This window comes from Campylobacter sp. 1569 (assembly GCF_024723675.1).
Taxonomy (GTDB): Bacteria; Campylobacterota; Campylobacteria; order Campylobacterales; family Campylobacteraceae; genus Campylobacter_D; species Campylobacter_D jejuni_C.
In genome coordinates, this window is the sequence record NZ_JANQDB010000005.1 from 57672 (window position 1) to 114590 (window position 56919).

At 30.4% G+C, this 56919-nt stretch carries 65 protein-coding genes and 2 pseudogenes (2 of these 67 running past the window's edge); 10 read left to right on the forward strand and 57 right to left on the reverse strand.

Annotated elements, in window-relative coordinates:
- The 3 genes in view from CAMP5060_RS03670 to blaOXA are tightly spaced (each overlapping or abutting the next) and all read left to right on the forward strand, a layout consistent with a single transcriptional unit that may run on beyond the window.
- Positions 1-610 carry the 3' portion of a ThiF family adenylyltransferase gene (locus CAMP5060_RS03670; protein WP_087699690.1) on the forward strand. The gene continues 44 nt to the left of window position 1, outside the view, so 610 of the gene's 654 nt are visible here — the last part of the coding sequence; its start codon lies off the left edge, out of view; it ends in the stop codon at positions 608-610.
- Complete coding sequence (locus tag CAMP5060_RS03675; protein ID WP_214135792.1) at positions 594-1043, forward strand: GNAT family N-acetyltransferase; 450 nt, start codon at positions 594-596, stop codon at positions 1041-1043. The genes CAMP5060_RS03670 and CAMP5060_RS03675 overlap by 17 nt, the downstream gene beginning before the upstream one ends.
- Positions 1040-1807, forward strand: coding sequence for an OXA-493 family class D beta-lactamase (gene blaOXA, locus CAMP5060_RS03680; RefSeq protein ID WP_337217928.1), 768 nt, complete (start codon positions 1040-1042; stop codon positions 1805-1807). Before CAMP5060_RS03675 ends, blaOXA begins: the two co-directional genes overlap by 4 nt.
- Here blaOXA and bioC read toward each other — a convergent pair.
- Genes bioC through CAMP5060_RS03695 form a run of 3 tightly spaced genes read right to left on the reverse strand, consistent with a single transcriptional unit; the run spans position 1781 to position 4211 of the window.
- Positions 1781-2479 carry a malonyl-ACP O-methyltransferase BioC gene (bioC, locus tag CAMP5060_RS03685; protein WP_337217929.1) on the reverse strand — a complete coding sequence of 233 codons (699 nt, stop codon included), beginning with the start codon at positions 2477-2479 and terminating at the stop codon, positions 1781-1783. The two genes, blaOXA and bioC, sit on opposite strands and share 27 nt — an antisense overlap.
- Positions 2464-3090, reverse strand: a complete 627-nt coding sequence (locus CAMP5060_RS03690; protein WP_337217930.1) for a pimeloyl-ACP methyl esterase BioG family protein — start codon at positions 3088-3090, stop codon at positions 2464-2466. The genes bioC and CAMP5060_RS03690 overlap by 16 nt, the downstream gene beginning before the upstream one ends.
- Complete coding sequence (locus CAMP5060_RS03695; protein ID WP_337217931.1) at positions 3087-4211, reverse strand: aminotransferase class I/II-fold pyridoxal phosphate-dependent enzyme; 1125 nt, start codon at positions 4209-4211, stop codon at positions 3087-3089. Before CAMP5060_RS03695 ends, CAMP5060_RS03690 begins: the two co-directional genes overlap by 4 nt.
- Before the next feature lie 130 nt (positions 4212-4341).
- On the opposite strand from CAMP5060_RS03695, the gene CAMP5060_RS03700 reads away from it, so the two are divergent.
- Positions 4342-5610, forward strand: coding sequence for an adenosylmethionine--8-amino-7-oxononanoate transaminase (locus CAMP5060_RS03700; protein ID WP_214099986.1), 1269 nt, complete (start codon positions 4342-4344; stop codon positions 5608-5610).
- Here the strand turns inward: CAMP5060_RS03700 and bioD are convergent.
- From bioD to CAMP5060_RS08305, 5 genes and pseudogenes are all read right to left on the reverse strand, one after another.
- Entirely contained in the window at positions 5584-6156 is a 573-nt protein-coding gene (bioD, locus tag CAMP5060_RS03705) for a dethiobiotin synthase (protein WP_261529770.1), read from the reverse strand. The genes CAMP5060_RS03700 and bioD overlap by 27 nt on opposite strands.
- Before the next feature lie 7 nt (positions 6157-6163).
- The gene (locus tag CAMP5060_RS03710; protein ID WP_039619256.1) at positions 6164-6478 is read right to left on the reverse strand and encodes a DMT family transporter; all 315 of its coding nucleotides are present in this window, start codon (positions 6476-6478) and stop codon (positions 6164-6166) included.
- Entirely contained in the window at positions 6478-6825 is a 348-nt protein-coding gene (locus CAMP5060_RS03715; RefSeq protein WP_214097655.1) for a DMT family transporter, read from the reverse strand. The genes CAMP5060_RS03710 and CAMP5060_RS03715 overlap by 1 nt, the downstream gene beginning before the upstream one ends.
- Positions 6826-6888: 63 nt before the next feature.
- Positions 6889-7290, reverse strand: a pseudogene (locus CAMP5060_RS08300) (methyl-accepting chemotaxis protein); the annotation flags it as partial.
- 936 nt (positions 7291-8226) lie between these two features.
- Positions 8227-8883 (reverse strand): annotated as a pseudogene (locus CAMP5060_RS08305) (cache domain-containing protein); the annotation flags it as partial.
- A 185-nt stretch (positions 8884-9068) separates the two neighbouring features.
- On the opposite strand from CAMP5060_RS08305, the gene CAMP5060_RS03725 reads away from it, so the two are divergent.
- Entirely contained in the window at positions 9069-10103 is a 1035-nt protein-coding gene (locus CAMP5060_RS03725) for an isoaspartyl peptidase/L-asparaginase family protein (protein ID WP_087699711.1), read from the forward strand.
- Here CAMP5060_RS03725 and CAMP5060_RS03730 read toward each other — a convergent pair.
- The 11 genes from CAMP5060_RS03730 to CAMP5060_RS03780 form a co-directional block, all read right to left on the reverse strand.
- Positions 10100-10522, reverse strand: a complete 423-nt coding sequence (locus CAMP5060_RS03730; protein ID WP_087699713.1) for a Sua5 YciO YrdC YwlC family protein — start codon at positions 10520-10522, stop codon at positions 10100-10102. The two genes, CAMP5060_RS03725 and CAMP5060_RS03730, sit on opposite strands and share 4 nt — an antisense overlap.
- Positions 10519-13782 (reverse strand): carbamoyl-phosphate synthase large subunit, encoded by a 3264-nt coding sequence (gene carB, locus CAMP5060_RS03735; RefSeq protein WP_337217932.1) that lies wholly within the window; start codon positions 13780-13782, stop codon positions 10519-10521. Before carB ends, CAMP5060_RS03730 begins: the two co-directional genes overlap by 4 nt.
- Before the next feature lie 99 nt (positions 13783-13881).
- Complete coding sequence (locus tag CAMP5060_RS03740) at positions 13882-14853, reverse strand: catalase (RefSeq protein WP_087699717.1); 972 nt, start codon at positions 14851-14853, stop codon at positions 13882-13884.
- Positions 14854-14942: 89 nt separating this feature from the next.
- Positions 14943-15683, reverse strand: coding sequence for a rod shape-determining protein MreC (mreC, locus tag CAMP5060_RS03745; protein WP_087699719.1), 741 nt, complete (start codon positions 15681-15683; stop codon positions 14943-14945).
- Positions 15673-16710: a rod shape-determining protein gene (locus CAMP5060_RS03750; RefSeq protein ID WP_012662095.1), complete on the reverse strand. Its 1038-nt coding sequence runs from the start codon at positions 16708-16710 to the stop codon at positions 15673-15675. The genes mreC and CAMP5060_RS03750 overlap by 11 nt, the downstream gene beginning before the upstream one ends.
- 2 nt (positions 16711-16712) lie before the next feature.
- Positions 16713-17942, reverse strand: a complete 1230-nt coding sequence (gene clpX / locus CAMP5060_RS03755) for an ATP-dependent Clp protease ATP-binding subunit ClpX (protein ID WP_087699720.1) — start codon at positions 17940-17942, stop codon at positions 16713-16715.
- The gene (gene lpxA / locus CAMP5060_RS03760) at positions 17935-18726 is read right to left on the reverse strand and encodes an acyl-ACP--UDP-N-acetylglucosamine O-acyltransferase (protein WP_337217951.1); all 792 of its coding nucleotides are present in this window, start codon (positions 18724-18726) and stop codon (positions 17935-17937) included. Before lpxA ends, clpX begins: the two co-directional genes overlap by 8 nt.
- Positions 18726-19166 carry a 3-hydroxyacyl-ACP dehydratase FabZ gene (fabZ, locus tag CAMP5060_RS03765; RefSeq protein ID WP_039619275.1) on the reverse strand — a complete coding sequence of 147 codons (441 nt, stop codon included), beginning with the start codon at positions 19164-19166 and terminating at the stop codon, positions 18726-18728. Before fabZ ends, lpxA begins: the two co-directional genes overlap by 1 nt.
- 68 nt (positions 19167-19234) lie before the next feature.
- Positions 19235-20308: an epoxyqueuosine reductase QueH gene (locus tag CAMP5060_RS03770; RefSeq protein ID WP_337217933.1), complete on the reverse strand. Its 1074-nt coding sequence runs from the start codon at positions 20306-20308 to the stop codon at positions 19235-19237.
- Positions 20302-20763 carry a thioredoxin-dependent thiol peroxidase gene (gene bcp, locus CAMP5060_RS03775; RefSeq protein ID WP_039668862.1) on the reverse strand — a complete coding sequence of 154 codons (462 nt, stop codon included), beginning with the start codon at positions 20761-20763 and terminating at the stop codon, positions 20302-20304. Before bcp ends, CAMP5060_RS03770 begins: the two co-directional genes overlap by 7 nt.
- Positions 20760-20966 carry a tautomerase family protein gene (locus CAMP5060_RS03780; protein ID WP_039619281.1) on the reverse strand — a complete coding sequence of 69 codons (207 nt, stop codon included), beginning with the start codon at positions 20964-20966 and terminating at the stop codon, positions 20760-20762. The genes bcp and CAMP5060_RS03780 overlap by 4 nt, the downstream gene beginning before the upstream one ends.
- A 97-nt stretch (positions 20967-21063) precedes the next feature.
- Between CAMP5060_RS03780 and ilvE the strand changes: the two genes are divergently transcribed.
- From ilvE to CAMP5060_RS03800, 4 genes are read left to right on the forward strand one after another with little or no spacing between them, the layout of a single operon-like run.
- Positions 21064-21978, forward strand: a complete 915-nt coding sequence (gene ilvE / locus CAMP5060_RS03785; protein ID WP_087699726.1) for a branched-chain-amino-acid transaminase — start codon at positions 21064-21066, stop codon at positions 21976-21978.
- Positions 21979-21990: 12 nt separating this feature from the next.
- Entirely contained in the window at positions 21991-23061 is a 1071-nt protein-coding gene (locus CAMP5060_RS03790) for a prohibitin family protein (RefSeq protein ID WP_087699728.1), read from the forward strand.
- Between the two features lie 11 nt (positions 23062-23072).
- A complete protein-coding gene (locus CAMP5060_RS03795) occupies positions 23073-23609 on the forward strand; it encodes a DUF2393 family protein (RefSeq protein ID WP_337217934.1) in 537 nt (178 codons plus the stop codon).
- A 42-nt stretch (positions 23610-23651) separates the two neighbouring features.
- Positions 23652-24140 (forward strand): DUF2393 family protein, encoded by a 489-nt coding sequence (locus tag CAMP5060_RS03800; RefSeq protein WP_337217952.1) that lies wholly within the window; start codon positions 23652-23654, stop codon positions 24138-24140.
- Positions 24141-24143: 3 nt separating this feature from the next.
- Here the strand turns inward: CAMP5060_RS03800 and purF are convergent, their stop codons facing one another.
- From purF to mqnP, 22 genes are all read right to left on the reverse strand, one after another.
- Entirely contained in the window at positions 24144-25484 is a 1341-nt protein-coding gene (gene purF, locus CAMP5060_RS03805) for an amidophosphoribosyltransferase (protein ID WP_087699734.1), read from the reverse strand.
- A complete protein-coding gene (dapB, locus tag CAMP5060_RS03810; protein ID WP_047208648.1) occupies positions 25485-26213 on the reverse strand; it encodes a 4-hydroxy-tetrahydrodipicolinate reductase in 729 nt (242 codons plus the stop codon).
- Between the two features lie 71 nt (positions 26214-26284).
- Positions 26285-26575, reverse strand: a complete 291-nt coding sequence (locus CAMP5060_RS03815; protein WP_337217935.1) for a PepSY-like domain-containing protein — start codon at positions 26573-26575, stop codon at positions 26285-26287.
- A 63-nt stretch (positions 26576-26638) separates the two neighbouring features.
- Positions 26639-27577: a thioredoxin-disulfide reductase gene (trxB, locus tag CAMP5060_RS03820; RefSeq protein WP_214099993.1), complete on the reverse strand. Its 939-nt coding sequence runs from the start codon at positions 27575-27577 to the stop codon at positions 26639-26641.
- 117 nt (positions 27578-27694) lie between these two features.
- The gene (gene trxA / locus CAMP5060_RS03825) at positions 27695-28009 is read right to left on the reverse strand and encodes a thioredoxin (protein WP_039619298.1); all 315 of its coding nucleotides are present in this window, start codon (positions 28007-28009) and stop codon (positions 27695-27697) included.
- 50 nt (positions 28010-28059) lie between these two features.
- Complete coding sequence (locus tag CAMP5060_RS03830) at positions 28060-28398, reverse strand: YraN family protein (RefSeq protein WP_337217936.1); 339 nt, start codon at positions 28396-28398, stop codon at positions 28060-28062.
- A complete protein-coding gene (locus CAMP5060_RS03835) occupies positions 28398-29651 on the reverse strand; it encodes a homoserine dehydrogenase (RefSeq protein ID WP_214099994.1) in 1254 nt (417 codons plus the stop codon). The genes CAMP5060_RS03830 and CAMP5060_RS03835 overlap by 1 nt, the downstream gene beginning before the upstream one ends.
- A gap of 1 nt (position 29652) precedes the next feature.
- Positions 29653-30855 carry an LL-diaminopimelate aminotransferase gene (locus CAMP5060_RS03840; protein ID WP_337217937.1) on the reverse strand — a complete coding sequence of 401 codons (1203 nt, stop codon included), beginning with the start codon at positions 30853-30855 and terminating at the stop codon, positions 29653-29655.
- Between the two features lie 11 nt (positions 30856-30866).
- Positions 30867-31673 (reverse strand): hypothetical protein, encoded by an 807-nt coding sequence (locus CAMP5060_RS03845; RefSeq protein WP_214126226.1) that lies wholly within the window; start codon positions 31671-31673, stop codon positions 30867-30869.
- Positions 31667-32542, reverse strand: coding sequence for a hypothetical protein (locus CAMP5060_RS03850; RefSeq protein ID WP_087699747.1), 876 nt, complete (start codon positions 32540-32542; stop codon positions 31667-31669). The genes CAMP5060_RS03845 and CAMP5060_RS03850 overlap by 7 nt, the downstream gene beginning before the upstream one ends.
- Positions 32535-33215, reverse strand: a complete 681-nt coding sequence (gene rlmB / locus CAMP5060_RS03855) for a 23S rRNA (guanosine(2251)-2'-O)-methyltransferase RlmB (protein WP_337217938.1) — start codon at positions 33213-33215, stop codon at positions 32535-32537. Before rlmB ends, CAMP5060_RS03850 begins: the two co-directional genes overlap by 8 nt.
- Before the next feature lie 19 nt (positions 33216-33234).
- Positions 33235-34053 carry a 16S rRNA (cytidine(1402)-2'-O)-methyltransferase gene (gene rsmI / locus CAMP5060_RS03860; RefSeq protein ID WP_214126228.1) on the reverse strand — a complete coding sequence of 273 codons (819 nt, stop codon included), beginning with the start codon at positions 34051-34053 and terminating at the stop codon, positions 33235-33237.
- Complete coding sequence (rpmE, locus tag CAMP5060_RS03865) at positions 34053-34253, reverse strand: 50S ribosomal protein L31 (RefSeq protein WP_012662118.1); 201 nt, start codon at positions 34251-34253, stop codon at positions 34053-34055. Before rpmE ends, rsmI begins: the two co-directional genes overlap by 1 nt.
- Positions 34254-34330: 77 nt before the next feature.
- Positions 34331-34993: a 16S rRNA (uracil(1498)-N(3))-methyltransferase gene (locus tag CAMP5060_RS03870; protein WP_337217939.1), complete on the reverse strand. Its 663-nt coding sequence runs from the start codon at positions 34991-34993 to the stop codon at positions 34331-34333.
- Entirely contained in the window at positions 34993-35403 is a 411-nt protein-coding gene (locus tag CAMP5060_RS03875; protein WP_087699755.1) for a hypothetical protein, read from the reverse strand. The genes CAMP5060_RS03870 and CAMP5060_RS03875 overlap by 1 nt, the downstream gene beginning before the upstream one ends.
- Positions 35404-35405: 2 nt before the next feature.
- Positions 35406-35603, reverse strand: a complete 198-nt coding sequence (locus CAMP5060_RS03880; protein WP_087699757.1) for a hypothetical protein — start codon at positions 35601-35603, stop codon at positions 35406-35408.
- On the reverse strand, positions 35603-36187 hold the full coding sequence (locus CAMP5060_RS03885; protein ID WP_087699759.1) for a 6-pyruvoyl trahydropterin synthase family protein: 585 nt from the start codon (positions 36185-36187) through the stop codon (positions 35603-35605). Before CAMP5060_RS03885 ends, CAMP5060_RS03880 begins: the two co-directional genes overlap by 1 nt.
- Positions 36184-36933 (reverse strand): 7-carboxy-7-deazaguanine synthase QueE, encoded by a 750-nt coding sequence (locus CAMP5060_RS03890; protein ID WP_261529755.1) that lies wholly within the window; start codon positions 36931-36933, stop codon positions 36184-36186. Before CAMP5060_RS03890 ends, CAMP5060_RS03885 begins: the two co-directional genes overlap by 4 nt.
- Positions 36933-37901: a GTP 3',8-cyclase MoaA gene (gene moaA / locus CAMP5060_RS03895; RefSeq protein WP_337217940.1), complete on the reverse strand. Its 969-nt coding sequence runs from the start codon at positions 37899-37901 to the stop codon at positions 36933-36935. The genes CAMP5060_RS03890 and moaA overlap by 1 nt, the downstream gene beginning before the upstream one ends.
- A gap of 9 nt (positions 37902-37910) precedes the next feature.
- Positions 37911-38432: a hypothetical protein gene (locus CAMP5060_RS03900; RefSeq protein ID WP_087699764.1), complete on the reverse strand. Its 522-nt coding sequence runs from the start codon at positions 38430-38432 to the stop codon at positions 37911-37913.
- Positions 38425-38928, reverse strand: coding sequence for a hypothetical protein (locus tag CAMP5060_RS03905; RefSeq protein WP_214100004.1), 504 nt, complete (start codon positions 38926-38928; stop codon positions 38425-38427). Before CAMP5060_RS03905 ends, CAMP5060_RS03900 begins: the two co-directional genes overlap by 8 nt.
- Positions 38919-39794 (reverse strand): menaquinone biosynthesis prenyltransferase MqnP, encoded by an 876-nt coding sequence (gene mqnP / locus CAMP5060_RS03910; RefSeq protein ID WP_214100005.1) that lies wholly within the window; start codon positions 39792-39794, stop codon positions 38919-38921. Before mqnP ends, CAMP5060_RS03905 begins: the two co-directional genes overlap by 10 nt.
- A 70-nt stretch (positions 39795-39864) precedes the next feature.
- Between mqnP and miaA the strand changes: the two genes are divergently transcribed.
- Entirely contained in the window at positions 39865-40734 is an 870-nt protein-coding gene (gene miaA, locus CAMP5060_RS03915; RefSeq protein ID WP_214100006.1) for a tRNA (adenosine(37)-N6)-dimethylallyltransferase MiaA, read from the forward strand.
- Here the strand turns inward: miaA and CAMP5060_RS03920 are convergent.
- The 16 genes from CAMP5060_RS03920 to CAMP5060_RS03995 form a co-directional block, all read right to left on the reverse strand.
- Positions 40731-43094 (reverse strand): tetratricopeptide repeat protein, encoded by a 2364-nt coding sequence (locus CAMP5060_RS03920; RefSeq protein WP_337217941.1) that lies wholly within the window; start codon positions 43092-43094, stop codon positions 40731-40733. The two genes, miaA and CAMP5060_RS03920, sit on opposite strands and share 4 nt — an antisense overlap.
- A gap of 19 nt (positions 43095-43113) precedes the next feature.
- Entirely contained in the window at positions 43114-44517 is a 1404-nt protein-coding gene (locus CAMP5060_RS03925; RefSeq protein WP_337217942.1) for an NADH-quinone oxidoreductase subunit N, read from the reverse strand.
- Entirely contained in the window at positions 44517-45986 is a 1470-nt protein-coding gene (locus CAMP5060_RS03930; RefSeq protein ID WP_214135781.1) for a complex I subunit 4 family protein, read from the reverse strand. The genes CAMP5060_RS03925 and CAMP5060_RS03930 overlap by 1 nt, the downstream gene beginning before the upstream one ends.
- Before the next feature lies 1 nt (position 45987).
- Positions 45988-47790, reverse strand: a complete 1803-nt coding sequence (gene nuoL / locus CAMP5060_RS03935) for an NADH-quinone oxidoreductase subunit L (RefSeq protein WP_261544924.1) — start codon at positions 47788-47790, stop codon at positions 45988-45990.
- Positions 47778-48089 (reverse strand): NADH-quinone oxidoreductase subunit NuoK, encoded by a 312-nt coding sequence (gene nuoK, locus CAMP5060_RS03940; protein WP_087699810.1) that lies wholly within the window; start codon positions 48087-48089, stop codon positions 47778-47780. Before nuoK ends, nuoL begins: the two co-directional genes overlap by 13 nt.
- Positions 48089-48595: an NADH-quinone oxidoreductase subunit J gene (locus CAMP5060_RS03945; RefSeq protein ID WP_087699777.1), complete on the reverse strand. Its 507-nt coding sequence runs from the start codon at positions 48593-48595 to the stop codon at positions 48089-48091. The genes nuoK and CAMP5060_RS03945 overlap by 1 nt, the downstream gene beginning before the upstream one ends.
- Positions 48588-49220: an NADH-quinone oxidoreductase subunit NuoI gene (nuoI, locus tag CAMP5060_RS03950; RefSeq protein WP_087699779.1), complete on the reverse strand. Its 633-nt coding sequence runs from the start codon at positions 49218-49220 to the stop codon at positions 48588-48590. Before nuoI ends, CAMP5060_RS03945 begins: the two co-directional genes overlap by 8 nt.
- 8 nt (positions 49221-49228) lie before the next feature.
- Complete coding sequence (gene nuoH, locus CAMP5060_RS03955) at positions 49229-50227, reverse strand: NADH-quinone oxidoreductase subunit NuoH (protein ID WP_087699781.1); 999 nt, start codon at positions 50225-50227, stop codon at positions 49229-49231.
- Complete coding sequence (locus CAMP5060_RS03960; protein ID WP_337217943.1) at positions 50224-52677, reverse strand: NADH-quinone oxidoreductase subunit G; 2454 nt, start codon at positions 52675-52677, stop codon at positions 50224-50226. The genes nuoH and CAMP5060_RS03960 overlap by 4 nt, the downstream gene beginning before the upstream one ends.
- Complete coding sequence (locus CAMP5060_RS03965; protein ID WP_087699784.1) at positions 52674-53390, reverse strand: hypothetical protein; 717 nt, start codon at positions 53388-53390, stop codon at positions 52674-52676. The genes CAMP5060_RS03960 and CAMP5060_RS03965 overlap by 4 nt, the downstream gene beginning before the upstream one ends.
- A complete protein-coding gene (locus CAMP5060_RS03970) occupies positions 53387-53614 on the reverse strand; it encodes an NADH-ubiquinone oxidoreductase subunit E family protein (protein WP_039642382.1) in 228 nt (75 codons plus the stop codon). The genes CAMP5060_RS03965 and CAMP5060_RS03970 overlap by 4 nt, the downstream gene beginning before the upstream one ends.
- On the reverse strand, positions 53611-54837 hold the full coding sequence (nuoD, locus tag CAMP5060_RS03975; RefSeq protein ID WP_337217944.1) for an NADH dehydrogenase (quinone) subunit D: 1227 nt from the start codon (positions 54835-54837) through the stop codon (positions 53611-53613). The genes CAMP5060_RS03970 and nuoD overlap by 4 nt, the downstream gene beginning before the upstream one ends.
- A 1-nt stretch (position 54838) precedes the next feature.
- Positions 54839-55630: an NADH-quinone oxidoreductase subunit C gene (locus CAMP5060_RS03980; protein ID WP_337217945.1), complete on the reverse strand. Its 792-nt coding sequence runs from the start codon at positions 55628-55630 to the stop codon at positions 54839-54841.
- Positions 55630-56127: a NuoB/complex I 20 kDa subunit family protein gene (locus CAMP5060_RS03985; RefSeq protein ID WP_039619352.1), complete on the reverse strand. Its 498-nt coding sequence runs from the start codon at positions 56125-56127 to the stop codon at positions 55630-55632. Before CAMP5060_RS03985 ends, CAMP5060_RS03980 begins: the two co-directional genes overlap by 1 nt.
- The gene (locus tag CAMP5060_RS03990; protein ID WP_039627152.1) at positions 56106-56525 is read right to left on the reverse strand and encodes an NAD(P)H-quinone oxidoreductase subunit 3; all 420 of its coding nucleotides are present in this window, start codon (positions 56523-56525) and stop codon (positions 56106-56108) included. Before CAMP5060_RS03990 ends, CAMP5060_RS03985 begins: the two co-directional genes overlap by 22 nt.
- A gap of 116 nt (positions 56526-56641) precedes the next feature.
- A protein-coding gene (locus CAMP5060_RS03995; protein ID WP_261529745.1) for an ATP-binding cassette domain-containing protein crosses the window boundary here: on the reverse strand, positions 56642-56919 show its final stretch. The gene runs 394 nt beyond the window's last position; the window shows 278 of its 672 coding nt (coding positions 395-672); its start codon lies beyond the right edge, outside the window; it ends in the stop codon at positions 56642-56644.

A 56919-nucleotide genomic window follows, 5' to 3' on the forward strand; every position in this document is an offset into this window, starting at 1 on the left:
TTTTATTAAATTTCAAAATACCAAAGTTTTAGTTTGTGGTTTGGGTGGAGTTGGTGGAATTTGCATTGATGCGCTTTTTAGAAGTGGCTTTAGCAATCTAACCTTAATCGATGCGGATAAATTTGAAACTACTAATCAAAACCGCCAGCTTCATAGTGAAAATATAGGTGAAGAAAAAGCTAAGGTTTTTGAACGCATTTACAATGCCAAAGGTATAGTTAGTAAAATCGATGATGAGTTTTTGAAAAGTTTTGATCTAAGTGAGTTTGATTTAATCATTGATGCGATTGATGATATACCTGCTAAGGTTGCTTTGGCTAATTTGGTTGATTTGAAAAAACAAATTTTTATCTCATCAACCGGTGGAGCTAGAAAGCTTGATCCAACACGTATCAAAACGACAAGCATATTTAAAACTCACGGCGATGCCCTAGCTAAAAAATTCCGCTATGAGCTTAGAAAATCAGGCTTTAAAGGAGACTTTGATGTGGTATTTTCAGATGAAGAAGCTCATTGTAAAGATCTTGGCTCATTTATGGGTGTGACAGCCTCTTTTGGGCTTGCTTTAGCTTCTTTGGCTTTAAGGAAAGTGCTTGATAAGAAAGCTTGATATAAAAGACTTAGCTTCTTGTATCAAGCTTTTTAAGCAAAGCGTATCTACTCTTTGTAAAAATGATTATACAAAAGAGCAAATTCATGCATGGATTAATATAGACCAAAAAGCTTGGGAGGAAAAATTTCAAAATCAACTAGGCTTTGTTTATGAAGAAAAAGGCCAAATCATATCTTTTATAAATATAAATTTAGAAGAAAAAACACTCGATCTTTGCTTTACTCATGCAAGCTATACTCATCAAGGTTATGGCAAAGCTTTATTAGAATTTGCTCTTAAAAACTACCCTTATAGTGAAATTTATACTTTTGCTAGCCTTAGTGCTAAAAATTTCTTTTTAAAAGCAGGATTTAAAATCATCAAAGAAAACATTGCTATAAGAGATCAACAAGAATTAAAAAATTTCTTCATGAAAAAGGAAATAAATTGAAAAAAATACTTTTACTTTTTAGCCTTTTTTGCTCTTTTACTTTGGCAAATGAAAATTTAGAAAATCTTTTTAAAGATTACAATGAAAGTGGAGTTTTTATAGCTTATGATGGCAAGAATTATTATAGCAATGATTTTAAAAAAGCAAACAAACGCATTCTACCTGCCTCTACTTTTAAAATTTTCAACGCCCTAATCGCACTTAATGAAGGTATTGTGAAAAATACTAATGAGATTTTTTATCATTACAAAGGCGAAAAAGTATTTTCACCCTCTTGGAAAAATGACGCAAATTTAGCCCTAGCTATGCAAAGATCTCAAGTTCCTGCCTATAAAGAACTAGCTAGAAAAATAGGCTTGGAAAAAATGCAAAAAAACCTAAATAAACTCAACTATGGCAACCAAAAAATAAGTAAAATCGATGAATTTTGGCTTGATAATTCTTTGCAAATTAGTCCTAAAGAGCAATCCACTTTACTTTTTAAACTTGCAAATTTAGCACTAGATTATCCTAAAAATATACAAAAAGAAATTATAAATATAATAAAACTTAGTGAAAATGATCATTATGAGTTTTTTGCAAAAACAGGCTGGGGAAAAGAAAAATACGGACAAATCGTAGGTTTTATAAAAGACAAAAAAACTCATCAAATTTATGCTTTTGCTTTATGTATGGATATAAGTGATTTTAATAAACTTTATCTAAGAGAAGAATTAGCAAAAAAATATCTATCAAATTTAATAAACTTGACACATAAAAAATAAAGGATGATAAGTCAAGGTATTTTGAAATTCTTTTTCATAGTTTTTTAAAAATGCCTTGCTTATGAAAAATTTTTCACTCAAAGCATTTACCCCGCTTAATTTCAAATGCCTAAAAAGCTCTAAAGTGTGATCAAATTTTAACTCTTTTAATTCTTCTTTTGCCTTTATGATCTTAAATTTTTTAGAAAGCTTTTGTGTAATTTGCTCTAAAGTTAAATATTCAAGTGATAAATTAGTGCTTTGCTTTATTTGAGTGAAATTTTTTTCTCCAAAAGTAGAAAAAAGCAAAATCCCATTTTTATTTAGCATGCTTGCAAGATTTTCTAAAAGCTCATCTATCTTTAGCCACTGCATACAAGCATTTGAAACTATAAGATCAAATTTTTTCGTATAAAAATGATGATTTTTAAGCTCATTCATATCAAAAACACCAAATTCATCAAACTTACAAGGATTTTCAAAAGGATAAATGTCATTTAAAAAATAATGCTTAAATTTAATACACTCTTGCAAAGTCTTACTAAAAACCCCTACCCCACAGCCAAACTCAAATACCGCTTTAAAATCGCTCAAATCATTTTCACTAAGCATTTTACAAAGCTCTTTAGCCATGTCTTTTTGCACAGGTGTATTTGCACTATAAGTGTCTTTTGCTCTTATGAAAGTTTGCAAAGTGCTTCCCAAGTGTGGTATTTAAAAAATGCAAAATGTGGCTCATCGATAAACATTGCCTTTTCTTTGAAAAAATTTAAAACATGCTTTGGTGGAAAGATTTTATCCTCTTTACTGATTATGGCTTTATCCCAAGTGAAATTTTCATTTAAGTTTTTAGTGCAAAACTCATATAAGCTTAAAAGTTCTGCTTTTAAATGCTCGTTTTTTTCAAAGTAAAATTCATCACTTAAACTCATTCTTTTTTCAAGCAAATTTGCTTTAAAATCCTCTAAAGCAAACCTTTTCATCGTAAGTTTAAAAATGGCTTTTTTAATCCCAAATTCATCATCTATAGGTAAATTTGTGCCATTTATGGCTATTTTTTTATCAAATTTTATATCTTTTAAAATTTTACTCGCTACACAAACTCCCATAGAAAAGCCAACAAGAGTGATTTTTTCAAATTTATGAAGATTAATTTCCCAATCAAAACTCGTATAATCATACACCATTAAAACATTTACATCACTTTTTAAATGTGAAAAATGGCTAAAATGTGAGCAAAATCCTGAAAAAAATAAAATTAACTCACATGAATTTGCATTTTCATGTAAAAAATGAGTTTTCAAAGTACCTCCAAAACCTTTTCTAAGTCTTTTTTCACTAAACCAGCATGCAAAGAAAAGCGAATTCTAGCTGTATTTTTAGCCACGGTTGGCTCTTTAATAGCAGGTGCAAAAATACCATTTTCTAAAAGCTTTTGTGAAATTTCACTAGCTAGTGCATTTTGTCCTAAAATAAAAGATATCACATAAGCCTCACCTAAAACTGCACCTTTACTTGCTAAAGCATTTTTAAACCAAGCACTTAACTCTAAAAGCTTTTTTCTTTGAGCATTAAATTCATGCAAATGCTTAAAAACATGCAAAGTCCAAGCTACATTGATAGGTGCAATAGCAGTTGAGTATATAAAGGCTCTTGCTTTGTTGATAAAAAAATCTTTTTCATCACTTATCATGCAAGCTCCCATGGAAGCTATGGCCTTACCAAAGGTAAAAACTAAAAAATCCACTTCCTTTTCCAAGCCCAAAAATTTCACATAACCCAAACCATCATCACTAAAACACCCTATGCTATGGGCTTCGTCAATGTAAATTTTGATATTTTTAAACTCTTTTTTTAGGCTTACAAAATCTTTTATAGGTGCAAAATCCCCATCCATGCTAAATAGCGCTTCACTTATGATGATGATATTTTCAAATTCTTTATAATGTTTTTGCACTAAGCTTTGCAAATGCTTTATATCATTGTGTTTAAATCTTATAAATTTAGCCCCGCCAAGCCTTAAACCATCGATAATACTTGCATGTACTTGCTTATCTGCTAAAAACAAAGTATTTTTAATGCTTGCTAAAGCTTGCAAACAGCTAACATTTAAAGCATAGCCATTGTTAAAATGTAAGATTTTTCTGCCTAACTTAGCTTCTAAAAAGCTTTCAAATTCATCAAAAATCGCATAATTTCCACTCAAGCTTCTTGAACTTGAACTAGAAAATTCAAATTCTTTTAAATGCGTTAAAAAATCTTGCTTTAATGCTTTTTCATTGCTTAAATTTAAATAATCATTGCTCGCTAAATTTAGCAATTTTTGCTCATTATAAATAACATATTTTCCCTCATGTTTTAATGAGCGTAGAATTCTAAAATTATCTTGTTGTTTTAATGCATCTAAAATTTGTGCAATTTGCATACTCAACCTATTGTTATACTATTTAAATATTCAATTATACAAAAAATGTTAAAAGAAGTGATTGCTATTTTTAAGATAACACATAAACTTAATTGTAGTATCATTAGTAATAAAAATCAAAGAAGTAAAAATGAATTTAAAAGAACTAGATTTAAAACACATTTGGCACCCTTGCACGCAAATGAGCGATCATGAGTTTTTACCTTTAATACCTATAAAAAAGGCTAAGGGAGTATATTTGTATGATTTTGATGAAAAATCTTACATAGACTGCATTAGCTCTTGGTGGGTGAATATCTTTGGCCATTGTAATGAATACATCAATAAAAAAATCAAAGATCAACTTCAAAATTTAGAGCATGTCTTGCTTGCAGGCTTTTCACATGAGCCTATCATAAAGCTTTCACAAAGGCTTTGCAAGCTTTTACCTTTTGATAAATGCTTTTTTGCAGACAATGGTAGTTCAGCCATAGAAGTGGCTTTAAAAATGAGTTTTCAATACCACTTAAACAATGGCTCTAAAAAGGATAAATTCTTATCACTTAGCAATTCTTACCATGGTGAAACCTTAGGCGCATTAAGCGTTGGTGATGTAGCACTTTATAAAAAAACCTATGAGCCTTTACTTTTAAAAAGTATCACAACGCCTGTTCCAACAAGCAAAGACTATACAAAAGAACTTGAAATTTTAGAAAGCATTTTAAAAAATCATCATCATGAAATTTGTGCTTTTATACTTGAGCCTTTACTTCAATGTGCAGGTAATATGCATATGTATGAGCTTGGGTATTTAGATGAGGCGGTTAAACTTGTTAAAGATTATAGTGTGCAAGTGATATTTGATGAGATAGCCACAGGTTTTGGACGCACGGGAGAGATGTTTGCGCTAGATTATTGCTCACAAAGTATTGATTATATATGCCTTTCTAAAGGTATCACGGGTGGGTATTTACCACTTTCAGTGGTGCTTACTAAAGATGAAATTTATGAGAAATTTTATGATAGCTATGAGAGCCAAAAGGCCTTTTTACATTCTCACTCTTACACAGGCAATGCCCTAGCTTGTGCGGCAGCTAATGCGACTTTGGATATTTTTGAAAAAGAAAATATCATCACAAAAAATAAAATCAAAAGTGCTTTTATAAAAACTCAATGGGAGAGTTTAAAAGAATTTGACTTTTTAGGAAATTTTAGAAATTTAGGCATGGTAGGTGCATTTGACATACAAAAAAGCAAATATCAAAGAGCAGGACTTGAAGTCTTTCAAAGAGCCTTAGAAAAAGGATTGCTTTTAAGACCGCTTGGAAATACAATTTATTTCATGCCACCATATGTTATAAATGAAGATGAGATTGCTTATGTAGTGCAGTCTTTAAGAGAGATTTTCAAGGATTTTTGAAAGTTTTTCGCACACTTTATCATCAAATTCTATGATAGGAATTTTAGCATAATTACTTATAAAATCCTTGCTAAAAGCATCTTGGATTTTTAAGATTAAAGCAAGGATTTTAATATCTCTTTGTTTTAGTGCTTCTATACTTAAAAGCGTGTGATTGATACTTCCTAGATAGTCTTTTGCAACTAAAATCGTAGGGTGCTTAAACGCACTCATATAATCAATCATTGTTTTTTCATCATCAAGGGGCGAAAAAAGCCCACCAGCTAACTCGATAATGAGTTTTTCACTTTGTGGAATTTGTATATCAAAAGCTTTATAGCTTAAATTTTCTAAAATCCTACCTTTATGTGGTGAAGCAGGGGTTTGCAAAAACACACCTTCTTTGAAAATCTTAGTTTTTGGGCTAAATTGAGCTACTACCTCACTATCTTTTGGCATACCTGCTTGGATAAGCTTAAAATAATCAAAACCTAATTCTTTACAAATTCTAGCACTTAGATAAGTTTTACCAACATCTGTGTCTATACCACTAATGTATATTTTCATTTTAAACCTATGAAAGTATTTTTAAACCCACGGTGCAAGCAATGATAAGAGCAATCAAAAAAAGCTTTAAAAAGCTTTTGCTTTCTTTATAAAAAAGCACCCCTATGATAACTCCACCTGCAGTTCCAGCTCCTGTCCATATAGAATAAGCCACACTCATAGCAATGCTTTGCATGCTAAGACTTAAAAATCCAAACGAAAAACCAAAACATACTATCAAAGCTAAAAGATAAAGCTTATTTTTAGTGCTTACAAGTTGCTTCATAATAATCACACCAAAAATTTCAAAAGCGGTCGCTAAAAATAAAAAAAACCATTCCATTACTTAGCTTCCTTGCTAATGATTTTAAGGCCTATGATACTTAAAAGCAAAATGGCTATTAAAGTAAGCTTGACAATAGAACTTGGCTCATTGAAAATAAACATCTCATTAAGCACCACTCCAACCGTGCCAATACCTACAAAAACACTATAAGCAATACTTACTTCAAGTCTTTCACAAGCTTTTAAAAAACATGTAAAAGATATACACACCCCAATGGCTGTTAAAGCATAATGCCAAATTTCAGTTGAGTATTTTAAGCCACTCACCCAAAAACACTCAACCAAACCACCTAAAATCACCATAAACCAACCAAAATTAGAGCTTATTTTTGTTCTTTCTATCATAATCTACCTTTTTTCAAAAGCGCAAATTATAGCTAAATTTACAAAACAATAAGCTCTATAAAATTAAATTTTCTTACTTTCTACCTCTTTTAATATAGATTGAGATATGTTTCCTACAGCTTTGGTAGCTTCATTTGTGAAATTAGCAATTTCTACATTTTCCTTTGTAACATCTTCTAAATTAACTATAGCATCATTAATTTGAGTAATACTCTGTGTTTGCTCTTGCATTGATATAGAAACATCATTAACACTTTGAACTAAAATATTAACATTGGCTTCTATCTCCCCTAAGCTTTTCTCTGTTTTTTCAGCTAAATGACGTACCTCATCTGCCACCACCGCAAAACCTCTGCCATGTTCACCCGCACGTGCAGCTTCAATAGCTGCATTTAAAGCTAGCAAATTAGTTTGATCTGCTATATCTTTAATCACATTCACAATTTCTTTGATATTATCAGCTTGTGTTACTACTTCTTTTGTTTTATCCCCCACATTTTGCATGGAAATATTGATCTGATCTACCGCGTGTATTGATTTTTCAAGTGATTGAGATTGAGAGTGTGTCCCATCTACTAATTTTTGCATAGATTCTTCTAGTTTTACACTTTGCAAAGTTAGTTCTTTTGCAAAAGTAGAGGAAGAAATAAGCATTTTTTTAATTTCATCACCTAAAACATTTGTTGTAATTTCTACATTACCTTTTGCATTCTGAACCTGTGTTGAAAAGTCTAATGCCTTATAACTTTCAAGCACTCTATCAAGCTCATTGATGTTAGATCCTACTTTTTCTTCTAAAACTTTTAGCATTTCATTTAGAATATTTTTCAATTCAATAAGTTGTGGATTTACTGGGTTTTTTTCAATTCTAACAGATAAATCTCCTAATTCTATTTTCTTAACTTTTTGCACACTTTCCATCACTGCTTCTTGATCTTTGTGTAAATTACTTTGAGTATTTGCAATACTTTCGCTAATTTCACGTGCTATAATTGAAAATTCATCATTTCCTTTAAGATTAATCTTTATAGAATCCATTTGTTTTTTATAATTTAAACTATCAAAAAAACTCTCTAATGTATTTTTAATAATAATAATCTTTTTAAGAAAATAATCTACCATTCCTCCTAAAATAGCAATAATAATCAACACAAACATTATTCCAAAAACAATTTGTGTTATCAAAAGCTTATTGAAAATATTGTCATAATCTTTCAATGAATTTGCAGAACACAACATCATTCCATTTGTAGTGTTTAAACATACAGCTACACGTTTATCATTTTTCAATGTATATTCAATCAAATTTGTTGGTTCATTAGGTGTTAGTCTTGCTACTTCTATAAACATTTTAATAGCATTTGCTATTTCGGTTTCTTTGTTAATATCAATATATCCTGAAGAATGTGCTATTAAATTTCCTTTATCATTTATTAAAAATACACTATTACTTGGTGTTATTTTTAACCCCTCAAAAGCCTTTCGCATATCATCAAGAAAAATTTCACCTGCCAATACCCCTAAGAATTTTCCATTTATCTCTATAGGAGCTGTTATAGATACAACCATTTTTTTAGTCACAACATCCACAAATGGATCTGAAATATTAATTTTTTTAGTATCTTTTGTAAGTTTATACCAATCCCTTGTTCTAGCATCAAATCCATCTTTTTCTTGATTTAAAAAGAAATGCTTTCCTTTAGAATTAATATCCACATCAATTAAACTTCCATCCTTTTCATACCCAACATAAATAGCCGTAAAAGAGTATAAAGTAAAAACATGCTCTAAAAAACCAGCGATATAATCTTCACTCAAATCTTTATTGGAAGTAATACTTTGAGTTATTTTTTCTATATCTTCTTTCTTAGAATTAAAATAAAGCTCGGTAAAACTTCTACCATTTTTGACACTTTCTTGTTTTCCATGTGTAATACTTTGTAAAATATCTCTTTTAGAAGAATAATAATTTAACCCCACAAAAACCCCAAAACCTATACACAAAATCAAAGCAGTATATATAGAAATTCTTCTTGCAATAATTGTTTTAAATATCATTTTACCTCCAATTTAACATAGTTATGTCTATTGTAATATAACTATATAAAATATTATCTTTATATTAAATATTTTACAGAAAATATAAATTATTTGTTTTGTTTTTTCACATTTATTATTTTAAATTAATTTTTATTTAATATATATTTAATATAATACATAGCTTACAAAAAAAGGAGATAAATATGAAATTTTTAGCAGGTAGCAAAAAAGCTTTATTAGTATTAGCTAGTTTAGCATTTTTAACAAGCAATAATACTTTTGCAAAAGATTTTGAGCCTATTATCGTTATACACGGTGGGACAAGTGGCTTAGGACTTACTAAAGAAGAATTTACCAAAAGAGAAAAGGTAATGAAAGAATCTTTAAAAGCGGGTCAAAGCATACTTGAAAAAGGAGGAAGCTCGGTTGATGCAGTTATAGCTGCCATTAAAGTAATGGAAGATAGTCCTGAATTTAATGCTGGAAAAGGCGCTGTTTTTACTTCTGATGGATTTAATGAACTTGATGCATCTTTAATGGATGGAAAAAATTTAAAAGCAGGTGCAGTTGCTATGGCTAGGACGATTAAAAATCCTATAGAAGCAGCAAGACTTGTTATGGAAAAAACACCTCATACTTTAATAGCGGGAGAGGGAGCAGATAAATTAGCCAAAAAACATGGCTTAGAAATAGTAGGACAAAAATACTTCTTTACAGAACACAGATACAAACAACTTCAAGAAGCTAAAAAAAGCAAGGAGGTTTTATTAGATAGTGACAAAGCCAAAGCTCATCTTGGTGTAAGCACTGAGCCATATTTAGGCACAGTAGGTGCAATAGCTTTAGACAAAAATGGCAACCTAGCAGCAGGTACAAGCACAGGTGGCACTACAAATAAAATGACAGGACGCATTGGGGATTCTCCTATCATAGGGGCAGGAAATTATGCAAATAATGACTCAGTAGCAATTTCTTGCACAGGGACAGGTGATATTTACATAAGAGTAGCTGCAGCTCATGAAGTTGCATCTTTGTATAAATACAAAAAACTTTCAGTGCAAAAAGCAGCTGAAGAAACTATCAAACAAGTTGCAAAACTTGGTGGCACAGGTGGAATCATCTCTATAGATAAAAATGGAAAAGTTGGTTATGCTTGGACTAAAGATAAACTTGGAATGTATCATGGACAAGCAAAAATCGGCGAAGAGCCAAAAGTATTTTGGCCGCTTGGAAATTAACGCAGTTTAACTTTTTTAACGCCTCGAAGTTTAAAAATCTTTGAGGCTCCACTTTCAAAAAACTTTTCATCTACTATTTTATCTGCATTTTGCATAGCCCAATTTAGATCAAATTTTTTTCCATGAAGATTTGCAGAAGTAGAATAAAGCCAATCAAACTCTTTTAAAAATTCCTCATGAGCACAATCTTTTACAACGCGTATTGCTTTAGAATTAGGATATAAAAAAGTAGTTTTTTTGGATTTTCTAATAGTATTTTTAAAATGATTTGGTACTCTTGTAAGTTTTTTAAGCTCACCAAATTTAGCTGTGGTAATCAAACAATCTTGGCTTAAAGGCCTTTTTTTTAAAGTATTAAGGGCTTTTAAGTCCTTGCTTAAAAACCCTGCTGTTGTATCAGTTTGAGCAAGATAAATCATGCTTTTAAGTATTCTTGTAAACTCTTTACTTCAAGACACGATTTATTTTGTATAGCTTTAATCGCTTTAGCACCTGCATACGCTGCTCTTAGGTTTGTAAAATACGGAGTTTTAAAGCGTAAAATATTTGCTCTAATTTTTTTAGTATCACCTCTAAAACTATGCTCATCGCTAGTATTAATAGCAAGTTGAATTTGAGAATTTTTTAACTTATCCTCTACATTTGGACGTCCTTCAGAAATTTTATGCACAAACTCACACTCCAAACCTGCTTCTTGTAAAATTTTATAAGTTCCACTTGTAGCAATGATTTTAAAACCTAGCTTAATGTATTCATTAGCTAAATCTACTGCATATTTTTTATCTTGCTCTCTTAATGATAAAAACACATTACCACTTTCTGGTAAGAAATTTGAAGAAGCAAGTTGGCTTTTTGCATAAGAGTTTTCAAAGTCTTTACTTACCCCCATAACCTCACCGGTTGAGCGCATTTCAGGCCCAAGCTCAAGGTCACTTCCACTAAGCTTGGCAAAAGGAAATACCACTGATTTTACGCTAATGTGTTTTGGTTTTTTAGCTCTTAAAATTCCATTTTTTTCCTCTACCACTTTAAAGGTATCATAAAATTTCAAACTTTCTCTTAAATTTCCTTGCCACATCACGCGGGTTGCAACCTTAGCTAAAGGAATTCCTGTAGCTTTACTCACAAAAGGCACGGTTCTACTAGCTCTTGGGTTTACTTCTATCATATAAAGTTTATTATCATGAATGGCAAATTGTATATTTAAAAGCCCTACTACACCTAAATTTAAAGCAATATCTTTTGTTTTTTGCTCAATCATTTCAAGCATAGCTTCATCAATATTTACAGCAGGCAAAGAGCAAGCACTATCGCCTGAGTGAATTCCTGCTTCTTCAATATGCTCCATAATGCCTGCTACATAAACTTCTTTTCCATCACTTATCGCATCTACATCAAGCTCAGTTGCATTGTCTAAGAATTGATCAATTAATACCGGAGATTTATCACTCACATCTACTGCTTCTTGCATATAAAGTCTAAGCTCGCTCTCATCATGCACCACACGCATTGCACGGCCACCCAAAACATAGCTTGGTCTAACAAGCACAGGATAGCCTATTTCATTTGCTTTTATAATGGCTTCTTCTACACTTATGGCTGTACCGTTTTTAGGTTGATTTATACCTAGATCTTCAATAAATTTAGCAAATTTCTTTCTATCTTCAGCTAAATCTATCACCCTTGCACTTGTTCCTATGATCTTTGCTCCAAAAGCACTAAGGCGTTTTGCAAATTTAAGCGGAGTTTGACCACCAAAATGCACTATCACTCCATCTGGTCTTTCTCTATCAATAACCGCTCTTAAATGCTCAAAATCAATCGGCTCAAAGTATAAAATATCACTTGTATCATAATCTGTTGAAACCGTTTCTGGATTACAATTATACATTATAGTTTTTACACCCATATCTTTTAGAGCAAAAGAAGCATGAACGCAAGCATAATCAAACTCAATGCCTTGTCCTATGCGGTTTGGTCCACCACCTATAATCATCACTTTTTTATCTTTTTTATCTTTACTTTCTTTTACTTGTGTAGCTTCATTTGCATTAATACTTGAGTATAAATACGGAGTCAATGCTTCAAATTCGCCTGCACAAGTATCTACTTCACTATATTGAGCGATGATTTTATGCTTAATTCTTGCATAATAAATATCATTTTGGCTTAACTCAAGATTATCTTTTTGATTAATTAAGCTAGCGATTTTTTTATCTGAAAAACCTAAGGTTTTAGCTTTTCTTAATAGTTGCTTATTACTTAAAATATCCATATCTATTTGATTTTCAAATTCTACTATTTCTTTGATTTGATTTAAAAACCAAGGGTCTATTTTGCAAAGCTCAAAAAGCTCTTGTGTGCTAAAACCTTCTCTAAAAGCTTGTGCTATATAAAGCAAGCGTTTTTCATTAGCTTGGCGGATTTTTGCTAAAAGCTCATTTTTATCACATTCTATAGTATCAAACCCACTTAAATTTCTCTCAAGTGAGCAAAGTGCTTTTTGAATGCTTTCTTTAAAAGTTCTCCCTATAGCCATAACCTCACCCACGCTTTTCATAGCAGTGCCAAGCTCTGTGCTTGCATTTGGGAATTTTTCAAAAGTAAAACGAGGAATTTTAGTTACGATATAATCAATTACCGGTTCAAATGAAGCAGGAGTTCCTGTGATATCATTTTTAATCTCATCTAAACTAAATCCAACTGCTAAAAGTGTAGCTACCTTAGCTATAGGATAGCCCGTAGCTTTACTAGCTAGGGCTGAAGATCTTGAAACCCTAGGATTCATTTCAATAACTATCATTCTACCATTAGTTGGATTGATAGCAAATTGCACATTTGATCCACCTGTATCTACTCCAATTTCTCTTAAAATAGCAAAAGAAGCATTACGCATCGCTTGGTATTCTTTATCAGTAAGTGTTAAAGCAGGAGCTATAGTAATAGAATCGCCTGTATGAACCCCCATAGGATCAACATTTTCAATAGAGCAAACGATAATACAATTATCATTTTTATCTCTGATAACCTCCATTTCGTATTCTTTCCAACCAAGCAAGCTTTCTTCGATTAAAATTTCATGGATAGGGCTTAGCGCTAAAGCAGTATTTGCAAGTTCTGCAAACTCATCCATATTATACACCACGCCACTTCCTGCACCACCTAAGGTAAAAGAAGCTCTAATCATCAAAGGAAAACCAATCTCATCAACAGCTTTTAAAGCTTCTTCATAATTATACGCATACATAGATTTTGGCAAATCCATACCAATTTTTTTCATACATTCTTTAAAAACTTGTCTATCTTCGCCTTTTTTTATCGCTTCAGGGTTTGCACCTAAAAATTTTACATCTGCAAGCTCACCACTTTCATAAACTTCCATAGCAACATTCAAAGCAACTTGACCACCCATAGTAGGTAAAATCGCATCGATTTTTTCTTTTTTGATAATACTTAGAATACTTTCTTTGGTAATTGGTTCTATGTAAGTTGCATCAGCAAATTCAGGATCTGTCATAATCGTAGCTGGATTAGAATTAATCAAAACTACTCTATAACCTAGCTCTTTTAAGGTTTTTGCTGCTTGAGTTCCTGAGTAATCAAACTCACAAGCTTGACCTATAACGATAGGCCCACTGCCTATTAATAATATATTTTTTATATCTGTTCTTTTTGGCATGTATTTTCCTAAGCTGAATTTTTAGCCAAATTATAACAAATATAAGTTTTTTAGAAGTTGAATTTAACAAAGAATTTAGCTCTTAAAGAGCTAAAAAATTTATTGACGCTTACCAAAAGTTATAGCATAAGCTTCATTTCTTATATCAAATAAAGGATCTTGTGGTGGATTAACCCCTTGAGGTACATCCGAAGGAAAATATACATCAAAATTACAATCTTCATCGCTCAAGGCATTAACCTTAAAAGTCCCAACTAGACTTTCTTTGTGCTTACCACTCCATAAAGCCGTTGTTTCATTGGTAATATCATTTTTATTTGCATATACTAAATACATTTTATATTCCACCGGTTTATTAGCCTTTATGCGATTTTGAAAATCTTCTTTTAAAAAATCACTACTTGCACTTTTCATTTGTGCTTCATTTAAATATGCCACACCTTCACTTGGAACTAATTTCCATCTTGCTGGTAAATAGTTTTCTCTATCTGCTTGTTTAAAATAAAAAGTATGAATACTAAAAAATGGAGTATTTGCTACACTTTTACTAATACCAATTTTATCAGTATATGCAGCAAAATTTCTATAAGAATCAACTTCTTGTATCATTTTGCTTATTTTTTCTTGATCGACTTTACCATTTACAGGAAGTCTCATTTCAAAAAACTGACCGAATTCTTTAGGATTTTTTGCGAAATTTATTTCTGTATTTAGCATAACCATAGTCCAAGAAGCAGAATCTTTAGGATCAGTAATTCTAATAGCCATGCCTCTTGTTTTGCTTTTATCATCTTTAAAAGCCCCGCCTAAAGAATATCTTACTTGGATTGGTAAGCTTTTGTGTGTTAATAAAGGTACATCAACTTCTTTATTGATAGACAAATCTGGCTCAAAAGTTCCCATAGCACAAAAGCCCTTTGCATGATTAACTTTTGATTTTGGATTTTTAGGATCTGCATTAAGTTGATAAAAAATATCTGCTATTTTTTGTGCATCATATTCTACTTCATTTGCATAAATAGCACCACTTAAACAGCAAATAGCCAAACAACTGCTAATATATTTTTTCATTAAAGCTCCTAGTTTCAAACTTAGAAGCTATTGTAATATTTAATTATAAATAATAATTTATATCAATTAAAATAAATAATTTTTTACTATTAATTTTCTACCATATAAAAATAACTTGGTGTTTTCATTTTAACATAAGGTTTAACATAAGCATTTTGATAAGCACCCTCTTCTTCTATTTTAAAAATTTCTCCCACTGGAATTCCTGAAAAGAAAATCTCATCTAAGCCACTTGTATAAACCTTATCACCCATTTTAAGCTCAAGCCATTTAGGGATATATTTAACTAAAACATAATCATTTCTTCCATAAGCTATACCTGGTGCTTGCTCTTTACCTATGTAAACAGAAAAAATACATTCCTCATCACCTTGCAAAAGACCCAAAGCTCTGCCATTTTTTTCTATAACTATACCTGCTGTATAGCCATTATAAATTAAACCTTTGATTTTTCCTTTATAGTCAACATCAAGCCAAACCTTATGATAATCACTAATTTGAGCATAAGAAGTTGCCTTAACTATGCTCACACTAGGATAATAAAAACTTGAGTTTTTATCGCTTAAAATGTTATTTAGCTCATTAGCAAAGTTTTTCATGTAGATATTGTTTTTCTCAAGCTCGGCATTTCTTTCTCTTAAAGTTCTAATTTCTTCAGCTTGATTAAAATGTTCGTTGAATTTATTTTTTAAAAGATCAATACTTTGAGAAAATTGATTAACAATAGCAATATTTAAATCTAAAACATTTCGTTTTATTACATCTCCATAATAAAACGAAATAAATACTAAAAAAGATAATATTAAAACGCTAAGAATTTTACTCTTCATTCGTTAGCTGGTGTAATAATGAAATTTCTTCTAAAGCTTTACCCGTACCTTTTGCAACTGCTAAAAGTGGCTCATCAGCTACATATACTGGAAGTTTTACAATTTCAGATAAATATTTATCAAGCCCACGTATTAAAGCTCCACCTCCTGTTAAAACAACACCATTTTCAACAATATCTGCCGCAAGATCAGGTGGCATCATTTCAAGAACGATTTTTAAAGCATCAGCGATTTCTTTTAAATGCTCACGCATAGCCTCTCTTACATCTTCACTTGTTAGTTCAATTCTATTTAACAATCCTGTTACTTGATCACGCCCTTTAACCACCATAGAAAGCTCTTTTGGGAGCTGAACTGCTGAGCCTATTGCGATTTTAATCTCCTCGCCCGTTCTTTCACCTATGACAAGGTTGTATTTTTCTTTTACATAATTTACTATGCTAGTATCAAGCTTATCGCCAGCTGTGCGAATTGATTTTGATATTACAAGTCCACCTAAAGAAGTAACGCCAATTTCAGTTGTGCCACCGCCAATATCTACCACCAAGCTCCCTTGAGGCTCTCTAATTGGTAAATTTGCACCAATAGCTGCTGCCATAGGTTCTTCTATCAAAAATACTTCTCTAGCACCCGCACTCAAAGCACTTTCTCTAACTGCTTTTCTTTCTACTTGGGTTAATCCATAAGGAACTGAAATGATAATTCTAGGTCTTAAAAAAGATTTTCTTCTATGAGTTTTTTCTATAAAATAACGGATCATTTTTTCAGTCATATCAAAATCAGCAATCACACCATCTTTCATAGGACGGATTGCTTCGATATTACCTGGGGTTTTTCCTACCATTTCCTTAGCTTCTTTTCCAACAGCTAAAATTTTAACCCTACCATATCTTTCACGCTCTACTGCAACAACTGAAGGTTCATCAATCACTATACCTTTATCTTTTACCAAAACTAAAGTATTTGCAGTACCTAAGTCAATCCCCATATCACTTGAAAAAAATCCAATTATTTGATCTAAAATCATTCTCAGCCTTTAACTTTTTTATTTTTTATAAATAAAGGTTTTGCACCTTCTTTGATCACTTCTTTAGTAATTACTATGCTATATCCATTATACTCTGGCAAATCAAACATCAAATCTACCATCATCTCTTCAATAATACTTCTTAAACCTCTAGCCCCTGTTTTACGCTCTAATGAAAGCTTAGCAATCTCTCTTAGTGCTTCATCTTCAAATTTTAATTCCACATTATCAATAGCAAAAAGTTTTTGATATTGTTTAATAATGGCATTTTTTGGCTCTGTCAAAATACGCACCATGCTTTCTTCATCAAGCTCTTCTAAAGAAGCAAGCACATGTAATCTTCCTATAAGCTCAGGAATAAGCCCAAAATGCACCAAATCATCAGGCTCTAGCCTTTGAAGCAAGGCTTCTTTTTCATCTTTTTTATCATCAGTAAAAAATCCCATGACATTATCGCCTAGTTTTCTTTTAATAATATCACCAATACCATCAAAAGCCCCACCACACACAAATAAAATATTAGTTGTATCTATTTGTATAAAGTCTTGATTTGGATGTTTTCTACCGCCTTTTGGTGGGATATTTACCAAAGATCCTTCAATGATTTTAAGTAAAGCTTGCTGCACGCCCTCACCACTCACATCTCTTGTAATAGAGCGATTTTCGCCCATTCTTGCAATTTTATCTATCTCATCGATAAATATAATCCCTTTTTGTGCTCTTTGTACATCTCCATCAGCAGCTTGCAAAAGACGAGTAAGAATATTTTCAACATCTTCTCCTACATAACCTGCTTCAGTTAAAGAAGTCGCATCGCAAATTGCAATAGGCACATCTAAAAATCTAGCTAAAGTCTGCGCTAGTAAAGTTTTTCCACTTCCTGTTGGACCTACTAATAAAATATTTGATTTTGCTAATTCTGTATCATCATCTTCTAAGTCAGATCTAAAAAGCCTTTTGTAGTGATTATACACCCCTACACTAAAGATTTTTTTAGCTCTATCTTGTCCGATGACATATTTATCTAAATATGCTTTTAATTCTTTAGGAGTTATGTCTTTAAAATTTTCTTTATCAACTTCTTTATTTTTTAGCTCTTTTTCCTCTCCAAAGAAAATATTGCAAGCGCTTTCAGCACAATACTCACATATAAAGGCATTATTATAATCATTTACTAAAATTCTTCTTTCACTTGTTTCTATTTCATTGCAAAAACTACATCTTTTAACCATGGTTCTTTTCCTTATATATAGGAATTCCTCTTTTTGTTTCTAAGATAAAATTACACATTTTTTTAACATTTTCACTAGAAGTACTTTCTAATAAATTTAAAGCATTATCTTTTAGATTTCCTTGTCTGAATAAAAATTTAAAAGCCTTGCTTAAAACATCTACTTCTTCTTTGTCAAAACGTCTTCTAATCCCTACTAAATTTAAACTTCTAATACTTGCACGATTTCCCTCAGCTAAACAAAATGGCACCACATCTTGAGAAAGCGCACTAGCACCTGCTATCATACACCCCTCGCCTACTTTTACAAATTGATGTATTGGAGTAAGCCCACCTACTACGGTATAATCTCCAAGTTCTACATGACCTGCTAAAGTAGCATTGTTTGCTAAGATGATATGATTTCCTAAAATACAATCATGTGCAATATGAGAATAAGCCATGATAAAAGCATTATCACCTATTCTTGTAAATCCATCGCCCTTAGCTGTACCTGAATTAATAGTAACAAATTCTCTAATAACCGCATTTTTTCCTATGATAACGCCTGAGTTTATCTCATCTTTATAAGATATATCTTGTGGGATATCTCCAACTATGGCATAAGAAAACACTTTAGAATTCTCACCTATAGTTACATTGGGTAAAATTCTTGCACCTTGTTTGATGATAGTATTTGCACCTATATTGGCATTTTTACCAACATAAGCATAAGCTTCTACTACAACATCATCTGCTATAATAGCTCCATCTTCTATAACTGCACTTGGATGAATTTTGCTCATCATTTATCTACTATCATAGCTTTAAGTTCAGCTTCTGCTACTAATTGTCCATCTACAAAAGCTTTTCCTTGAAAGATCCACATATTTCCGCGATTTTTCACCACACTCATTTCATAATCAAGTCTATCGCCTGGACGCACTGGATTCCTAAATTTAGCATTATCAATACCTGTAAAATATACTACTTTAGTGCTTGGATCTACTTTATCATCCATACTTTCAAACGCTAAAACCCCTCCAGTTTGCGCCATACCTTCTAAAATTAACACACCTGGATAAATTGGATGATCTGGAAAATGCCCCATAAAAACATGATCGCTTATACTAATATTTTTATAACCTCTAACAACTTCTTTGTTTTTTAATTCTACGATTTTATCTACAAGTAAAAATGGATACCTATGTGGTAAAATTTTTTGAATTTGCATTACATCTATCATAAATTTAGCCTTAAAATATATTCAAAATTCAGATTTTACAAAAAAAATATTAATAAATTAATTAAGTTTTATAACTTCACAATCTTTTCTTTACTATCAAAATAAATTTCACTTTTTGCCATAAATTCATAAGCGCCTTTAATAATATTTTCAACAATAATCACCGGTGAAAGATCATAAGCACCAAAATGCTTTTGCCTTATTTTGATTTCTTGCTCTATTTTTAAAGGATTTTGTAAAAAATCTTCGTAATTTTTAAATCGCATTTTACATAAGCTATTAAAATAATCAAAACTCCATAAATTAATCTCATCCTTTGCACTTTTATAATACTTTAAACTCTCATCTAAAATACTAAATTTGGTATAAGAATTTTTAAAATGTGAGTAAAATAAAACATGAGTTTTTATGGCTTGTTTGTTTTGTTTTATCAAAGCTCTTAACAAACGATAATTTAAAAATTTCTCTCTTTGAATTTCAAATTTAATGCCTTTTTTTTCTAAACTTTTTACTTGGTTATAAAATTTTATTTTTTCTTCTATACTTGAAGGCAATATTTGTTTATTAATAGGACTCATCAACTCATCTATAAAGGCTTTTTGACCTTTTTGTTTAGAAAGCGCATAAATACAACCACAATAATTTTGATGATAAAGCATATCTTGCTTTGCTAGGGCAAATTGTCTTTGTGTGCCTCCATTTTTTCTAAAATCAGGTGCCAAAAACTCTATGCCAAATTTATCACATTCTTTTTGTAAAGCTAATTTTAATTGCTCTAAATCTTTTTTAGGAGATGTTAAAAGAGTTGTTGTAAGTTTTTTTTCTCCTATTTTTTGGGCAAATTCAACACTTTTATGCATTCTAAAATCAAAACAAATTTGACATCTTGCGCCTTTTTCAGACTCATCCTCATAGCCCTTTACACTCTCAAGCCATTTTTCATACTCATATTCACCCTTATAAAGTTTAATGCCTAATTTATCACAACTACGCTTAACATCTAAAAATCTAAGTTCATGCTCACTATATGGATGGATGTTTGGATCATAAAAATACCCGATGATTTTCTCATCAGGATAGGCTTTGCTTAATTCTTGTATGAAATAGTGACTATCCACGCTACAACAAATATGCACTAGCATAATTCTTTTAACACCTTAAAAGCATGATCTTTAGCTTTTACATTTTTATAAATTTTTGCGATATTTCCTTCCTCATCAATTACAAAAGTAGATCTTATAAGCCCTTCATACTCTTTTCCATAATTTTTCTTTAAACCCCAAGCACCATAGAGTTTGCAAATTTCTTTTTCACTATCACTTAACAAAGTGTGTTTTAAATCATATTTTTTTATGAAATTTTCATGTGATTTCACACTATCTGGACTAATACCTATAATCACAGCATTTTGTCCTAAAAAATCTTCATAATTTTGACTAAATTCACAAGCTTGTGTAGTACAACCTGGGGTATTATCTTTTGGATAAAAATACAAAATAATTTTTTTACCCAAAAAATCACTTAGAGAAATTTTAACTCCATCTTGATTTAAAAGTTCAAAAACCGGGGCTTTATCACCAATTTGTAATTCTTTCATTTTTTACCTTTCAATCTTAATTTTTCTACACTTTCACCACCAAAAGCAATATTATATGGCTCAATATCTTCTAGCATTATGACTATATTTTGCTTTGGCTTATTATATTTTGTATGCAAAAGCTCTGTAATATCTGCTATCAACTCTTCTTTTTGCGCTTTGCTAAATTCTGGTTTAGCAAGTTTGATATTAATAATAGGCATTGTTTTTCCTTGCTTTAAATAAAGAATTTTACTATATTCTAGCAATTATTAGTATATTTTTGATAAAATTAGTTTTATTTTCAATAAAGGCTTGGTTATGATTAGGGCAAAAAAAATTTGGATGGATGGAAAAATCATTAATTTTGATGATGCAAAAATTCATGTTTTAACACATTCATTACATTATGCAAATGCAGTTTTTGAAGGAACAAGAGCTTATAAAACACAAAATGGTTTAGCAATTTTTAGATTAAAAGAACATACTAAAAGACTTTTAGAGTCTGCAAAAATCACTTTAATCAACTCACCTTTTTCTCAAGAAGAACTTGAAAATGCGCAAGTTGAACTTTTAAGAGCAAATGATTTTCAAAATAACACTTATTTGCGCCCATTGATCTTTTTAGGTGATGGAACAATGGGAGTTTATCATGCTAAAGCTCCTGTTAGAGTGGCTATTGCTGCTTGGGAATGGGGTGCTTATTTGGGCGAAGAAGGCTTGGAAAAAGGTATTAAGGTTAAAATTTCTTCTTTTGCTAGAAATAGTGTAAAATCTAGCTTAGGTAAAGCCAAAGCAAGCGCAAATTACTTGAATTCTCAAATGGCTAAATATGAAGCTATAGAAGCAGGATATGAAGAAGCTTTAATGCTTGATGAAGAGGGTTTTGTAGCAGAAGGAACAGGCGAGTGCTTTTTTATGGTTAAAGATGGAAAATTAATCACCCCGCCAAATGATTTTTCATTAAAAAGTATCACTCAAGATACTGTTTTAAAAATTGCACATGATTTGGGCATAAGCGTAATGCGCCAAAGAATTTCAAGAGATGAAGTTTATGTGGCCGATGAAGCATTTTTCACAGGAACTGCAGCAGAAATAACTCCGATAAATAATATTGATGCAAGAATTATAGGAAATGGAAAAAGAGGTGAGCTAACAACAAAGCTTCAAAATGCGTATTTTGATATAGTTTATGGACGCAATGAAAAATACGCTTCTATGCTAACTTATATTTAATAAAGGAACTAAATGCCAGCTGATTTGAATGATTATTTTAATAAAAAAAACAATCAAAACAACAATAAGCAAAATTTAAATTTCAAAGCTCCTGATTTTAATTTCAAGGGTTTTGGAAAATTTTCTCCATTAATTTATAGTGCGATTGCGATTATTTTAGTTTTTGCACTTTTTAAACCTTTTGCAATAGTTAATTCAGGGGAAATGGGGATCAAGTCTACCACGGGTAAATACAGTCCTACTCCGCTTGAGCCAGGACTTCATTTTTTTATGCCAGTATTGCAAAAAATCACTATAGTAGATACTAGAGTAAGACAAATTAATTATGCTTCCATTGAAGGCGTAAATGAAAATTTACAAATAGGCTCAGGAGTTGTAAATAAAAATAGTATTTCAGTACTTGATTCAAGAGGTTTGCCTGTATCTATTGATGTAACCGTTCAATATAGATTAAATCCTTTGCAAGTTCCTCAAACCATAGCTACTTGGGGGCTTAATTGGGAAAATAAAATCATTGATCCAGTTGTAAGAGATGTAGTAAGAAATGTAGTAGGTCAATATACTGCGGAAGAACTTCCAACAAATCGTAACACCATAGCAGTGCAAATTGATCAAGGCATTAGAAAAACTATAGAAAGCCAACCAAATGAGCCTGCTGAACTCCAAGCAGTACAGCTTAGAGAAATTATCTTACCTATAAAAGTAAAAGAGCAAATCGAAAGAGTGCAAATTGCCAAACAAGAAGCTGAAAGAACTAAATATGAGGTTGAAAGAGCTAACCAAGAAGCACTTAAAAAAGCAGCTTTAGCTGAGGGGGAAGCAAATGCAACCATTATTAGTGCTAAAGGTAGAGCGAGTGCAGTTAAAATTGAAGCTGATGCTCAAGCATATTCAAACAGAGAAATAGCAAAAAGTTTAAACAATCCTTTACTTGATTTAAAGCAAATCGAAACTCAAAAGCAATTTAATGAGGCTCTTAAGGTTAACAAAGATGCTAAAATTTTCTTAACACCTGGTGGAGCTGTGCCAAATATTTGGGTTGATAGTAAAGATAACAAAAGAACGAGCTCGGTAGCTAATTAAAAGATTAATTGATGAATGTTCAGTATTTTCGAGAGCAAATGGTTTTTTATACAACCCATTTGCACTTGATTGATTTTTTACTAATAGCTTTGGTTGTATTTTTTTTTATTATCACTTTATTTATTGCTTTAATTATTAGAAATAAACCTGCTTTTGCTTTTATGGTTATTTTTTTAGGAATTTTATGTTCAATTAGTATTGCATATTTGGGATATTTTTTAATTGACACCAAAGTAAGATCTAGAACAACTAATTTAGATCATGTACAATACTTTGTATATGACACCTCATTAAGTGTTGATTACAGCTTAACAAACACTTCTAAAAAAAGTTTTAAATATTGCAAATTAAATGTGGAAGTCTTTAAAAAAAGTGATGAAAATAATAGTTTTAGAGATTTATTGCACAATATAAAACCTTTAAAAAGCAAATCTACCATTATAGAAGAAACAATAAACCCTAACCAAACCATTAATTTTAAAACCAAATTTTCCGATTTTAAGGAAGGTCAAAATTTTGACATTAAAATTTATTCTAAGTGTTTTTAAATGGGATATTTTAATTTTTTTCATATTCTAATCATTTTCATTATGTTAGCTTCCACAGGCTTGACTTGGGTTTTACTTTACTTAAAAGTTCAAAATAAAAAATATATGATTATTTTTTGCGTAGTAAGTTTTATACTTGCTTTAATTTTAACCATCTCACTACTGCTAACCATAGATCAATACACTAAAAAGGCAAGTTTGAGTAATTTTTCAACATACAGACGCTTAGCAACAGAAAGCATTATAGTCAAAGGTAGAATTACCAACGACACTAATTTTAAGCTTTCAGAGTGTTTTTTAGAGCTTAGAATAATTGATGATAATAAAAAACATGAAGTTAGTGGCGAAATTTTTAATCAACAAAATTTTGATAGTATCAAAAGAGCAAACCAACAACAAAGAGATGCGTCATATAATATAAATATTGCAAAAAACTTACCAGGGCATACCTATAAAGATTTTTCATTTGAAGTGGGGTTGCCACCTCATTTTCAAAGTTACAAGATATTCAAACAATTAAAATGCAGATGAGGGTTATTTAATAAAATAATCCCCATCGAAACTAATCAAAGAATATTTTCTTTCATCGCCTATACTTGAAACTAATTCATCAATATCTAAAAAAGTCAAGCTATCTGCGCCTGTATATTCTCTAACCTCTTCAACGCTCTTATTAGCCGAGATTAGTTCTTCAAAAGTAGGAGTATCTATACCGTAAATATCAGGAAATTTGATTTCTGGGCATGCTATAGCCAAATGGATTTTTCTTGCACCTGCCTGTTTTAAAAGTGCGATGATTTTTTTAGAAGTTGTTCCTCTTACCACACTATCATCAATCACTACTATATCTTTGCCTTCTAAAACTTTTTTCATAGGATTGAGTTTTAGTTTTACTTTCAAATTTCTCATTTCTTGAGTTGGCTCTATAAAGGTTCTGCCTACGTAATGATTTCTCACTATTGCCATTTCAAGTGGGATTTTTAAATATTGCGCAAAACCTATAGCAGCACTCACGCCACTATCTGGAACTGGCACTACAAAATCCACTTTTTCTTTAAATTTTTTAGCTAGGGCTTCACCCATTTTTTTACGCACTTCATATACGCTTTTACCTTCTATAATACTATCGGGTCTAGCAAAATAAATATATTCAAATGCGCAAATTCTTGGATCTGTCTTATCAAAAACTTGAATACTTTCAAACTCATCACTACCTTGAGTAAAAACTAGCATCTCACCTGGCTTTACATCACGAATAAATTCAGCCTCTATCAAATCAAAAGCACAAGTTTCACTCACTACAATATACCCGCCATCTTTTAATCTGCCTAAAGACAAAGGTCTAACCCCGTAAGGATCTCTTACTACAAAAAGTTGATTTTTACTAGCAAGCATAAAGCAATATGCTCCCTTGCTTTGAGTCAAGCTTTCTATAAATCTATCTTTTAAAGTTTCTTTTTTGCTTTTTGCTATTAAATGTACCACATTTTCTGTGTCCATATTTGAGTGAAAAATAGCGCCACTATCAATTAGCTCTTTTCTAACTTCTTCTTTATTAATTAAATTTCCATTATGTACTAAAGAAATATCCCCCAAAGAACAAGTAGCCGCAACAGGCTGTGCATCATGCAAAGAAGAATTTCCTGCCGTAGAATAACGATTATGTCCTATAGCTATCTCGCCTTTTAATCCTGCTAAAATTTGAGTATTAAAAATTTGTCCAACCTCACCTTTAGCTTTATGAGTTTTGATATTTAAACCATCACTTACACTAATCCCGCTTGCTTCTTGTCCGCGGTGCTGCATTGCAAATAAAGCATAATAAGCCACCGTACTTGCATTTTTTGAATTAATTACTCCAACTACTGCACACATTTAAATTCCTAAACAATCATCTATATCATATAAGCCATTTTCTTGAGAAACTAGCCATTTTGCACATTTTATTGCACCTTTTGCAAAAGTAGCTCGTGATGTTGCGGTATGATTTAACTCTATAAATTCACCTTCATTGTAAAAACCAACCCTATGTGAACCCACTATATCGCCACCTCTTAAACTCATCACTGCAATTTCATCTTTGCTTCTTTGCCCAATAATCCCATCTCTACCGCTTACTCTAACTTTTTCTAAGTCTAAATTTCTAGCCTTTGCAACACTTTGTGCTAAAGTCATCGCAGTACCACTTGGAGCATCTTTTTTCTTATTATGGTGCATTTCAAGTATTTCTATATCAAAATCTCTCAAAGCCTCACTAGCTAAATAAGAAAGTTTTTTTAAAATCGCCACACCCAAAGACATATTAGTTGCATAAAGAATAGGCATAGTAATACTTGCACTTTGCATCAATTCATTTTGCTTAGCATCTAAACCTGTAGTGCCTATCACCAAAGGCTTAGGATTACTTCTTGCGTATAAAAGCAAATCCTCACAACCCTTTGGAGTAGAAAAATCAATAATCACATCACATTTATTAAAAAAATCTTCATAATTTGATCCTTGATCAAAAAACGCACTAGCCTTTGCCTGCTCATCATCTTCTAAGCAAAGTCTTATTTGAGTACCCATACGCCCGTTACTTCCATGAATTCCAATATTAATCATTTTAAAATCTGCCTTTTTAGAATTTGGAAAATTGTAGCGTTTATTTATTTAAAAGCAAATAACTCTTTTAATTAATCATCCCATTTTTGACCTAAAAAATTTCCATTTCTATCAAAAAACATTTCCATATTATTACTTAGTTTAATTTCATATCCAAACTCTTCCCAATCTACATCTACAATAAAAGCTCTAGGAAAGGAACTTTGAATTTTATCCATAATAGGTTTAGAAAGTCCGTAATAATTTTGCGCATAAGGATTATACTGAGGCATATTTTGTTGATACAAGTTAGCATTTTGTTGTGTAATATTTGCACTAGCCATTAGCACTAAAGTTGTACTTAGAATTAGTATTTTTTTCATTTTAGATTCTCCTTAATTTTTATAGGAGAATCTTAATTAGTTTTTGTGAAATTTAAGTGAATATTAATGTAAGCTTTCAATATAAGCTAAAGCGCTAAGCGCTGCAACCGCTCCATCACCTGCTGCGCATATTACTTGTTTTGGCGCATCTTTTCTTAAATCACCTGCTGCAAATAATCCTGCAATATTAGTTTGCATTTTAAGATCTACACTCACTTGACCGCCTTCTTCCATGGCACATAAAAACTCACCATTGTCTTGTTTTAAGATTTCATTTCTTACATTTAATCCAACAAAGGTAAAGATTCCAGGCACATCAAGTTCTCTTTTAGAGCCATCATTAAATGCTATTTTAATTTTATTAACACCCATATTATCACCACAAACCTCATCAACTACTGCATTTGTGATTAATTCTATTTTTTCATTATTCTTTACTTTTTCAACTGTTGAAGGCGCTGCTCTAAATTCATCTCTTCTGTGGATTAAATATACTTTTGAGCAAATATTAGCTAGATATAATGCTTCTTCTAAGGCTGTATCTCCACCACCCAAAACAGCTACTTCTTTGTTTTTATAAAAAAAGCCATCACAAGTTGCACAAGTACTTACACCTTTACCAAAAAATTCATCCTCACCCTTAAAACCAGCACGACGCGGTGTAGAACCTGTGCATACAATTACAGCTTTTGCTTGTTCATTTTTACCACCTTCTAATTTTATATTAAAACTTCCATCAGTATTTTTGCTAATTTGTTCTACACCTACCATTTCATGTTTTAAACCAAAACGCATACATTGCTCATTCCAAGGAGCCATAAAAGAAATTCCATCTAAAACTTGAGCAACGCCAGGGTAATTTTCAATTTCTGAACTTGAAGTAATTTGTCCGCCAGGCATACCTTTTTCAAACATGACAACATTTTTTAATCCACCTCTTGTAGCATACAAACCGGCACTTAAACCCGCAGGTCCACCACCTATAATAGCTAAATCCAACATAATATTTTCCTTGTAGTTTTATTTATAGGTATTATACAAATTTTTCTTTAATTATAAATAATAAAAATTATTAAATAGTAAAAAATATGAAGAAAAGCCACAAAAAGTGGCTTAAGATTATAAAAGTGAGTTTAGTTTGTCTGCTAAAGCTTGTTTTGATTGAGCGCCCACTAGCTGATCAACCACTTCGCCATCTTTAAAGAAAATGATAGTTGGGATAGATCTTACACCAAATTGTGCAGCCAAATCGCCTTGCTCATCTGTATTTACTTTACAAATTTTAGCCTTACCATCAAAATCATTTGCAAGCTCATCAATTACTGGTGCAAGCATTCTACAAGGTCCACACCATGGAGCCCAAAAATCTACTAAAGCTACACCTTCTTTTGCTTGTGCAAAATTTTCTGTAGTTAAATCAATATATTTTCCCATTTTTTCTCCTTTATTTTTTCACATTTTATTAAATTAGAATAAATATTCTCTTAATAACCGATGTTCTCTAAAAGTTTTGTATCATCTTTATATACACAAAGCAAATCTATTTGATAATTCTCATCACTTTTGTGTTTCATAAAGTAATATTCTATAGTCTTAACAATTTTATTATATTTTTTATTATCTAATCTATATTCTACTTCATAATCACCTTGTGTGCTTTTAACTTCAACAAAATGTAAAATTTTATCTTTTTTAGCAATGATATCGATTTCTCCGAATTTAGAATGAAAATTTCTTTTTAAAATTTCAAAACCTTGAGTTTTTAAATACTCACACGCTAAATCCTCTCCTTTTTTACCAAAAAGATACTGCATAAGCGCCATTAATCTTCTATTCTCATCATAAAAACATCATCTTTTACAAATTCTTGTTCTCTAAGCTTTTGAGTTAAAATTTGTATATTTTTTTCATATGTTTGATGAGTAATGAAAAATAAAGTACTACAATCTTGCTTTTCTTTTTTAGGTTTTTGTAAAAATGTATCAATTGAAATTTGATGTTCACTCATTAATTGTGTAATTTTTGATAAAACCCCTATTTTGTCTAATACTTTTAATCTTAAATAATATCTTGTATAAATTTCATCTTTGTTTAAAACTTTATAAGAGGTATCATTTAAATATCCAAAAATAGCACTGTTTTTTTCTTTTCTTGCTATATCGATTAAATCTGCTATCACAGCACTTGCAGTTGCCTTGCCACCTGCTCCTGGGCCATAATATAAACTTTCACCCAAAATATCTCCATCAACGCTAATAGCATTCATCACTCCATCAACTTTTGCTAACATTTTGTCTTTATTTAACATAGCAGGATGAACCCTTAGCTCTATTTTTTCATCTTTTATTTTAGCAATACCCAAATGCTTTATGGTGTATTCAAATTCTTTTGCAAAATAAATATCTTCATCACTTACCTTACTAATACCTTCAATCAAGATATCTTCAGGTTTTACTCTTAGTCCATAAGCAATATTTGCTAAAATCAAAAGTTTATGCGCAGCATCAAAACCTTCTATATCAAAAGTTGGATCAGTTTCAGCATATCCTAAATCTTGTGCTTTTTTTAATACTTCTTGAAATTTAGCATTATCCTCAGTCATTTTACTTAAAATATAATTGCTTGTACCATTTAAAATACCTTTAATAGAAACAATATTATTAGCACTCAAACCCTCTTTTAAAATTTTAATAATAGGAATTCCACCTGCCACACTTGCCTCATAACCAAAAGCTGTATCTTGTGCTAATTTTTCAAGCTCATAACGATGATAAGCAAGCAAAGCTTTATTAGCGGTTACTACTGATTTTTTTCTTTTTAAAATCTTTGAAATTATCTCAAAAGGTAAATCAATACCACCCATTAACTCCACAAACACATCAATATCTTCACGCTCTAAAACCTCATCAATATCATTTACTACAGGAATCAATGCATTTGGCTTTGGATTTCTTGCCAAAGCAATCACTGGAATAATTTCTTCATCACATCTTGCTTTGATTAAATCTTGATTTTTTAACAAAGTTTCTACAACAGCACTTCCTACCGTGCCATAGCCTAAAATTGCTATTTTCATTTTATTCTCTTAAATATTTTTTTATATTTCTTGCTGCTTGACGAATGCGGTTTTCATTTTCTATTAAAGCTATTCTAACATACTCATTACCCGCTTCACCAAAGCCAACTCCAGGGCTTACTGCTACATTTGCTTTCCGCAAAAGCTGTTTGGAAAATTCCATACTACCAAGATGAGCCTTACTTTGAGGAAGTTTTGCCCAAACAAACATGCTTGCATTAGGCTTTTTCAGCTCCCATCCTGCTTGAAAAAACGAATCAAGTAAGACTTCTAATCTTTTTGTATAAGTTGCTTTAATCTCTTCAACACAAGTTTGATCTCCATCTAAAGCTATAGTAGCAGCGACTTGTATAGGAGTATACATACCATAGTCAAACCAAGATTTGATTTTTTTCAAAGCTGCAATTAAGCATTTATTGCCTACCACAAAGCCCACACGCCAACCTGCCATATTGTAAGATTTTGAGAGCGTATAAGTTTCTACTGCTACATCTTTAGCACCTTCAACTTCAAAAATCGAAGGAGTTTTATAAGACCCAAAAGTCAAATCTGCATAAGCAATATCAGAAATAATATAAAATCTTTCTTTTTTTGCCATAGCAACTAATCTCTCATAAAAACTTTTTTCCACTGTAACCGTTGTAGGGTTATGCGGAAAATTTACTACTACATATTTTGGACGCGGAATGCTTTCATGTAATGTTTTTTGTAAATTTTCAAAAAAAGTATTTTCATTTAATTCATAATTTTCATTAAAATCAAAATTCATAGTCGCTACATTACCACCTGCTATGATAAAAGCTTGGGTATGTATAGGGTAAGCAGGTGTAGGCACAATAGCTACATCTCCTGGGTTAATAACGGCTCTTGCTAAATTTACAAAGCCTTCTTTAGAGCCCATCGTTGCGACAACTTCACTTTCGGGATCTAAATTGACATCATATTTTCTTTTATACCAATTGCAAATTGCAAGTCTTAGTTTATAAATTCCACTAGAAGCGGAATAACCTGAAGTTTTTTCTTTGTTTGCACTTTCACAAAGCTTGTCTATAATATGCTGAGGAGTTTTGCCATCAGGATTTCCCATAGAAAAATCTATTATATCCTCCCCTGCTCTTCTTGCTGCCATTTTAATCGCATTAACTTCAGCAAAAACATAATTTGGAAGTCTTTCTATGGTATTAAAATGAATTTCTTCAAACATCGTCCATCCTTTTAGCGTCTTAAGTAAATTTTTAAACCCCTTTTTATATTATCAAGGCTAAACATGTCCCCTATAATAGCATATTTTGCACCCAATGGTATATTTACATTTATTTCATTTTGCTTGTGTGTATTTTCTACACCTTGAATAAAATTTAAATTTTTATCTAAAAACTGAATTTTACAAAACCAAGAATCAAGATTATGCGCACTAAGCTCCATACTTTTTGCACCCTGCAAATCAATAATATATTCTCTTAAAGGTTTGTTTAATTGAGTAATGGTATTTAGTGAAATTTGAGTATTAACTTTGGGTTTTGCTTTTGAAAAGTCCAATTCATACTCATAATTTAGCTCTGAAATTTTAGAAATATCTTTAATAAAAACAGAGCTTGATAACAAGGCTTTATAAAAAACCCCTGGATCAAGCATATATTGAGAATCTACAGCTAATTTATAAGTGATATAATTTTCTCTTAAAGTTAATTCAGTTGGTATAAAATACACATATCCTAGCTCGTTTAAAGTATCGTTAATTGTTTTAAAAAATAAAACAGAATCAGCTTGAGCTTTAAAACTAAAAGTTAGAGTTTTTGGCTCATTTAATATAAAATTTGCCAAAGAATTTGTTTTTAAAATTTGAGAAATAGTGTAAATATCTACATTTCCGCGTTCATCTTTATAATCATTTCTTGCAAACAAAAGCTCTAATTTTGCATCTTTGGAATTATCATTAACAATATGTTTTGCAACTTCTAAAGCACTTAGCGCAAAAGCATTAAGGGTAAAAAAAATGGAAAATATAAAAATTCTTACCATAATTTTCCTCTATTTTCTTTGATAAATTCAGCTTTTGTAATTTGTTTGATTTTACCATCTTTAATCATTAAAAATTTAGACACGCCATTTTTAAACTCTAAAGTATTGTTATTTTCATCATTTAAACTAAAAGCAGCGTGACCTGTAGTAATTAACATATCCTTATCTAAAGATAAAACATAATCATTTTTAATAGTTAAAGAACTCTTTCTAAAAGTTTTTAAATCCACCATACCAAGCCAAAGCTCTGCACTTGGTTTTATAATGCTTTCATTGAGTAAAATGATATTTTCTTCAGGCATATTTGAGCTAGCATTATCTTCTAGTGTTTCTTCTATGGTGTTATTACTCTCATCTATTGGCTCTAAAATAGTTGTATTTGTTTCATTATTTTCCATAACATTATCAATAAAAAAATTAAGAACTGGTGTTTCATTTTCATCAACTTTTTCTTCTAAAACAACCTGCTCTTGATTTAATACATTGGTAGTATTTTCATCTAAAGTAGAACTTTGAAAAAATCTTGAAACACCCCAAGCTAAAGCTACCATCAAAAGCACTACTACTATAATCACAATATACCATACACTTGAGCTTTCTTTAGTATATGAGTTCATTCTAGGTGAAATATGCACATGATTTTTTCTCTCAATGCCATTTTCCTCTAAATACATATGATATTCTTCTAAAAAATTAGAAAAATCAAGCTCATACTCTCTTTGTAAAATTTTAATAAAGCCATTTACATTAAAGCGGGATAAAGACTTAAAATCTTTTTTAATGATATATTCAAGACAAGCTATTTCTATTTGTGTTCTTTTTTGAACTTCTAACAAATTTAAATCTTCTAATTTTTTCCAACTATCCATTTTTCATCCTATCGCAAAGTATTGCAAATGCTGCACTTACATTTAAACTATCAAAATTATTATACATTTTTATACCTACGCACTCATCGCATTTTTTAAGCACCTTTGGCGCTATACCAAAACCTTCACTTCCCATAATCAAAACTTTTTTATCTTTGGCCTTGATAGTATGTATATCACTACCTCCGCTTGCACTAGCATAGATATAAAAACCTTTTTGTTTTAATTCATTTATCATGCTTAAAATATCATCATTTAAAACTATTTTCATATCTAAAGCCGCACCACTACTTGCACGGATAACTCCATCTATAGCCACACTTTTAGCTACCAAAATAACCCCATCAGCACCCAAAGCATAAGCACTGCGCACGATAGCACCTATATTTCCAACATCGCTAATATTATATAAAATAATTATAAAATCTTTTTCTTTTAAACTCTCAAAAGAACTAAACTCAAATTCATCAATTTCCATTAAAAAACCTTGATGATTTCCACCTCTTGCTAAACTTTGTGCGGCCTTAAAATCAAGTTTTTTAATTTTTTTTGATACCTTTGCTATTTTTGAAAAATCAGCTTTTTCACATTCTTTTGCTAAATAAATTTCTTTAATTTTTTCTTTATGCTTTTCTAAGATATAAAAAAACACTTGCTTACCATAAACTATCATTTTTAAATAATAACCAAATTCAACTTAAAAGCAGTTTTTGATAATTTTCTTTTGGAGATTTTGCATTGATTTTCGAAAGAAGTTTTGCTTTTGCTTTTAAAGGTAAATCAAGCTCATAAATATCTTGCTCACACAAGGTATTTTGATGAAACTGCTTTTCTTTGGCACTTACCACTACACACCATTCACCACGCAAATCCATTATTTTTAATTTTTCCAAAACCTCTAAAGCTTCTGCTCTAAATTTAGTTTCAAATTTCTTTGTTGCTTCTTTTATGATAAAAATTTCTCGTAAAGGATCAATTTTACTAATTTCTTCTACTAAATTAAGTATTCTAGTGGGCGCTTCATAAACTATACTAGGATAAGGATTAAGCATTAAATTTTCAATATCTTTTTGTCTTTGAGGATTTTTATTAGCCAAAAAACCCATAAAAATAAATTCTTTTTTACAAAATGCACTTGAAACTAATGCAAGCAAAGCAGCATTTGATCCTGCTAAGACTTCATAGTCAATATTGTTTTTAATAGCATATTCAATTAAAAATTGTCCCGGATCGCTAATACCTGGCATACCCGCATCACTTAAATATGCAATATCTTGTTCAAAAAAACTCTCATCTATTTTTGCCAAAAAATCTTTTTCATTATGAGTATGCAAGGCTAGATATTTATCAGGTTTTATTTCTAAATTAAATTTTTCGTTAAGAAGATGGACTAAAGATTTGCAAACTCTCGTATCTTCACACAAAAAGAGTTTGCATTTTTGTAAAATTTCTAAAGAATGAAAAGAAATATCGTTTAAATTTCCTATGGGTGTAGGAATAAAATATAACATTATTGCATTGCGTATTTTTTCTTAAATTTCTCTACACGACCCGCAGCATCTACGATTTTTTCACTACCTGTAAAAAATGGATGACAACTTGAGCAAATATCAACTTTAATTTCTGGTTTATTTGACTTAGTAGTAAAAGAATTTCCACAAGCACAACTAACTTTGCATTCTACATATTCTGGATGAATTTCTTTTTTCATTGTTTATCCTTTTTCAAAACATTAAGGCGTAATTATATAGATTTTTATATAAAAAATAGCTAAATTTAAGCGTGTTTTTAAATTATGAATTTTGAAGCAACCCCTACTAAAGCCGTTTGCGCTTTGAGTATGAAATTAGCTTGTAATTTTGCTTTTTTTGTATTCACTTCTCTTTCTTTTTGAGAAAATCCACCTTCAGCGCCTACTAAAAAAACATGCTTACTAGGCTCAAAACTCATCAAATCTTCACCTTCAAAGTCTATCAAAACAATATTTTCATAAACTTGCTGAAATTTTTTAAAATCATCAAAGCTTTCAAGCTCCATTAAAGAAGCACGACCACATTGTTGGGATGATTCTATAAGAATCTTTTCCATTCTTTTAAAATCTAACTTAAAATTTTTTTGTGAATAATCCATATACACAAAAGAAAGCTTTGCCACTCCAAGCTCGTTTAAAAAAGGCAAAGTTTTTTCTATAATCTTTGGATCAATCACCGCTAAAGCTAAATGCAAATATGTTTTTAATTCTTGTTTTTCTTCTTTTTTATCAAGTAAATTTAATACGCAAGAGCGTCTAGAAAGCTCTATGCATTCATAAGTATAAGCAAAAAAATCTTTTAAATTTTTTAATATGATTTTATCGCCTACTTTAATTCTTCTAGCTTTTAAGTGTAAAAAAGCTTCATTTTCTAACTCTAAATTTAAAACACCACTTTGTGGGTGATATAAAAATCGCATTAAAAATAAAACCTTTGAAGCAAATAAGGCACAAAAAGTAAAAATATACCCAAACACAAAATAAAAAAGCTTAAAAATCTAAATTTAGCATAACGCTTAAACAATCTTGCTTTTTTAAATAAAATAAATTGATAAATAGCCAAAGCAAAAATCAAAATCCAACAAAACCACATAGAAAGTATATAGAGATTTAGCTCAAAATGCTTTAAAGCCCAAAGCAAACTTCCTGTAAAAAGTGTAATTGCTAAAAATAAATAATAAATTGGCAAAAAAAGGCGAATTCTTTTTATAAAAATAAACTCTTGTGAAAAACTACTTTGAGTTAGATATAAATAAAACAACATTAAAAAGCCATTTGCATATAGACTATATACATGCAATGCTAAGAAAAACTCATAACTTTGATCCATCACTATCCTTGTGTGCTATTTTCATCTTTGATATCATCATCTACAGGTATAGGAAGCGTCTCATCATCTATAATAACATTAGAATCACTTTGCTCAATCTGAACTTGTTCAGTTTGAACTTCTTTTTTTGTATTTTTATTTTCTTGACTTGAGCAAGCCATAAAAAGCAACAATGGCACAATTAGTAAAACCTTTTTCATCACACCTCCTTTTGATTGACAAAAACAAAATTTGAGTCTTGAAGTTTTTTAAAAAAATCTTTATCTCTCCATTCATCAATTACAGCTTGTGAAAATTCAATATCTGTTAGATTTATCTTTGGCAAAAACTCACTATAAGCATCTTCTCTAAAACCTTGTGCATATCCTGTTCTTGTTTCATGCACAATAATACTTTTTAAACTAACACCTTGCTCTCCATTAATCATCTTAGTTTTTAAAAGCAAAGCATCGATCAAAACAAAAAATATACGTACAAAATTTTCCGCACTTACATTCACAGGCAAACTTACCCATCTTTGTGAGTGTTTTTTCATATCTTCTAAATAAACTTTATCATCATATTTAAAAAGTGTAATAGCATGATCAAAACTATCAATAATTTGTTTTATCTCATCTTTTAACAAGCCAAAATCATACACCATTCCAGCATTATCAAGGTATTTACTCTCAAGTAAAATTTCTACCTTATAAGAGTGGCCATGTATGCTTGTTTTACATCGCTTGGAGCTACAAAATCTAACAATATGAGCATTTTCAAATTCAAACATTTTTCTAATAATCATACGCCTTCTTTATCTCCCCAAATTCTAATATGCATTCTATCAGAGTAATTATATCCATTTTTTATACAAAATTCAGCAACACTTAAGGCATTTTTAGAAATTTCTTCTTCATTTGACCCCATAGGCATACAAAACACCTCATTTTCACAAATCTGTAAAATTTCACTAATCTCCTCTAAGGCTTTATTTTCTTGTAAAAAATCCTTGTCTAAAACAAATTTATAAAAGCTATCCTTAGCATAATGTTTAAAATCCTTTAAGGCTTTTTCATTAATCCTTTTTTCTTTTTTAACCCCGCTATTACTAAGCTTTACTCCTAAAGCAAAATAACATTTTTTATACAAAGGATATTTTTCAAAATCAATTTCAATACTTGCGTTTGTTTCAAAATGCACTTTAAAATCATTTTCTAAAAGCAAATTAATAAAACACAAAAAATCTTTGTTTTGATGATTTAACAAGGGCTCACCGCCCGTAATTACTACTATAACTTTGCGTGAATTGGCTAACTTTAAAACCTCATCAAAAAGCTTTGCTGAAGTATATGTTTTATAACAAGTTTTAAATTCTTTAGTAAAAACAGCCCTTATAGTATCACAGCCTAAAAGTATTTTAGAATCTTTTTCTTTTTTTACTCCAAAGCCTGTGCAGTTAAAATTACATCCAGCAAACCTTACAAATATAGCCAAATTTCCGCTATATTTTCCCTCACCTTGCAAGCTTAAAAAAGTCTCAACAACTTCCATTATCCACCTGTTTGATAAAAAGCTCTTGTAGAACTTTGATTGGCTTCATTTTCAGCCCATCTATTTTTTTCTGATTTGTTTTTTATCACGGTTTTTAAAACTTCACAAGCACCTGCTATGTCTTTATTACGTATAGCTTTTTTAATGCTTAATGCCTCATCATAATACAAACAAGGTATTAAAAGTCCTTCGGCTGAAAGTCTTATACGGTTACAACTATCACAAAAATCATGACTATGTGGATCAATAATACCAAACTCATACCCATCTTCAAGCTCATAAATAGTCGCGGGTGCATTTGGGCTTTTTTGTCCTTGTTTAAAAGAATATTTTTGAGCAATGATGTTTAAAATTTCTGCTGATTTTAAGCCTTTTAAATCTCCATAAGCATGGTAATTTTCCATAAATTCTATAAAGCGAATTTGGCTTTTGCGTGCTTTAGCAAATTCTAAAAGATCAATAAATTCATTATCATTAATCCCTTTAAGCGCTACGGTGTTAAATTTAATATTAAAACCTAATTCTAAAGCTTCATTAATACCATTTAACACATCTTTGAGTATATTTTTTTGAGCTAATTTAAAAGCTATTTCTTCTTTTAAGGTATCTAAAGAGATGTTAATTCTTTTTAAACCCGCTTGTCTTAAGTCTTTTGCTTGTTGTTTTAATAAAGAAGCATTAGTAGTAAGTGCTAAGTCTATATCTTGCTTATACTCACTAATCATAGCAATAAATTTATGCAAATCTTTTCTTACTAAAGGCTCACCACCTGTAATACGAATTTTTTTAACTCCTTCATCAATACAAACTTTAACAAACATAAAAAGTTCTTCAAATGATAAAAGATTTTCCTTAGCACTCCATTCAAATGGAGTTTTTGGCATACAATAAAGGCAACGAAAATTACATCTTTGTGTTACTGAGATTCTTAAATAATCTATCACTCTTCCATAGCTATCCACTAACATAAAGAACCTTTATAATAATTTATTAAATTTCAAGATAAGTTCAACCCTACCCATGCCTATACGCAAATCTTTGGCAATTTGCTCTATGGATTTTTTTTGATTAAAAAGCTCTATCACTTTTTGTTCTTCATTATCATAACTTGGACTTAATTTTGTAATACTTTGGGTTTTTTGTTCTAAATTTAACAAACGATTTTTTTGTTCACTTTGAAATTCTTCAATTACCTCTTCTACTTCTTTTAAAGCATTTAAAATAGGAATAATATTTTGATTGATTTTTTGTTCTAGCGCCTGCAAAAGTTCTTCTTTTAATTCTTCTTTAATAGCTTCAGTATCTATTTCTTCTTTTTCTTGTTCTTGCTCGTCCAAACTTTCTTTTTTTAAATAATGATATTGCTTATTTAAATCTTCTATCATCTTACCAAGCTCGTTAATTTTGACAATACTTTCTTTTTCTTTAATCATCATATAAGCAAACATAGCAAAAATTAATAAAGCTACAACTAGCCACAACAATAAATCACTATCCATTTTCTTGCTCCTTTAAAATCTTAATCATCGCTCTTTGCATATTTGCCACAAAATTATCATACACAAGCTCATCTTCTGCTTTTATTTGTGTAATTTTTGCTTCATTTTCATTTAAGGCTTTAAAAAAAATACTAATTTTTTGACCATTTAACTCAAATCTTGCATAATATTGCTCATCTTGAGCTAAACACTTTTCTTTAAACTGAATGTGTGCAAAATTTACACCCACCACAAAGGCTTTATATTTTAAATCTGTAAATAATTTTGTTTTATTGATATCATTTTTTATCAAATACAATTCTTGTTTTATATCCATAAGCAAATCAAAAATAATTTGCTCACCTTCACTAAATTCCACTCTTGAAGCAAGTTTTTTCCATTTACTTAAATTGACATAATTATTACTTGAAAGATATTCTTGCAAAAACTCTTCATATCTTTCTTTACTCTCTTCAAACTCAAGCTCTAACGAGCTTTTAAAAAATTTTATCTCCATAAAAGATCAACCCAAATAAATATAAAAAACACTATACTTAAATAACCATTTAAAGTAAAAAATGCTTTATCAATTTTTGCAAAATTCTTTCTAACAATGCGGTGCTCAAAAAATAAAATAATCGCACTAATTATCACGCCTAAAAAAGCAATATTTCCCGTTGGAGCTACCCAAACAAATAAAAGCCAAAAAAGCACTGCTAAAACATGACAAAACGCTGAGATAAACAAGGTTGCATCGAGCCCAAATTTAGCAGGTATAGAGTGTAAGCCTGTTTTTTTATCATACTCCATATCTTGCAAAGCATAAAGCAAATCAAATCCGGCTGTCCAAAAAGTAACACCCAAACACAAAATCACGCTATAAATTTCAATACTTCCCAAAACTACAATGCTACCTGCAATAGGAGCAAGCCCTAAGCAAAATCCTAATACTAAATGCGCTAAGGATGAAAATCTTTTAAAAGCTGAATAAATAGCTAAAATAAACAATACCGGCAAAGAAAGAGCAAAGGCTAATTTATTAATAAAATAGCTTACCAAAACAAAAATAATAGCATTTAAAATAATAAAAAGTAAAATACTAGCTTTGCCTATACGCCCATCGATATTAGGTCTATTTGCACATCTTGGGTTATTTTTGTCAATATCCTCATCCATCAAACGATTAATCGCCATTGCAAAATTTCTTGCACTCACTGCACAAATAACCCCCAAAAATAAAGCCTTGAAACCAAACCAAGTGCTATCATTTAAAATAACAGAAGCCACAATCATTGAAGTAAATAAAAAAGGTAGGGCAAAAATAGAATGCTTAAAAACTATCAAATCTAAAATATCTTTTAATTTTTCTTTTAATATAGGCATTTTTTTCTCTTTATAATATATTTTTGTTATGATTTTACTAAAATAATTTTAAATTTAGGATATTTTTACGATGTTTTTTGAATTTGCACTCATTGGAACTACTGCAAGTGGCAAAACAGAACTTGCTAATAAACTAGCTTATGAATTTAATGCAAGTATTTTAAGCCTTGATAGTCTTTGCGTGTATAAACAAATCAACATCGCTTCAGCAAAAACAGAGCAAAAAACCCTAGATGAGCTTGATTATTTTGGCATAAATTTATTAAATGTTAATGAGCATTTTAATATTGCTTTATTTTTTGAAGAATACAAAAGAGCAAAAGCTTTTGCCCAAAAAAATAATCAAATGCTTATTATCACAGGTGGAACTAGTTTTTATTTAAAAGCTTTAATGGATGGCTTGAGTGAAAAATTCAAAGAAAGTCAAAGTACACTAAATAATGATGAAATTTATCATTTAATGATAAAAATTGATCCACAAGCAAAAATAGAAAAAAATGATACTTATCGTTTGAAAAAATGGCTTGGAATTTATGAACAAACTAATAAAATTCCAAGTGAAGTTTTAAAAGAAACTAAACAAGAAGCTTTAATTAAAGAGCTTGATGTTTTTGAAATTTCTTGGCAAAAAGAACTTTTGGAAAAACGCATTATTAAACGCACGCAAAATATGCTTGATGAGGGTTTAATAGATGAAGCTAAAATGCTATTTGATAATTATGATCATAATTTAAAAGCACTAAATTCCATAGGTTTGAAAGAATGTAAAGAGTTTTTAGATAAAAAAATAAATCTAAAAGAGCTTGAAGAACTCATCATCATTCACACAAGACAACTTGCTAAAAGACAAAGAACTTTTAATAAAAAATTTAATAAAGAAATTTTAGATTTTCAAAGCGCTTATGAGAATTTAAAAGCTTATATTTTAAAAAAATATTAAGGCTGAGTATTTAAAATATTTAATTTATCTTTACATAAATTTTGCCAATTGCTTGTTGTGTTAATATCTATACAATTTTGTAAACTTTGTTTTTGATTTTGCACATCTTTTAAGTCTTCATATACATTACTTTGCATATAAAAAGCTCTTGCACGCTCATCATCTTTTAAAGGATTAGCAAGCAAATCTTTAAACAAAGTTAAGGCTTTTTGAGCTTGATTGCTTTGTTTTAAAGCTTTGATATAGATAAATTCTAAATCAGGACTAAAAAGATTTACTCCTTTTAAATTTTGATAGTTAATCGCCTTTGGAGCATAGGTTAAAATACTTGTTAAAAAATTATTTTTTTCACTATAACGCAAAAATTCATAATATAATTCCACCATACGATAATTCATAGGAAATTGCTCTAACTTTTGCAAAGTTCTTATCATGGCATTATAATCTTGCAATCCAAGCTCGGCAAAAAATTTAATATAATTTGCTTCGAATTTTTCACTATCACTAATAATCGTTCTTGTATTTAAAATATCGTTAATGGTTTTAATAACATTTTTATAACTTTTATCTTTTAAAGCCAAATCTGCACTCTGAAGCTTATAAAAAATCACGTCATCGTTTTCATTTTCCACGATATATTTTTTAGCTTCTTCTATACGAGAAGTACGTTTAAAACACTCAAGCATACGCTTTTTGTTTTGTATTTTACCTCCTACCTTATAAGTTTTAAAATCATCATATATTTTCACAGCAGCTAAACACTCATCGTTTTTTAATTTTTGTTCTAAAACTAAAATAGCAGCTTGCTCTAAAAGATTTTTAGCTTCTTTGTTAGAATATTTTTCAATATCTTTTTGATAACTTACAACTTTTTCATAGTTTTTTTCTTGAAAATACAATTTTACATTATCAAACAATGCCTTACTAGAAATTTCTCCGGCATATTTTTGTATAATTTCTTCATATCTTTGATGTAAAAAACTTGCATTAGCATCTTTTAAATACAAAAAGTTTTTATCTTGAGCTTCTTTGATTAAACTTGCATATTCACCCAAAGGAAAATCTTCTGCATAAAGATCTAAATATTTTTGAGCCTTGGTATGCTCATTTGCATTTAACATAGCCAAAGCAAGATCTTTTAACACTCTTTCATATTCTTTATCCACTTTTGTTAAATGAGTAAAAATATATTCATAAATTTTAGAACTTAAGTCATAAATTCTATAGTTATCTAAAGTTTTTGCCAATATCAAGGCATTAGATAAATCTTGAATAAAAAAATCAGGATTAGAAGTTAAAATTCGGCTTGCTAAATCTTTTGCCTCCTTAAAATTTTTTTGTTCTAAATAATTTTTTGATAAAAATAGCGCTGCTCTACTTGCCAAATCAGTGTCTACGGTAGAATAATACACATCTTGATAAATATTGTTTGCAATATTTTTCTTACCCAAATGATATAAATAATCTGCATAATCAAGTAAAGCTATTGTTGTATATTTATCCCCTTTATGTTCAGTATTTAAAATATCCACAACATATTCAACATTAGATCTTTGAGATAGACCCATATAAACTCTCATCATAATATACATTACTTCTGTATAGTCTTTATCGTTAATATAAGTTCTTACCCATCTTTTTGCATCATTAAGCATTTGCTCTAAAACTTGCTGATCTTTATCAAGTTCGTAAGTATAAAGCTTATTCTGTGCTCTTAATTTATAAAGTTCAAATTCATTCATAAATACACTACCTTGATAACGTTTAATTGCATTTATAGAATCTCTTAAAACTTGATCATACTTTTTAGCTTCATATTCTTGCTTGATGCTAAAATACGCATTAAAATCTGCACTTTGTGAAGTTTCCATAGGATCTGAATTTAAATCTAAAGCGCCAATAAAAGGCATTAAAGCATTATCAAAATAAATATCAAAGTCAAGTCCGTCACTAGGTTTATAGTGTCTCAAATCTTCTGTAAATACAAAAACAAAATGCTTAAAAGAATCTCCACTATGATTTTGAATTTCTTTGGTATTGAAAATATCTTGAGAATAATTAAACATTTTAGCTAAAGTTTTTGGATAAATTTTAATAGTCAAAAAAGTTTGATGTTTTTCAAAAGAAATTAAAAAATCATCAAATTCCTTATTTTGAAATTGCATATTACTAACACCCAAAACATTGCATTCAAAATAATTTCTTTCAAATTCAAAAACACTCTTGCAAGAAAATTCTTTGTCATCTTTTAAATGCAAAAGAGTAAAAGGACGCTTATGTTCTTCTCCTTTATTAACAATAATTTCAAAAGAAAACATACAAGTTATACTTAATAAAAATGAAACTAAAACCCTTATCATAAGCGTGATTATAGCAATATTATTCTACAAAAGCAAAAACATATAAAAAAAGACTCCCTATCAAACATATACTCAAAATAATCTTTTGTTTAATATTCAATTTCATACTTTCTACTAAATATGATTTTTTAAAAAAAACATAAATTAAAATTTTCAAATAAGCATAAAGCATAATCATTGAGCTTAAAGCTATGGCAAATACAAGTACATAATAACCTGAGTTTAAAATAGAAGCTAAAATTAAAATTTTACCCCAAAAAATTCCAAAAGGCGGAATACCTGCTATACATAAAATAAATATAGTTAGTATTATAGACAACACCGGTCTTTGATCAAACAAGCCTGAAAAACTCTCAAATGAGCTTTTTTGAAATAAACTTAATATTAGGAAAATTCCATAATTTGCAAAAGCAAACGATATCCAATATGCAAATAAAGCAAAAATTGAAAGCCAATAAGAAGTACCATCACCCTGAGAGCTCACGCTCATGCTAGAAACAATAACTGCTAATATAAAAGAAGAATGAGTAATAGAACTATATGCAAGCATTTTTTTTACATCTTTTTGGATTAAAGCTACTATACTTACAGTAAGCATAGAAAAAATTGCTAGTAATGCTACTATATATTCAAATTTTACTCCACCACCTAAAGCAGAAAAAATTCTTAAAACCACTATTATCATAGCTATTTTTGGCACTATAGATATAAATGCTATAAAATTTGTATGTACACCACAATACACATCTTTTAACCAAAAATGAAAAGGTGCAATAGAAAGCTTTACCCCAACAATAACTAAAAACATTACTCCAGCACAAAGTAAAATAGGATCTGAAATATATTCAGAATACAATAGATTATCTAAATCCAAAGACTGAGTTTTTAAATACACAAAAGCACAAGCAAAGACAAAAAACCCAGCTCCTACTGCTGCTAGAGTAAAATACTTTATACTAGAGCTAATAGCATTATGAGTTCCTCTTAATGCTATTAATGTATAAAGAGCTAAAGAAGACCCTTCTAATGCTAAGAAAATTACAATTAAATTAGTGCTTGATACCATTAATATCAAAGAAGCAACCATAAATAAAAATAAAGAAAAAAACTCTGCCTTTTGCTCATCTTTATCCATTAATAAATAAAGCATAGAAAAAACCAAAATAATTATTTGTGCAAAAATTGCATAATTATCACTTACAAATAAACCAAAAAAAGCATGAGAATTATCTAAAACAAAACCATTATAAAGCAATAAAAAGCATAAAGCGCTAAATAAAGCTATAACACTTGCTCCTATGTAAAAATTTCTAGAAAGTTTTTTAAACACACTCAACAAAAGCAAAGTAATAGCCCAAAAAAGCAATGATAACATAGGAAATAATAATACAAAATTCAATTTTTCTAAACTAAAGCCACTCATTAAAAACCTCTTATATTATCTATAATTTTTTGATTTTCTATTGCGATATTTCTTGTTTGCATAACTTCAAGAATACTATTTACATTTAAAGCAATTTGATCAAGCATAGCACTTGGAGCTATACCTAAATAAATCACTATTGCACTTAAAATACTTAAAATAAAAATTTCACTTTTTTTCAATACTAGCTTTTCTATTTTTTCTGCATTAGTAGCAAAAAACATATTCCTATAAACATTTAGCATATAAATAGCCCCTAAAATAATCACACCACCTGCAAATAATGCGAACCATAAATTTACACTTGCTACACCTTGCAATATTAAAAACTCACCTACAAAAGAAATAGTTAAAGGCAATGAAATAGATGAAAATAATAACACTGCAAAGAAAAAGCTAAATAGTGGAGCTGTTTTAGCTAAATTTTTATAAAAGTCTAAATCAAAAGTATGGTATCTTTTATAGAGTATGTAAGCAGCCAAAAACAAACCACCTGTTACTATACCATGTGCAAACATGTAAAATACAGAACCACTTACTCCATTATAAGTAAAAGTTACAATACCTAAAACCACTACACCCAAATGCGAAATAGAACTATAAGCAATTAATTCTTTTAAATCTTTAGTTTTAAAAGCAATTAAGGCTGTATATAAAATCCCAACTATACATAAAATAGCAAGTAAAGAATAATAATGATTCAAAGTATCGGGCGCTAAAGGTAAAATAAATCTTAAAAATCCAAAAGGCGCCATTTTAAAACTTACAAGCATTACAGAAACTAGTGTTGGGCTTTTTGCATAAACTTTTGGAGCCCAAGTATGAAAAGGAAATAAAGGACTTTTAATCGCAAAAGCAACAAAAAAACCTATAAAGATTAAATTTTGCACACTTTCAGGTATAAAAAATTCACTCTTATACCAAGCAAGCAAATCAAAACTCCAATACCCAAAACTTTGATAATACAAAAATCCTACATAAATAATCGCTAAAAGCATGAGCATAGAACCACAAAATGCATAAATGAAAAATTTAATCCCTGCTTTGTAGTTATTAGAATATCTACCTATTAAATAAATAAGTGGTATAAGAGAAAACTCCCAAAATATATAAAACAATAAAGCATCTAATGAAGCAAAAAGTCCTATAATACAAAATTGTAATAAAAATATACTTACTACAACACTTTTATCTTGAATATCCAAACATATAAAAGATAAAAAAATCATAATAGAGCAAAGCAACATCAAATAAAGCGCTATAGCATCTACACCAATATGAAAATTAACCAATAAAGAATTTAAATTAAATTCATAAGCTATGCCACCATGATAATTAAACAACAAAAAAACATTTAAAATTAAAATCAAAAAGCTAACTAAAATAGCAAAAGCTTTAGAATCTTCTTTTTGTAAAGACAAAGACATAAAAGCTGCAAAAAATGGAAATAATATCAACAGACCAAGCATTCTACACCGCCAAAGCTAAACAAAATAAGCACACAAAAGCCAAAACAGAAATTCTTAACACTAATGAAAATCCTTTCTCTATACTAAGAGTTTTTGCAAACATTTTGAGAAAATAAGCAACACTATCTACCAAAGCATCCAAAACTTCTTTGTCATTTCTTCTTAAAAAGTCACAAAATAACGCATATTTACCAACAACAAATTGATGATAAAATCTTGGTATATAATATTCATTAAACAAAAGCTTATAAATACTTGTTTTAGAAAGTGATGGCTTAAACCAATTTTTCCAATAAGCCATGATAGCTAAAAGCACTCCAAGCACTGCAGCAGCACTTGCAAGTACCATAACTAAAGAATTTTGACCATCAATAAAAGCTAAATTTTTACTTACAAAATTCATAAAGCTATGCTCAAAAAAACCCGCAATAATAGCAAGCAAAGCCAAAGGACTCATCGCAAGCAAAGCTATTTTACTAGCTTCATGGGGATGTTCTTCATGTCTTTTTGGAGTAAAAAATACAAGCATTAAAAGTCTAAAGCTATAAAAAGCTGTCATAAAAGCTGCTATTAAAAGTACTAAAAAAATTCCATGATGATGACTTATAAAAGAAAATCCTAAAATTAAATCTTTAGAGAAAAATCCTGCGAAAGGATAAATTCCTGCTAAAGCTAAAGAACCTATAAGCATTAAAATAGCACTAAAACGCATACTTTTATAAAGTCCACCCATTTTACTAATGTCAAGCTTATCATTCATAGCATGCATAACATTACCCGCACCTAAGAATAATAAAGATTTAAAAAATGCATGAGTTGCAAGATGAAATAAAGCTATTGCATAAGCTCCAAGACCTGCTGCTACAAACATATACCCAAGTTGAGAAAGCGTCGAGTATGCAATAATTCTTTTTAAATCTTTAGCCACCATAGCCATAGAAGCAGCAAAAAGTGCTACAAAAGCTCCAAGTATAGCGATAAAATACCCTACTTCAGGAACTTGTAAATAAAGCTCCCCTGCGCGAATTACCAAATAAACTCCCGCAGTAACCATAGTAGCAGCATGGATTAGAGCTGAAACTGGCGTAGGTCCTGCCATAGCATCAGCAAGCCAAGTATGGAAAGGAAATTGTGCTGATTTACCCATAGCACCTACAAAAAGTAAAAGCGCTATTAAAATCAAAATCGTATCATTTTCATGCCCTAAAGATAAAAGGGTAAAAAACTCATCGTATTTTAAAGAATTAAATTCTATATAAATTAAGAAAATTCCTAAAAGCAAAGCCAAATCTGCAATTCTATTCATGATAAATGCTTCATTAGCAGCAAAAGTGTATTTTTCATTATGATACCAAAAACCTATCAAAAGCCATGAGCAAAGTCCAACACCTTCCCAACCTATGAAAAGCCCTAAGAAATTATCACTCATAATCAAAAACATCATAGAAAAAACAAAAAGCCCCAAATAGCTAAAATAGCGATTAAATCCTTCATCATGCTCCATATAAAATATACTATATAAATGCACAAAAGTCGCTACTATACTTACTACATTCATCATAATTAAAGTAATAGAGTCTATTTTAAAACCAAAACTAACATCTACTAAAGATATCCAAGTACCAAGTTCAAAATTAAAATGTACTCCATTGTTTAATAAAACAATTGAAGCAAGAGCTGAAAAAGCTATAAATAAAGAAGCTAAATAACCTAAAATAATTTTCTTAGCACTAAAAGCAAAAATACCTAAAATAACAGCTGAAGCCAAAGGAGAAAAAAGTGTAATTAAAGCTAAATTTTGCATTTTATCTCTCCTTTTTCAGCTAAAGAGCTAAGCTCTAGTGTTCCTGTTTTTCTATACCATAAAACACAAAGTGCTATCCCAACAGCTACTTCACAAGCTGCAACTCCCATTACAAATAAAGCAAAAATTTGACCTTCTATGTCTTTATGAGAAGCTCCTGCTGTAACTAAAGCCAAATTAGCAGCATTTAATAAAATTTCACTTGAAATAAAAAGCATAATTAAATTTTGGCGTTTTATGATACCTATTAGACCAATGATAAACATCAAAATAGCCACAATGTAGTATTTTTCTAACATCATTGTTCGTCCTTTTTTATATTTTTTTGAGTAAGTGCTATAGCACAAATTAAAGCTATTAAAAGTAAAATTGCCATAAATTCAAAAGCAAGCATATATTTTGTAAATAGAGCAAAGCCTATTTGCTGGGTAGAATCAAGACTATAAACTTCACTAGTTTCATTTAAACCAAACTCATATCCCATAATAATACTAACTAATAAAACAGCACTAAAAATCACAGCAAAAATGAAGATTCTTTTACCTTTTAAACTTTCTTTTACTTTTATAGAAGCATCAAAAAACATCATAGCAAAACTATAAAGACCTAAAATAGCCCCACTATAAACGATAATTTGAATTACTCCAATAAATTCAGCATTAAGTAAAAAATAAAATCCACTTAAAAAAACCATAGCCACAGCCAAAGAACTAATAGCGTAAAGCATACTAGTGCTTAAAACACTAATTAAAAAAAATCCCAACACCAAAACACTTAATAAACAAAAAGCTATCGTTTCAAACATTTTCTTCCTTTGGAGCATCTTGCTGTCTTTGCAAATCTATCTCATAATAATTTGGAGTTTTCTTTACTAAATCATCAGCATCTTTTCTTAAACTACCACTTCCTTCAAACACCACTTGATTTTTAAGCTCATCAATAGGAGTTAAAAAATCTTCCTTTTGACCAAAATAAGATCTTTGCTCTGCGGCATTTTCATATTCTTTACCATGCACAATGGCAAGTTCAGGACAAACATCAGCACAAAATCCACAATAAATACAACGCCCTAAATTAATACTATAATTTTCGACCTTTTTGCGTCCATCTTCACTTAAACTCGTTTCCATTCTTATACAATTACTAATGCAAATTTTTTCACACAAGCCACAACCAATACAACATTCATTTTCACTTTCAATAAAACGCATTAAGCGATGAACTGCACGGTAGCGATTATCTAAAGCAACTTTTTCCATAGGATATTTAATCGTTGCACTATTGTTTTTTTTAAACATTTCTCTTAATACAACAAATAAACCTACAAAAAGCTCTGTATTTAAAGAACGCTTGATTACTTGTATGAATTTTTCATAAGCATTTTGAGGATTTTTACGCTCAAAATCTACTTTAAAATAACCTTTTTTCATTGTTTTTCCTATATCACAAGTACTAAAGCACTAATTAATAAATTTAAAACCGCTAAAGGAATTAAAATCAAATAACACATTCTCATTACTTGATCAGGACGCAGTTGCGGAAAAGCCCCTCTAGCCCAAAAATACCAAAAGAACACAAAAGACACTTTCAAAAGCATCATAATAGCCCCTGGTATAATCCAAAAATCATTAAATCCGCCCAAAAATAAAAGCGATATCATAATCGCTCCGGTAATCATGGCTGTGTATTCACCAATAAAAAACATACCCCATCTAAGTCCACTATATTCAGTGCCATAACCTGAAACAAGTTCAGTTTCGTTTTCACTCAAACAAAGTGGAGTTCTATTAGTTTCTATAAAAATAGCTATCACAAATAAAATAAAAGCTAAAGGTTGTTTAAAAATAAGCCAAGAAAGTATGCCATCACTTTGATAGTTATTAATATCTACTAAAGACAAAGATCCAACAAGCATTACAACACACACCAAAGAAAGTCCTGCAACGCTCTCATAAGAGATAATAGAAACAAGTCCTCTTGCCCCGCCTAGCAGCGACCATTTATTATTACTTGCTAAACCTCCTAAAAAAATCGCATAAAAACTAACCCCACCCATACCTACAACAAAAAGCAAGGCCACATTAATATCAGCGATAATAGGACGAATCACTCTACCAAATAAAGTAAATTCAGGAAAAATAGGAATAGCTGCAATTGCCACAAAAGCACAAATTGCTGCAATTAATGGAGCGATTAAAAACACCACTTTTTGAGCATAAGTTGGCACTATATCTTCTTTAGTAAAAAGTTTAATCATATCAGCAACTACTTGAAGTAATCCAAAAGGACCTACCATATCAGGTCCTAAACGACGATGAAATAATGCCAAAGCCTTTCTTTCAAGATAAGTTGCCAAGCCTGCTAAAGTAGCAAAAATAGCTATAACAAGCACGCATTTTATAATTGTTTCTATAATAAAAAAAGTAATATCACTCATATTTTAGCTCCTACTTTTTCAAGCCAAACTTTTACATATCGAGTATTATCAAATAAAGATTTATAATCAATCTTACTATCATAATCCCCTAAATACGCACCATTTTCTAAAGATTCATCACATTTTACACTTATAGCAATTTGAGTTTTTTCATTTTTCAAAATAACACTATCATCTTGGTTTAAATCAAATTTTTGCATTAAATCAGACGATAAAAATAAAGCCCCAACCTCATTAAAAGCTCTATTACTAAGCTTTGAAAACTGATGAATGCTATTTGCATGATATAAGGTTAAATTTCCTTCATTTTGCTCTTTAACTTCTTGAACGCTTAATGTTTTTTCAAACTCAAAATGGGAAAAATCGAGCTCATAACCCCTATGATTTACCCCACCATTATCATAATGATTTTCTAACTCATCAAAGTCAATTACCCTAAAGCCTTTATTTTGTGGTAAAAATTTAGTATAGTTGATCGTAAATTCTTCATCAAAACCTAAGGCATTTGCCAAATCATTTAAAAAATAACCTTTAAATTCTAAAGCCGCATTTGTAGGAACTAATCTTTTATCATAATTTACAAAGCTACCTTCTTGTTGATTTAAACTAGAACTTGCAAGATCAAAATGCCCATCATATGAAAAAGCAAAATCGCCTTTTTCGTTATAACCTAATGTTTTTCCTACTTGAAAATCTTGACTTAAATCACAAATTAAACTCACACCTAAGGTATTAGTGCAAGTTGGATTTAAAAAGACTTTAAATTCAGTATATTTTTGCACCAAAGCACAAAGTTTTGCTAGCTTTACACTTTGCTCATCATAGTAAAAATCACTTCCTATAATAAGTGTAAATTTTTGCTTTTTTGCGAGTAAAGTTTCTAAAATATCCTCATCTATGCCAAGATTTTTCGCATAATTTGATCTTTGCACCTCTATGCTTTTTTTAATTTTTTTAGGCACAAGTTTTTTAACTTCTTCTATAATAGTTGCGCCATTTTCATTTTGCTTTTCTATCTTTTCAGTAACTTCTTCATTAATAGTTTCTTCTATTTCTTTTGTATCTTGATAATATGCATTTTCTAATGTGTTTTTAAAATCCTGCGGAAGCTCTTTGGCAAATTTTTGCAAGATAAATAATAAAATACTTTCATTATCTTTAATATCATGATTAATCTGCAAGAAATTTTTAGAATATTTATCCACGCCTTTATCTTTTATAGGATGAAAATATAGCCCTGCACCTTTATTCATTACCAAAGCGTTATTAACTTTATATCCTAGCGTTGGCGCATCATAGCGTAAAAACGAACCTACGATGATTAAAAAATCACTTTGAGTGATATCGTCTGTATTTGCATTATACATTGCATTTGCATTTTGATAAAAACAAGCTAGGAAATCTTGGAATTTTTTAGCTTCATGATTTATAAGATTAAGATTAAATTTTTTACTTAAATTTTGCAAGATTAAAGCTTCTTCATTAGTAATAAAACTATTAAATAAAATATTTTTTATTTCATCATTTTTTATCATATTTACTAATTTTTCAAAAGCTTTTTCATCTTTACCTTGAACTTCATTTTGGGTATTAAAACCATATCTTGCGGCTTTATTTAGCGTAGCAAAAGCAAAATCATTGCTCACTCTATAAATTTTTTCTTTTTGATTATTAATACTAGTTTGTTTAATATCATAATACATCAACTCACAATCACTAGAATGTGGATTACTAGCTGGAATTTTCTTTAACTCCCAAGCATTAGATGTATATTGAAAAGCCGAACCCACCAAGGCTCCTGTTGGGCATACACTTGTACATTCTCCGCAAAAAGAACAATCAAGTATATCACCACTACTTGGCGCAATTAAACTCTTTTGAAATTTAGTCCAAATAGCTAATGCATCTTTACTCATACTTTCTTTAAAGCTTGCATCGGGTGCGCTTGCCCCTCTTGGAGTAGTTTTTAAAGCACTTTCTCCTATTTTATCTTTACAAACTGTAATACATCTTTCACACACTATACATAAAGCTGGATCATAATTAATCTCACCCCATTTTTTATGCTCTTTATGGGTATCTTTAATCCAATAATTTTGCACATTTACTCTTGCTTTGTGTGTAAAGTTTTGAAGCTCACACTCACCGGATTTATCACATACCCCACATTGTAAAGGGTGGTTGATACAATATGCTTGCATAATAGCATTGCGCTCATCCCATAAATTTTGCAAATCACTCTCTACTACCATACCTTCTTTAACTTTAGTATTACAAGAATAAACCTTTTTACCATCAGCTTCTACCATACACATACGACAAGCAAGTGTTGGAGAACAACCATTTAAATAACAAATTGCGGGAATGAAAATATCATTTTTTCTTGCGACATTTAAGATATACTCACCCTCATTTGCCTCACATTCTATACCATTAATGATAACTTTCATTTTATAACCTTAACTTGAGCTTTTGAAAAAGCAAAATCAGCGCTTTCATAATCAAACAAAGCCACCGTGCCTTTCAAATCATGATTGATTTTTACTATAGTTGTAAATTCTTGAGTGTTTATTTTTAAATTAATTTTATCCCCATCCTTAACCTTAGCAATCAAAGCAAAAGAAGAAGAGCAATGCAAATTTTTGTCCTCTAAAGGCGCTTGCATGATAATAGTTCCATCAAAATTATCAAGTTCTAAAAGCTCACTAAAAGAATTTTGTATTGATAAATTTTCTTCATTTTCATTAGAGCAAATTAGCAAAAGATTAAATTTATGACAAAGTTTTTCTAAAAAATACTTAATATTTTCAAAATCTTTATGTTGATATAAATTTTCATCAAAAATAATACATTTTGCTTCTTTTAAAAACTCCAAAATCTCTAAAGCCTCTTCTTCACCAAAGCAAGATTCAGCACTTAAATACCCCTCATCAAATTCGTTAAATTCAGCATCCAAACTCATCTTACAAAGTAATGCAAGCACGAAAGGCACACTTGCAATCTCACATTTATAAAAACTTGCTTTTAAATTTTTATCTTCTAAACAGGAAATATTATAATTTTTACTTTTGCTAAGCTTAGCGCAAAGTGAAGGATTTTTCAAAGAAAGTAAATCCACAAAACACAAAGCATTTAAGCCTTCTTGATATTTTGCTAATTTCATTGTCCTACCTTTTTAAAAACTATAGTCCAATCTACTTGATTAAATTTTAAAGAATTTAAAAGTTCGCAATTTTGCTCTTTTATGAAAGCAAAGCTTTTTTCTACATTAGAAAAATCTCCTATTTCAAACAAAACCACTAAAACTTCACCCATATAAGCATTTTGAATGATTTGTTCTAAATCCTTAAATAAATCTTGACTTTTTCTTAAATCCACGCGTCTCATCGGTCTATCTCACCTAAAACTATATTAATACTTCCTAAAATCGCCACTGCATCAGCCAAATATGATCCTACAAGCATTTCTTCTAAAAATGCACAATGAAAAAAGCTTGGGGTTCTAGCTCTTAATCTATATGGCCTACCGTTACCATCTGAGTGGATAAAAAATCCAAGTTCGCCTTTTGGACTTTCAGTTGGCACATACACCTCGCCTTTTGGTGGTTTTAAGCCTTGGGTTACTAGGACAAAATGTTGCATAAGCGAATAATTTTGTGTCATGATTTGCTCTTTTGAAGCACTTACATACTCAGGATGATTGCATAAAATTTCAGGTGGAGTATCTTGATAAAGCTTAGCACATTGAACTAAAATTTTCAAACTTTCTCTAAATTCTTGCATATAAACTTTATATCTTGCATAAGAATCGCCCATTTTAGCCACAGGCACGCCAAAATCTACCTCATCATAAAGCAAATAAGGTTCTTCTTTTCTAACATCATAAGCAATACCACTACCTCTTAGCATAACCCCACTACAACCCCAACTTAGCGCTTGTTCTTTACTTACCACTCCTACATTTTCAGTTCTTGCACGCCAAATTCTATTATCATCAAGCAAGGCTTCATAATCTTTTATATCATTTGGAAATTTATTGCAAAATGCTAAAAGTTCATCTAAAAAACCTTCAGGTAAATCAAGCATTACCCCGCCTATTCTCATAGATGAATGTGTAAGTCTTGCCCCGCAATATTTTTCTATTAGATCAAGCACATATTCACGCTCTCTAAAGCAGTATAAAAATACTGTCATCGCACCAATATCAAGAGCATGTGTAGCAAGCCATAACAAATGCGAAGCAATGCGGTTTAACTCAAGTAAAATCATCCTTATCACACTTGCTCTGCGTGGAATTTCTAAACCACAAAGTTTTTCTACAGCAGCTACATAGGCATAATTATTTGCACTAGCTGCGATATAATCCATTCTATCAGTAGTTGGAATAAACTCTTGATAAATCATATTTTCAGCCATTTTTTCCATACCACGATGCATATAGCCTATACAAGGAGCAGCCTTGGTGATTTCTTCTCCATCAAGTTCTAAAATAAGGCGTAAATTTCCATGAGCACTTGGATGCTGGGGACCAAGATTTACTATCATAGTACCATCTTCACGCTCAAAGCTTATATTTTCATAATAAGGTTTTAATTTAGTAGAAATTTGCATTTTATCTTCTCTTATCTAAAATTTTTACTTGCGTTCTTTTGGCTTTTTTCACAAAAGGCACGCCACCTTCTTCTTGATACTCTTGTAGATATTTTTCCTCTCTTGGAGCTTCACCTTTACCAACCTCATGATAAATTCTGCTAAAGTTTAGCGTGTCTTTTTCATCTACAAAACCTGGATCTCTATTTTCCTCACCTACAACCTCGCGGTATTCTTTTCCAAAAATTTTATCTATCTCATACCATTTAGCAAATTCATCACCATGCAAAGGATAACTTTTTAAAAAAGGATGTCCATACCAATCATCAGGCATTAAAAGTCTTTTTAAATTCGGATGATTGATGATGAAAATTCCAAACATATCATACATTTCTCTCTCACACCAATTAGCACCCTTAAAAACGCTCATAACACTTTGAAGCCTTTCTTTTAAACCAACGAAAGTCTTTACTCTCACTCTTAAATTTTTCTCCATATTTAAAAGCTGATAATATACTTCAAAACCTTGTTTTTGAGCGACAAAATCAATCGCACTTGCATCAGTAAAACAACTATAACCTAAATTTTTAAGCTTATCAAGAATAGCAACATTATCATCTTTGTTTATCTCAATCACCCAAAAATCAAGCTCTATAAAAGAATTTTTTAACTCAAATTCTTGGCTTAAAATTTGATGATCACTCTCAAAAGCACTACTTTCTATGCTTAGTTTTTTAGTTGCAGGTGCATGGTAAAATCTATCTTCATAATAATTTTTTAGCTGAGCATTTTTCTTATCGCTATATTTTCTCATCATATAAGCCTTTTTGGAGCTATTTTTCTGCTTGCTTTTTCTTTACGAATTCTTTTTTGCAAAATCATCAAAGCAAATTGAAAAGTTTCAGGACGCGGAGCACAACCTGGCACATAAATATCAACAGGAATGATTCTATCTACCCCTTGAACAGTAGAATAAGTATTAAACATACCACCGGTATTTGCACAAGAACCCATAGAAATAACCCATTTAGGATCAGGCATTTGATCATAAAGTCTTCTTGTAAATTCAGCGTGTTTTTTGCTTAAAGTACCCGCTATAATCATTACCTCAGATTGTCTTGGACTTGCTCTAAAAATCGTTCCAAATCTATCAAAATCATATCTTGCACCACCTGCTGCCATCATTTCAATAGCACAACAAGCAAGCCCATAAGATAGCGCCCATAAAGAATTACTCCTACCCCATTGCACTAACTTATCAACCGTAGTTAAAACAACTGGCGCATTGCTCATTTTTTGATACTCTGCCATGCGAATGCTCCTTTTTTATAAGCGTATAAAAAACCTATTGCAAGCAATAAAATAAAAACAAACACTTCCACTAAGGCAAATAAAGATAAGCCGTATTTTGAAAGCTCTGCGGTTAAATCTTTAAAAATCACCGCCCATGGAAATAAAAACACCACTTCAATATCAAGCAAAATAAAAATCAAAGCAAAAACAAAAAATTGAGAATTGATTTTATTTGCTTGCTTAGAAGCCATAGGCCCACATTCATAAATTCCAAGTCCGAGTTTTTTTCTATTGCAAGAGGCGAGTTTGGAGCCTATTTTAGAAGAAATATACACCAAAGTAAAAAATATAACACTTGCAATAACAAGCATTGCAAAGATGCCAAAGTATTGATGCTCTATAGTTGCGTGCGTCATAATAAACCTTTTATTCAAGCATAATTAAAATTTATTTTACTTTAACTTAGCTATATAAAAACTTATTATCAAAAAAATAAATTTTATGATATTTCAAAATGAAACAATTTTTATCTTTATTGCAAAAACACTTTTTTATGGCATATATCTTGTAAGATTTTTTCTTGATGAGAAATGAATATATAGGTAATATCGTGTGTTTTTTGAAAAGCGTGCAAGTAGTTTAAAATTTTATAAGCAGTCACTACATCAAGCGCTGCTGTGATTTCATCTAAAATAAGCAATTTTGGCTTTAAAAGCAAAGCTCTAATCAAACCTAGTCTTTGACTTTGACCACCACTTAGCTTAGAGGGTTTTAAATTTAAAATATCTTTTTCAAGCTCAAAAGCATCAA

Bases quoted from the DNA above. Each gene is read 5' to 3' on its own strand.
- CAMP5060_RS03695 (WP_337217931.1), bottom strand. From the start codon at position 4,211: ATGCAAATTGCACAAATTTTAGATGCATTAAAACAACAAGATAATTTT.
- CAMP5060_RS03700 (WP_214099986.1), top strand. From the start codon at position 4,342: ATGAATTTAAAAGAACTAGATTTAAAACACATTTGGCACCCTTGCACG.
- bioD (WP_261529770.1), bottom strand. From the start codon at position 6,156: ATGAAAATATACATTAGTGGTATAGACACAGATGTTGGTAAAACTTAT.
- CAMP5060_RS03710 (WP_039619256.1), bottom strand. From the start codon at position 6,478: ATGGAATGGTTTTTTTTATTTTTAGCGACCGCTTTTGAAATTTTTGGT.
- CAMP5060_RS03715 (WP_214097655.1), bottom strand. From the start codon at position 6,825: ATGATAGAAAGAACAAAAATAAGCTCTAATTTTGGTTGGTTTATGGTG.
- CAMP5060_RS03725 (WP_087699711.1), top strand. From the start codon at position 9,069: ATGAAATTTTTAGCAGGTAGCAAAAAAGCTTTATTAGTATTAGCTAGT.
- CAMP5060_RS03730 (WP_087699713.1), bottom strand. From the start codon at position 10,522: ATGATTTATCTTGCTCAAACTGATACAACAGCAGGGTTTTTAAGCAAG.
- carB (WP_337217932.1), bottom strand. From the start codon at position 13,782: ATGCCAAAAAGAACAGATATAAAAAATATATTATTAATAGGCAGTGGG.
- CAMP5060_RS03740 (WP_087699717.1), bottom strand. From the start codon at position 14,853: ATGAAAAAATATATTAGCAGTTGTTTGGCTATTTGCTGTTTAAGTGGT.
- mreC (WP_087699719.1), bottom strand. From the start codon at position 15,683: ATGAAGAGTAAAATTCTTAGCGTTTTAATATTATCTTTTTTAGTATTT.
- CAMP5060_RS03750 (WP_012662095.1), bottom strand. From the start codon at position 16,710: ATGATTTTAGATCAAATAATTGGATTTTTTTCAAGTGATATGGGGATT.
- clpX (WP_087699720.1), bottom strand. From the start codon at position 17,942: ATGGTTAAAAGATGTAGTTTTTGCAATGAAATAGAAACAAGTGAAAGA.
- lpxA (WP_337217951.1), bottom strand. From the start codon at position 18,726: ATGAGCAAAATTCATCCAAGTGCAGTTATAGAAGATGGAGCTATTATA.
- fabZ (WP_039619275.1), bottom strand. From the start codon at position 19,166: ATGATAGATGTAATGCAAATTCAAAAAATTTTACCACATAGGTATCCA.
- CAMP5060_RS03770 (WP_337217933.1), bottom strand. From the start codon at position 20,308: ATGCTAGTGCATATTTGTTGTAGCGTGGATAGTCACTATTTCATACAA.
- bcp (WP_039668862.1), bottom strand. From the start codon at position 20,763: ATGAAAGAATTACAAATTGGTGATAAAGCCCCGGTTTTTGAACTTTTA.
- CAMP5060_RS03780 (WP_039619281.1), bottom strand. From the start codon at position 20,966: ATGCCTATTATTAATATCAAACTTGCTAAACCAGAATTTAGCAAAGCG.
- ilvE (WP_087699726.1), top strand. From the start codon at position 21,064: ATGATTAGGGCAAAAAAAATTTGGATGGATGGAAAAATCATTAATTTT.
- CAMP5060_RS03790 (WP_087699728.1), top strand. From the start codon at position 21,991: ATGCCAGCTGATTTGAATGATTATTTTAATAAAAAAAACAATCAAAAC.
- CAMP5060_RS03795 (WP_337217934.1), top strand. From the start codon at position 23,073: ATGAATGTTCAGTATTTTCGAGAGCAAATGGTTTTTTATACAACCCAT.
- CAMP5060_RS03800 (WP_337217952.1), top strand. From the start codon at position 23,652: ATGTTAGCTTCCACAGGCTTGACTTGGGTTTTACTTTACTTAAAAGTT.
- purF (WP_087699734.1), bottom strand. From the start codon at position 25,484: ATGTGTGCAGTAGTTGGAGTAATTAATTCAAAAAATGCAAGTACGGTG.
- dapB (WP_047208648.1), bottom strand. From the start codon at position 26,213: ATGATTAATATTGGAATTCATGGAAGTAACGGGCGTATGGGTACTCAA.
- CAMP5060_RS03815 (WP_337217935.1), bottom strand. From the start codon at position 26,575: ATGAAAAAAATACTAATTCTAAGTACAACTTTAGTGCTAATGGCTAGT.
- trxB (WP_214099993.1), bottom strand. From the start codon at position 27,577: ATGTTGGATTTAGCTATTATAGGTGGTGGACCTGCGGGTTTAAGTGCC.
- trxA (WP_039619298.1), bottom strand. From the start codon at position 28,009: ATGGGAAAATATATTGATTTAACTACAGAAAATTTTGCACAAGCAAAA.
- CAMP5060_RS03830 (WP_337217936.1), bottom strand. From the start codon at position 28,398: ATGGCGCTTATGCAGTATCTTTTTGGTAAAAAAGGAGAGGATTTAGCG.
- CAMP5060_RS03835 (WP_214099994.1), bottom strand. From the start codon at position 29,651: ATGAAAATAGCAATTTTAGGCTATGGCACGGTAGGAAGTGCTGTTGTA.
- CAMP5060_RS03840 (WP_337217937.1), bottom strand. From the start codon at position 30,855: ATGTTTGAAGAAATTCATTTTAATACCATAGAAAGACTTCCAAATTAT.
- CAMP5060_RS03845 (WP_214126226.1), bottom strand. From the start codon at position 31,673: ATGGTAAGAATTTTTATATTTTCCATTTTTTTTACCCTTAATGCTTTT.
- CAMP5060_RS03850 (WP_087699747.1), bottom strand. From the start codon at position 32,542: ATGGATAGTTGGAAAAAATTAGAAGATTTAAATTTGTTAGAAGTTCAA.
- rlmB (WP_337217938.1), bottom strand. From the start codon at position 33,215: ATGATAGTTTATGGTAAGCAAGTGTTTTTTTATATCTTAGAAAAGCAT.
- rsmI (WP_214126228.1), bottom strand. From the start codon at position 34,053: ATGTTATATTTTATTCCTACACCCATAGGAAATTTAAACGATATTTCT.
- rpmE (WP_012662118.1), bottom strand. From the start codon at position 34,253: ATGAAAAAAGAAATTCATCCAGAATATGTAGAATGCAAAGTTAGTTGT.
- CAMP5060_RS03870 (WP_337217939.1), bottom strand. From the start codon at position 34,993: ATGCGATTTTTATATCACCCACAAAGTGGTGTTTTAAATTTAGAGTTA.
- CAMP5060_RS03875 (WP_087699755.1), bottom strand. From the start codon at position 35,403: ATGGATCAAAGTTATGAGTTTTTCTTAGCATTGCATGTATATAGTCTA.
- CAMP5060_RS03880 (WP_087699757.1), bottom strand. From the start codon at position 35,603: ATGAAAAAGGTTTTACTAATTGTGCCATTGTTGCTTTTTATGGCTTGC.
- CAMP5060_RS03885 (WP_087699759.1), bottom strand. From the start codon at position 36,187: ATGATTATTAGAAAAATGTTTGAATTTGAAAATGCTCATATTGTTAGA.
- CAMP5060_RS03890 (WP_261529755.1), bottom strand. From the start codon at position 36,933: ATGGAAGTTGTTGAGACTTTTTTAAGCTTGCAAGGTGAGGGAAAATAT.
- moaA (WP_337217940.1), bottom strand. From the start codon at position 37,901: ATGTTAGTGGATAGCTATGGAAGAGTGATAGATTATTTAAGAATCTCA.
- CAMP5060_RS03900 (WP_087699764.1), bottom strand. From the start codon at position 38,432: ATGGATAGTGATTTATTGTTGTGGCTAGTTGTAGCTTTATTAATTTTT.
- CAMP5060_RS03905 (WP_214100004.1), bottom strand. From the start codon at position 38,928: ATGGAGATAAAATTTTTTAAAAGCTCGTTAGAGCTTGAGTTTGAAGAG.
- mqnP (WP_214100005.1), bottom strand. From the start codon at position 39,794: ATGCCTATATTAAAAGAAAAATTAAAAGATATTTTAGATTTGATAGTT.
- miaA (WP_214100006.1), top strand. From the start codon at position 39,865: ATGTTTTTTGAATTTGCACTCATTGGAACTACTGCAAGTGGCAAAACA.
- CAMP5060_RS03920 (WP_337217941.1), bottom strand. From the start codon at position 43,094: ATGATAAGGGTTTTAGTTTCATTTTTATTAAGTATAACTTGTATGTTT.
- CAMP5060_RS03925 (WP_337217942.1), bottom strand. From the start codon at position 44,517: ATGAGTGGCTTTAGTTTAGAAAAATTGAATTTTGTATTATTATTTCCT.
- CAMP5060_RS03930 (WP_214135781.1), bottom strand. From the start codon at position 45,986: ATGCTTGGTCTGTTGATATTATTTCCATTTTTTGCAGCTTTTATGTCT.
- nuoL (WP_261544924.1), bottom strand. From the start codon at position 47,790: ATGCAAAATTTAGCTTTAATTACACTTTTTTCTCCTTTGGCTTCAGCT.
- nuoK (WP_087699810.1), bottom strand. From the start codon at position 48,089: ATGTTAGAAAAATACTACATTGTGGCTATTTTGATGTTTATCATTGGT.
- CAMP5060_RS03945 (WP_087699777.1), bottom strand. From the start codon at position 48,595: ATGTTTGAAACGATAGCTTTTTGTTTATTAAGTGTTTTGGTGTTGGGA.
- nuoI (WP_087699779.1), bottom strand. From the start codon at position 49,220: ATGAAAAAAGGTTATTTTAAAGTAGATTTTGAGCGTAAAAATCCTCAA.
- nuoH (WP_087699781.1), bottom strand. From the start codon at position 50,227: ATGAGTGATATTACTTTTTTTATTATAGAAACAATTATAAAATGCGTG.
- CAMP5060_RS03960 (WP_337217943.1), bottom strand. From the start codon at position 52,677: ATGAAAGTTATCATTAATGGTATAGAATGTGAGGCAAATGAGGGTGAG.
- CAMP5060_RS03965 (WP_087699784.1), bottom strand. From the start codon at position 53,390: ATGAAATTAGCAAAATATCAAGAAGGCTTAAATGCTTTGTGTTTTGTG.
- CAMP5060_RS03970 (WP_039642382.1), bottom strand. From the start codon at position 53,614: ATGAGACGCGTGGATTTAAGAAAAAGTCAAGATTTATTTAAGGATTTA.
- nuoD (WP_337217944.1), bottom strand. From the start codon at position 54,837: ATGCAAATTTCTACTAAATTAAAACCTTATTATGAAAATATAAGCTTT.
- CAMP5060_RS03980 (WP_337217945.1), bottom strand. From the start codon at position 55,630: ATGAGAAAATATAGCGATAAGAAAAATGCTCAGCTAAAAAATTATTAT.
- CAMP5060_RS03985 (WP_039619352.1), bottom strand. From the start codon at position 56,127: ATGGCAGAGTATCAAAAAATGAGCAATGCGCCAGTTGTTTTAACTACG.
- CAMP5060_RS03990 (WP_039627152.1), bottom strand. From the start codon at position 56,525: ATGACGCACGCAACTATAGAGCATCAATACTTTGGCATCTTTGCAATG.